The 49,564-nt window shown below is 55.6% G+C and carries 37 protein-coding genes and 2 pseudogenes; 32 read left to right on the forward strand and 7 right to left on the reverse strand.

The features are described from left to right. The 6 genes from ispH to HALA3H3_RS12715 all read left to right on the forward strand — a co-directional run. Positions 1-710, forward strand: a 710-nt coding sequence (ispH, locus tag HALA3H3_RS12690) for a 4-hydroxy-3-methylbut-2-enyl diphosphate reductase (RefSeq protein WP_053856976.1), incomplete at its 5' end; no start/stop codon positions are given. A gap of 81 nt (positions 711-791) precedes the next feature. Further along, a complete protein-coding gene (locus HALA3H3_RS12695; RefSeq protein WP_022521984.1) occupies positions 792-1,187 on the forward strand; it encodes a type IV pilin protein in 396 nt (131 codons plus the stop codon). Beyond that, positions 1,174-1,782, forward strand: a complete 609-nt coding sequence (gene pilV, locus HALA3H3_RS12700; protein WP_022521985.1) for a type IV pilus modification protein PilV — start codon at positions 1,174-1,176, stop codon at positions 1,780-1,782. Before HALA3H3_RS12695 ends, pilV begins: the two co-directional genes overlap by 14 nt. Beyond that, entirely contained in the window at positions 1,779-2,888 is a 1,110-nt protein-coding gene (locus tag HALA3H3_RS12705; RefSeq protein WP_022521986.1) for a PilW family protein, read from the forward strand. Before pilV ends, HALA3H3_RS12705 begins: the two co-directional genes overlap by 4 nt. Next, positions 2,888-3,319, forward strand: coding sequence for a hypothetical protein (locus tag HALA3H3_RS12710; RefSeq protein WP_022521987.1), 432 nt, complete (start codon positions 2,888-2,890; stop codon positions 3,317-3,319). The genes HALA3H3_RS12705 and HALA3H3_RS12710 overlap by 1 nt, the downstream gene beginning before the upstream one ends. 149 nt (positions 3,320-3,468) lie before the next feature. Further along, positions 3,469-4,491 (forward strand): tryptophan--tRNA ligase, encoded by a 1,023-nt coding sequence (locus tag HALA3H3_RS12715; protein WP_022521989.1) that lies wholly within the window; start codon positions 3,469-3,471, stop codon positions 4,489-4,491. A gap of 139 nt (positions 4,492-4,630) precedes the next feature. On the opposite strand, the gene HALA3H3_RS12720 is transcribed toward HALA3H3_RS12715, so the two are convergent. Next, positions 4,631-5,149, reverse strand: coding sequence for an Hcp family type VI secretion system effector (locus HALA3H3_RS12720; RefSeq protein ID WP_009287534.1), 519 nt, complete (start codon positions 5,147-5,149; stop codon positions 4,631-4,633). Positions 5,150-5,791: 642 nt separating this feature from the next. Here HALA3H3_RS12720 and tssB point away from each other — a divergent pair. From tssB to HALA3H3_RS12835, 23 genes and pseudogenes are all read left to right on the forward strand, one after another. Beyond that, positions 5,792-6,301: a type VI secretion system contractile sheath small subunit gene (tssB, locus tag HALA3H3_RS12725; protein ID WP_022521990.1), complete on the forward strand. Its 510-nt coding sequence runs from the start codon at positions 5,792-5,794 to the stop codon at positions 6,299-6,301. 53 nt (positions 6,302-6,354) lie between these two features. Continuing rightward, positions 6,355-7,836: a type VI secretion system contractile sheath large subunit gene (gene tssC / locus HALA3H3_RS12730; protein WP_009287536.1), complete on the forward strand. Its 1,482-nt coding sequence runs from the start codon at positions 6,355-6,357 to the stop codon at positions 7,834-7,836. A gap of 15 nt (positions 7,837-7,851) precedes the next feature. Next, positions 7,852-8,283: a type VI secretion system baseplate subunit TssE gene (gene tssE / locus HALA3H3_RS12735; protein ID WP_022521991.1), complete on the forward strand. Its 432-nt coding sequence runs from the start codon at positions 7,852-7,854 to the stop codon at positions 8,281-8,283. Positions 8,284-8,301: 18 nt separating this feature from the next. Then, the gene (tssF, locus tag HALA3H3_RS12740; protein ID WP_022521992.1) at positions 8,302-10,065 is read left to right on the forward strand and encodes a type VI secretion system baseplate subunit TssF; all 1,764 of its coding nucleotides are present in this window, start codon (positions 8,302-8,304) and stop codon (positions 10,063-10,065) included. Beyond that, positions 10,029-11,048 (forward strand): type VI secretion system baseplate subunit TssG, encoded by a 1,020-nt coding sequence (gene tssG, locus HALA3H3_RS12745; protein ID WP_022521993.1) that lies wholly within the window; start codon positions 10,029-10,031, stop codon positions 11,046-11,048. Before tssF ends, tssG begins: the two co-directional genes overlap by 37 nt. Positions 11,049-11,051: 3 nt before the next feature. Further along, on the forward strand, positions 11,052-12,518 hold the full coding sequence (gene tagH / locus HALA3H3_RS12750) for a type VI secretion system-associated FHA domain protein TagH (RefSeq protein WP_022521994.1): 1,467 nt from the start codon (positions 11,052-11,054) through the stop codon (positions 12,516-12,518). Further along, a complete protein-coding gene (gene tssJ, locus HALA3H3_RS12755) occupies positions 12,515-13,054 on the forward strand; it encodes a type VI secretion system lipoprotein TssJ (protein ID WP_022521995.1) in 540 nt (179 codons plus the stop codon). Before tagH ends, tssJ begins: the two co-directional genes overlap by 4 nt. Beyond that, positions 13,054-14,388, forward strand: coding sequence for a type VI secretion system baseplate subunit TssK (tssK, locus tag HALA3H3_RS12760; RefSeq protein ID WP_022521996.1), 1,335 nt, complete (start codon positions 13,054-13,056; stop codon positions 14,386-14,388). Before tssJ ends, tssK begins: the two co-directional genes overlap by 1 nt. Positions 14,389-14,391: 3 nt before the next feature. Next, complete coding sequence (gene icmH, locus HALA3H3_RS12765; RefSeq protein WP_022521997.1) at positions 14,392-15,237, forward strand: type IVB secretion system protein IcmH/DotU; 846 nt, start codon at positions 14,392-14,394, stop codon at positions 15,235-15,237. Positions 15,238-15,245: 8 nt separating this feature from the next. After that, on the forward strand, positions 15,246-17,867 hold the full coding sequence (gene tssH / locus HALA3H3_RS12770; RefSeq protein ID WP_022521998.1) for a type VI secretion system ATPase TssH: 2,622 nt from the start codon (positions 15,246-15,248) through the stop codon (positions 17,865-17,867). A gap of 4 nt (positions 17,868-17,871) precedes the next feature. Beyond that, positions 17,872-19,455, forward strand: coding sequence for a sigma-54 interaction domain-containing protein (locus tag HALA3H3_RS12775; RefSeq protein WP_022521999.1), 1,584 nt, complete (start codon positions 17,872-17,874; stop codon positions 19,453-19,455). Between the two features lie 62 nt (positions 19,456-19,517). Further along, positions 19,518-20,111: a type VI secretion system-associated protein VasI gene (gene vasI / locus HALA3H3_RS12780; protein ID WP_223828105.1), complete on the forward strand. Its 594-nt coding sequence runs from the start codon at positions 19,518-19,520 to the stop codon at positions 20,109-20,111. 18 nt (positions 20,112-20,129) lie between these two features. Then, positions 20,130-21,596 carry a type VI secretion system protein TssA gene (gene tssA, locus HALA3H3_RS12785; RefSeq protein ID WP_022522000.1) on the forward strand — a complete coding sequence of 489 codons (1,467 nt, stop codon included), beginning with the start codon at positions 20,130-20,132 and terminating at the stop codon, positions 21,594-21,596. A gap of 57 nt (positions 21,597-21,653) precedes the next feature. Next, entirely contained in the window at positions 21,654-25,304 is a 3,651-nt protein-coding gene (gene tssM / locus HALA3H3_RS12790; RefSeq protein WP_022522001.1) for a type VI secretion system membrane subunit TssM, read from the forward strand. Next, the gene (locus HALA3H3_RS12795; RefSeq protein WP_022522002.1) at positions 25,288-25,899 is read left to right on the forward strand and encodes a GNAT family N-acetyltransferase; all 612 of its coding nucleotides are present in this window, start codon (positions 25,288-25,290) and stop codon (positions 25,897-25,899) included. Before tssM ends, HALA3H3_RS12795 begins: the two co-directional genes overlap by 17 nt. A 151-nt stretch (positions 25,900-26,050) precedes the next feature. Next, entirely contained in the window at positions 26,051-28,246 is a 2,196-nt protein-coding gene (locus HALA3H3_RS12800) for a type VI secretion system Vgr family protein (RefSeq protein ID WP_022522003.1), read from the forward strand. A 3-nt stretch (positions 28,247-28,249) separates the two neighbouring features. Then, positions 28,250-29,446: a DUF2169 family type VI secretion system accessory protein gene (locus HALA3H3_RS12805; protein WP_022522004.1), complete on the forward strand. Its 1,197-nt coding sequence runs from the start codon at positions 28,250-28,252 to the stop codon at positions 29,444-29,446. Positions 29,447-29,475: 29 nt separating this feature from the next. Next, positions 29,476-30,954 carry an HNH/ENDO VII family nuclease gene (locus HALA3H3_RS27635; protein ID WP_022522005.1) on the forward strand — a complete coding sequence of 493 codons (1,479 nt, stop codon included), beginning with the start codon at positions 29,476-29,478 and terminating at the stop codon, positions 30,952-30,954. 18 nt (positions 30,955-30,972) lie between these two features. Then, positions 30,973-31,551, forward strand: a complete 579-nt coding sequence (locus HALA3H3_RS12815) for a suppressor of fused domain protein (RefSeq protein WP_022522006.1) — start codon at positions 30,973-30,975, stop codon at positions 31,549-31,551. Between the two features lie 59 nt (positions 31,552-31,610). Further along, positions 31,611-32,567, forward strand: a pseudogene (locus tag HALA3H3_RS27900) (type VI secretion system Vgr family protein); the annotation flags it as partial. Between the two features lie 3 nt (positions 32,568-32,570). Further along, a complete protein-coding gene (locus HALA3H3_RS12825) occupies positions 32,571-33,644 on the forward strand; it encodes a DUF2169 domain-containing protein (protein WP_022522008.1) in 1,074 nt (357 codons plus the stop codon). 469 nt (positions 33,645-34,113) lie between these two features. Further along, complete coding sequence (locus tag HALA3H3_RS12830; protein WP_022522009.1) at positions 34,114-35,325, forward strand: YeeE/YedE family protein; 1,212 nt, start codon at positions 34,114-34,116, stop codon at positions 35,323-35,325. Positions 35,326-35,516: 191 nt separating this feature from the next. Next, entirely contained in the window at positions 35,517-37,196 is a 1,680-nt protein-coding gene (locus HALA3H3_RS12835) for an NAD-dependent malic enzyme (protein ID WP_022522010.1), read from the forward strand. A 64-nt stretch (positions 37,197-37,260) separates the two neighbouring features. Here the strand turns inward: HALA3H3_RS12835 and acnA are convergent, their stop codons facing one another. Continuing rightward, on the reverse strand, positions 37,261-39,993 hold the full coding sequence (gene acnA, locus HALA3H3_RS12840; protein WP_022522011.1) for an aconitate hydratase AcnA: 2,733 nt from the start codon (positions 39,991-39,993) through the stop codon (positions 37,261-37,263). Positions 39,994-40,265: 272 nt separating this feature from the next. On the opposite strand from acnA, the gene trxB reads away from it, so the two are divergent. Next, positions 40,266-41,216 carry a thioredoxin-disulfide reductase gene (gene trxB, locus HALA3H3_RS12845; RefSeq protein WP_022522012.1) on the forward strand — a complete coding sequence of 317 codons (951 nt, stop codon included), beginning with the start codon at positions 40,266-40,268 and terminating at the stop codon, positions 41,214-41,216. Positions 41,217-41,259: 43 nt separating this feature from the next. On the opposite strand, the gene HALA3H3_RS12850 is transcribed toward trxB, so the two are convergent. Then, complete coding sequence (locus HALA3H3_RS12850) at positions 41,260-41,796, reverse strand: GspH/FimT family pseudopilin (RefSeq protein WP_022522013.1); 537 nt, start codon at positions 41,794-41,796, stop codon at positions 41,260-41,262. 134 nt (positions 41,797-41,930) lie between these two features. Here HALA3H3_RS12850 and thiO point away from each other — a divergent pair, with 134 nt between their 5' ends. Continuing rightward, complete coding sequence (thiO, locus tag HALA3H3_RS12855) at positions 41,931-43,046, forward strand: glycine oxidase ThiO (RefSeq protein ID WP_022522014.1); 1,116 nt, start codon at positions 41,931-41,933, stop codon at positions 43,044-43,046. On the opposite strand, the gene HALA3H3_RS12860 is transcribed toward thiO, so the two are convergent. Next, positions 43,043-43,315, reverse strand: a complete 273-nt coding sequence (locus HALA3H3_RS12860) for a PP0621 family protein (RefSeq protein WP_022522015.1) — start codon at positions 43,313-43,315, stop codon at positions 43,043-43,045. The genes thiO and HALA3H3_RS12860 overlap by 4 nt on opposite strands. 143 nt (positions 43,316-43,458) lie before the next feature. Here HALA3H3_RS12860 and HALA3H3_RS12865 point away from each other — a divergent pair, with 143 nt between their 5' ends. Beyond that, positions 43,459-45,093, forward strand: a complete 1,635-nt coding sequence (locus tag HALA3H3_RS12865) for an NAD+ synthase (protein WP_022522016.1) — start codon at positions 43,459-43,461, stop codon at positions 45,091-45,093. Between the two features lie 27 nt (positions 45,094-45,120). Here the strand turns inward: HALA3H3_RS12865 and HALA3H3_RS12870 are convergent, their stop codons facing one another. The 3 genes and pseudogenes from HALA3H3_RS12870 to HALA3H3_RS27390 all read right to left on the reverse strand — a co-directional run. After that, entirely contained in the window at positions 45,121-47,277 is a 2,157-nt protein-coding gene (locus HALA3H3_RS12870) for a putative bifunctional diguanylate cyclase/phosphodiesterase (RefSeq protein WP_022522017.1), read from the reverse strand. 89 nt (positions 47,278-47,366) lie between these two features. Next, on the reverse strand, positions 47,367-49,076 hold the full coding sequence (locus HALA3H3_RS12875) for a methyl-accepting chemotaxis protein (protein WP_022522018.1): 1,710 nt from the start codon (positions 49,074-49,076) through the stop codon (positions 47,367-47,369). 252 nt (positions 49,077-49,328) lie between these two features. Then, positions 49,329-49,564 (reverse strand): annotated as a pseudogene (locus tag HALA3H3_RS27390) (group II intron reverse transcriptase/maturase); the annotation flags it as partial.

Below are 49,564 nucleotides of genomic sequence, written 5' to 3' on the forward strand. Positions count from 1 at the left end.
CCGATGCTGAGCGGCGGGGCTTGAAGGTATTCGACGCCACCTGCCCGCTGGTCACCAAAGTGCACTTGGAAGTATTGCGCTACGCCAAGCGTGGTCAAGAGTGCATTCTCATTGGTCATGAAGGCCATCCGGAAGTTGAAGGCACTATGGGGCGTTATGACACCTCCCACGGTGGGCGTATCTACTTGGTAGAGGATGAAGAAGACGTCGCTAAGCTGGAGGTGAATGATCCCTCAAAGCTGGCCTTCGTGACTCAAACTACGCTGTCGATGGATGATACCGCTAAGGTGATCGACGCGCTGCGCGATAAGTTTGCCGAGATTCAGGGGCCACGCAATGACGATATTTGCTACGCCACGCAGAACCGTCAGGATGCAGTACGTGAGCTAGCGTCCCAGAGCGATCTATTGCTGGTGGTGGGCAGCCCCAATAGCTCCAACTCTAACCGCTTGCGAGAACTTTCTGAGCGCATGGGCACGCCCGCCTACTTGATCGATAACGCTGACCAGATCGACCCCAAGTGGCTTGAGAACGTAGCGCGTGTAGGCGTCACCGCAGGCGCCAGTGCCCCTGAAGTATTGGTGAAAGGTGTGATTGCCAAGTTGCAGACCATGGGGGCTGCATTACCTGAAGAGCTACAGGGCCGCGAGGAGACCATTACTTTCTCTATGCCAAAGGAATTGCGTGAAAAGGTGATCGCCAGCAGCTAACCATAGGCCTCGCAATGCAATGCGTATTAGTTTGCGACATACTAAAACGGTATGAGCCCACTAATACAGGAGCGAAGCCGCGTGTCTTATACCTCTCATCTTTCGACTGGCCATTCTTTACTGAATGGCCAGCGCGGCTTCACCCTCATTGAATTGATGATTGTGCTGGTGATCATCGGCATCGTCGCCTCCATTGCCTACCCCAGCTATACCCGCTACGTGCAAAAATCAGTGCGAACCGACGCCCACGCAGGCCTTATGCAAGCCGCTTCAGAGCTTGAGCGCTGTTACACGCGCTCTTACAGCTATAGCGATTGCACCATCAGTGAGTTATCTCCCGAAAAAAATTATGAGATTGCTGAGAGTATTAACGGTGACGGCTACCTACTGACTGCGAGCACCGTTCAAGATGATGGCTGTGAAGAGGATATAACCTTAAGTTCGAATGGCGAAAGGTTACCCAATGCCTGTTGGTGAGTTAAGGCGACAACGCTTTCAAAGTGTGGGCGACGCTGCCACTTCCAACTATCCTGGCTCTCCCTGCGAAATGACGTTAAACCCCACCCATCAAAGTGTTTCAGCTCCTTCTGTAACGCTGGTGATTAGCACATCGGACAGCCTTCGCAGGAAGGAGAGAGTCATAAACTCTCAGCGCGGCTTTAGCTTATTGGAAGCGCTAATCGCACTGGTGGTTCTCTCGATTGGCCTGATCGGCGTTGCCGCCATGCAGCTTAAAGCACTGCAAAGTGCCAATGCAGGCTATCAGCGTTCGGTGGCAAGTGTTGCGGCTGTGGATGCTCAGGAGCGGCTTTGGGCTCAGCTAGCCACGCTCGAAACAGGCCAGACCTGCGAGGATATCGACATCTCCGGCGTGCAGAGTGCATGGAAGGAGCATTGGTTTCAAAATAGTGGTGCGACACCACTACGGGGAGCCTCTTCTTCCCAAAGCCGGATTGCAAAAGGTGACAGTGGAAGTGATTGTCGCATTGACGTGACTGTGGCCTTGGGCGAGAACAATGACGATCAATTTAGCTACTTCTTTCTTCTTCCCAAGGTCGAGAGCTCACCATGAGGCAGCGTCAGCAGGGCTTTACACTGGTGGAGTTGATGGTGGCGTTGGCAATCGGCACGGTCATTATCCTTGGGGCTGGCCAACTGTTTCTAACGACCTTTCAGACCTTTCAAAATGTTGACAAGGTAAGCCGTAAGCAAGAGAACCTGATTTTTATTGCCCAGAGGCTTACCAGTGAAATTCGTCAAAGTGGGCCGGGTCGCTATACGTTACGGTGTGAACGGAATCAGGATGCCTGTAGCTGTACGGTGGCGGATCAGGAAGAGAATGGGCAGCCGATGGTAAGTTTTCTTAAAGATGTACCGAATCATGATTCGTCAAGCCAGTGTAATGAGGACGAGCACGTGTTAGGTGAACTTGTGTCGGGTGACGCACCGCTTTACCGGGTGGAACTGCCCTTAGAGAACAATGGTGAGGCGATTGTATTTCATGTCATGGAGCGACAGGGCATATATGCCAGCTTCTTTGATACTCCTACCAGTCAGAAGGGGAAGGGCGATGCAGTGATTGCGGGAGGTGCCGTGAGCGGTGCGGAAAATATCTTGGTAAGTGAATCAACGGTTAACTCAAATTTAGATCCATCGATTATCCCTTCTCCGCAATCAAGCGACTCGCATGATTACTACACAGGCTATATCAATAACATTAAAAATCTGGACGGCGTGATTGCTACCTGTACCGAAAACGAAATCATGTTTTCATCGGGCAAGGTCTTTTATTGCGATGGAAATATAAATAAGTTAAACGTGACTGAACTTAGTGGAAAGGTGGTCGTAGTAGAGCAAGACATTTCAATACAGCAGAATGATAACTCCTCAGTCACTGATGTCGCCATTGTTGCTGGTGGCGAAATTAATTTTAATGGCAATAATACCAATGCACTGTTTCGAGGACTTATCTGGGGAGCGGGTAGTGTCAATTTAAGCATGTCTGGCGTTGAGTTTGTTGGTAGTGTTATCTCCAATGGCTCTGTTGTATTCAATAATGTCAATAGTATTAATGCTGACCTGAGTGTTTGGGAGTTACTGTCAGTATATGGTTATGAGTTCTCTATGCGTCAAGCATTAGAGGGTTTGTCAGAAAATATCGATTTTGGTGACGACTGATGACTCTGCAAAATCGTCAGAAAGGCGCTGCATTGGTCATCGTCATGGCGCTACTAGCCGGGGCACTGCTACTGGGGACTGCCGGCATGCAGTCAGCAATCATAAATGAGCATTTGGCAGGTAACTACCGGATAGTGGCGCAAGCCAATATGAATGCAGAGTCGGCTTACGCAAAAGCGGTTGAGGAGAATCTCGAAACAATAAACTGGGGTAGTGAGTCTTATGACCAAAATTATATTGAAAAGATGAATTGGGAGAGTATCAAAGGGCTTGGGCAGGTCGTAGATCAGTGTGAGGGGGAGGCCTTCCTGTGTTTTTATTTTCCTTTGCTTGTTGATGGAGAAAAGTGCTTCGTCGCGTTTGGAGCTGTATATGATGATCAGGAAGAGCCGCTTGCCTTTAGTGACCCCTATTTTCTTTTCATCGATTGAGCATTTCTTTCAGAATGATAACGGCATAATGCTCTTGTAAATCCTCACCACTCTCTGCGGATATTGTAAAACCAAATTCTGCCTGTCGCATCCCCAGGTTCATACAAGTATCATACGGCAATGTACGTTCAATGATGAGCCTAAAAACCATGAGCCAGACCGCAAAAACCCGCGTCCTCACCGGTATCAACACCACCGGCACGCCCCATTTGGGCAACTATGTTGGAGCGATCAAGCCCGCCATTGAGGCAAGCCAGGATCCCAACGTGCAGTCGTTCTATTTTCTGGCTGACTATCACTCCCTCATCAAGTGCCAAGACCCTAAGCGGGTGCAGCAGTCTCGCCTGGAGATTGCCGCGACTTGGCTTGCGCTAGGGCTGGATACCGATAACGCCATTTTCTATCGCCAGTCTGATATTGGCGAAATTCCCGAGCTGATGTGGATGCTCTCCTGCGTATGTGCCAAAGGTTTGATGAATCGCGCCCATGCTTACAAAGCAGCGGTGGCTGAAAACGAAGAGGCAGAAAATCAGGATCCTGATAAAGGCATTACGATGGGCCTTTTTGGTTACCCTGTGCTGATGGCGGCGGATATTTTAATGTTTAACGCCAACAAGGTGCCGGTAGGGCGCGATCAGATTCAGCATATTGAAATGGCGCGCGATATCGCCGGGCGCTTTAACCATCTTTATAAAGGGCAGCACTTTACCCTCCCTGAGGCCGTGGTAGACGACAAAGTACAGCTGTTGAATGGCTTGGATGGGCGCAAGATGTCCAAAAGCTACGATAATACGATCCCGCTCTTTTCCGCTGAGAAAAAACTGCAGAAGCTGGTACGTAAGATTAAGACCAACTCGCTGGAGCCCGGTGAGCCGAAAGATCCAGACACCTGCACGCTGTTTCAAATCTACTCCGCTTTTGCGACACCTGAAGAGACCGCTAGTCTACGTGAGCAGTACGTGAACGGTATTGGCTGGGGTGCGGCTAAGGATCAAGTGTTTGAGTACTTGAATGCACACTTGAGCGCGCCGCGTGAACGCTATAATGCGCTGATGGAAGACCCGGCCCACATTGAGGCTGTGTTGCAAAAAGGCGCCGAACGGGCGCGGGAAGAAGCTGTTGTAACGATGGATCGTCTCCGTTCAACGGTAGGTTTGGGGCGGTTTGTTTAATCCCAGAGCCTTGGCGCAATACCAATAGCGAAACACCTGCAGCAATAGAGCAGAAACGACGAAGCCCCTTCCAAGTGGAAGGGGCTTCGCTTGTTTCAGGCCTTGTTTTTCAGGCCAGGGCTAGGCTATTAGCAACAGCTTAACCTTCGATCGGGGCGCGCCAGTCGTCGGAACCAGAGGTGCCAGCAACAGTGTGTTCCCAATCAATTTTACGGTAAGCCAGTGACACGTCCATCAACTGGGTGAATTCAGACTTGGTGATGTCTTGGGCGTGTGGCATACGCAGGTTGATGTCAACGATAGTGGCATCGGTCAGCGTGGTCGTGAAGAAGTGCTCCTGCTTACCTTCAACAGAGGTGCGGTACCACTTCAGCTCAACGTTGGGCAGCATTTCACCAGACGCTAGTGCGTTGTACATCAGCGGTACTGATTTGTTCAGGGCAACGGTAAAGATAAAGGGCTTGTGTGCACGCTGACCGGATGGCTGACCAGACTGCGGATCAGTGGGTACGGTAACGACATGCTTAAATTCTTGTACCAGCATTTGGTCTTCATGGCCCTCAACGTAGATGTTGCCTACGGAGTCAGGGGTAAAAGCGCCTGCTGTGATGTTGCCCTGAGTTTGGCCTTCGATGCTGATATAACATGGTGTTGGCATGGTCTGCTCCTTGACTGAAAAATTAAAGAAATGTCACGTGGACTCAGACAATAGAGCAACTTCAGGGCCAAGTTTTTAAATTTTTTATATATCAATATGTTATGTGTTTGTTGCGTAGGGCGCTTCTTTCTGCGGGGCAAAAAGTTGCCTGTGCTGGGCAAGATATTGCCTGGCAGGGCAAGAACTTGCTTGCTTGCTCGTTACATCTACAAGCGCTTAGTAACGCTGGGTTGCATCTACCGTTACCTTGCTTTATGACTAAAGCCTTTCTTGGAATTTTAAGCAGAAATAGGGCCATGGGAGCAATATTTTTGCCGCTAAAAATGACGGCGCTGCCCATTTAGGCACCTCTCTTGTATGAATTTTGCTCTCCGTTTTGTAAGAAATCACTGACAGTTTTTGTAAGAGATCTCTTACAAATGCGGTTTTTAAAAATTAGTTTTAATTAGTTACTTTTATTGTGCTGCTAAAATTCGCGAAAAAGGTCGTAAAATACGCCTTCTTGAAAGTCTTCTTCTCTCAGATTGTCGCAATACCTGCTTAGAGCCATTTGGTACTTTCGGTGTAAATCCGGTACTTTCCCGCAATTAATAAGCATTCTTCTTTGAATCGAAAATGTTCTAATTTTTACGGGCGAAAACCATGGCTAAGCAAGGAACGGTCGCGCCGAAAGAGCGCATCAATATCAAGTATGTACCCGCTACAGGTGATCAGCAGGCCGAGACTGAACTGCCGTTGAAATTATTGGTGGTCGGTGACTTCAAGGGAGGCGAGGAAGATACCTCCATTGAGGAGCGTGAAGCTGTTTCTGTTGATAAGAATAACTTCCAGTCTGTTATGCGCGAAGCGAACCTTGGCTTGCAGGCTGCGGTTCCCAATCGGTTGCAAGAAGAGGGTGAAGCAAGCGATTTGGCCGTCAATTTGGAATTTAAATCACTCTATGATTTTGCGCCCGACAGTATCGCTCGGCAGGTGCCGGAGCTGCGTAAGCTAGTCGAATTAAGGGAGGCGTTGGTGGCATTGAAGGGGCCGCTGGGCAACGTACCTGCTTTTCGTGATCGTTTGCAGAAGCTACTCGAAAGTGACGAAACGCGTCAGCAGCTGTTGGCGGAGCTAGAGCTGCTTGATTCTGACCCTAATCGTAACGATTAAGCATTCTTATTTTCGTGCTAGTCCAGTAACCGGATTGTATTCGAGGCATCTCTATGAGTGATACGGCGCAAAAGAAAAGCCAAACGGTGGAAGCCCAGGAAGAGGTTTCTTTACTTGACCAAGTGATGGCGCAGACGCGTATGGCGCCAGCGGATGAGGGCTACGACGTTGCCAAGCAAGGCGTTGCCGCTTTTATTTCCGAACTGTTAAGCGGCGAGAACGCTGCCCCGCAGGTTAATAAAGCCGTTGTAGATAGCATGATCGTTGAACTTGACCGGAAAATTAGTCGGCAAGTTGATGAGATTCTTCACGACAATAGCTTTCAGCAGCTGGAGTCTGCGTGGCGTGGCTTGAAGCTGTTGGTCGACCGCACCGATTTCCGCGAAAATATTAAGCTTGATGTGCTTCACGCCACCAAAGAAGAACTGCTGGATGACTTTGAGTTTGCCCCGGAAATTACCCAAAGCGGGCTCTACCAACACGTTTATGCTGGCGGGTATGGTCAGTTTGGCGGTGAGCCGGTAGCAGGGATTATCGGGCATTATGATTTCACCCCCTCGACCCCTGATATGAAACTACTGCAGCACACGGCTGCTGTAGGGGCGATGGCCCATGCGCCGTTCCTGTCAGCGGTGGCGCCTTCCTTCTTCGGCATCGATAGCTTTGAAGAGCTGCCCAATATCAAAGATTTTAAAGCCATCTTCGAAGGGCCCAAGTACGCGCGCTGGCGTAGTCTGCGCGAGTCAGAAGACGCGCGCTATTTAGGTCTGACGGCGCCTCGTTTCTTGCTGCGGATGCCCTACGACCCGGTCGAAAACCCCATCAAGACATTTAACTATCGTGAAACCGTCAGCGAAGATCACGACCATTATCTTTGGGGTAATACGGCGTACCTGCTGGCCGAGCGCTTGACCGACAGCTTTGCAAAATACCGCTGGTGCCCGAACATTATTGGCCCCCAAAGCGGCGGTGCGGTTGAAAACTTGCCTGTCCACACCTACGAAGCGCTAGGTCAGTTGCAGGCTAAAATCCCCACCGAGGTGCTGGTAACGGATCGCCGCGAGTTCGAAATGGCTGAAGAAGGCTTTATTTCGTTAACGATGCGTAAGGGCAGCGATAACGCTGCTTTCTTCTCGGCTAACTCCGTACAAAAGCCCAAGGTATTTCCGAACACGCCCGAAGGCAAAGACGCTGAGACCAACTACAAACTGGGTACTCAACTGCCGTATATGTTCATCATCAACCGCCTGGCTCACTACATTAAAGTGCTCCAGCGTGAACAGATCGGTTCATGGAAAGAGCGTCAAGACCTTGAGCGTGAGCTGAATACCTGGATCCGCCAATACGTGGCCGACCAAGAGAACCCGCCCTCCGATGTACGCAGCCGCCGCCCGCTGCGTGCCGCCTCTATTCAGGTGTCGGATGTCGAAGGCGATCCGGGTTGGTACCAGGTGTCTATGTCGGTGCGCCCGCACTTTAAGTACATGGGTGCCAACTTTGAGCTGTCGTTAGTCGGGCGTCTCGACAAGGAATAAGGGAACCTCTCCATCATGGCTATTAACCATGGCAGCCTGCTAGGTAGCCGTCTGTTTGAGCGTCTTGCGATGCCTGAACAGCCGTTAGCGCATGGGGAGGATGAGAGGCTGGCGGAAACTGTTGAGTCGATCAAACGACACTTAGTGGAGTTGCTCAACAGTCATCCGGGCAATAGCGCCTGTGAGCCTGAGTTGGGGTTGCTGGACTTCAATGATGCAACGATCGGCGTGCTGGATTTAGAGCTGAATATCCAGCGCGCCATTCGGCAATGCATCGAACGCTTTGAGCCGCGGGTTCAGCACGTTGAAGTTGAGTCATTACCCAATAATGGCGATCCCTTACAACTGCATTTTCAAGTACATGCCACCGTAGCGTTAGGGCGAGATAACGCCCACGCCACGATCGACTTATTGCTCAATAATAAGCGCTATCAGTGTCTTAACTGATAGGCTTGCGAGGCCCGAATGCTAAATCGCTATTACCGGGATGAGCTCAATTTTCTGAAGCGCCAAGGGCGAGAATTTGCGGAGGGCAACCCCGGCCTGAGTCGCTTCTTGTCAGAGCGCAGTACCGATCCTGATGTTGAACGTCTATTAGAAGGCTTTGCCTTTCTAACTGGCCGTATGCGCGAAAAAGTGGAGGATGAGTTCCCCGAACTTACCCATTCGCTGATCAGCATGCTATGGCCGAACTACTTGCGCCCGGTGCCTAGCATGACCGTGGTGCAATTTACCCCTACGTGGCATGCGCTGAGTACCCATCAGCTCCTGGAGCGGGGTACGGAATTAGCCAGTAAGCCAGTGGATGGCACTACCTGCATGTTCCGCACTTGTCATGACGTGACGCTCTATCCGCTCGAACATGCGGGGGTTGAGGCACGCCATACACGCGATGCCTCCATTGTTGAGTTGGCGCTTGATGTACATAGTGATCAGCCCCTCAGCGCGATGGGGATTGATACATTGCGTCTGCACCTGGGTGGAGACGCTTATACAGCGCGCACGCTTTACCTGTGGATGAGCCACTACCTAGCGCGCGTAGAGCTGGAAATTGATGGCAAACGGCTGCCTCTGCCCAAGCAGTTGCTGCAGCCGGTTGGTTTTGATCGCCATCATGCACTACTGCCCTACCCGAGGAATGTGTATCAAGGGTATCGGATACTGCAGGAATACTTGTGTTTTCCAGAGGCTTTCCATTTCTTTGATGTAACAGCCCTGAGCCAACACTTGCCGGCCATTCCCGCAGACAAAATTATTTTGCGCCTAGAGTTTGAGCGTACGTTACCGACCGACGCACGGGTGAGAGACGAGCATTTCGCTTTGTATTGCTCGCCGGCGATCAACCTGTTCTCTCACGATGCAGAGCCTGTTGATGTTAGCGGGGAGCGCAGTGAATACCGCATTCACCCCAATAGTCGATCTCCCGGCCACTATGAAATTTTTAGCGTCGATAAGGTGGAAGGCTGGTTAGAGAACGAGACCGGTAAAGGGCGCGGTACGCCGCGTGAGTACGTGCCTTTTGAAAGCTTTCAACACCAAGTCAAGAGAGACCGTGGCAACGATGCCTCCTACTACCGTCTTCGCGTGCGCGACAGCTTGCGCGGGGATGGGTTTGATCACGACATCTCCTTTGTGCGTGGCGATGAGCGCAGCTACATCGGCATGTCCGAAACCGTCTCGCTCGGATTGACGTGTAGTAATCGAGAGCTGCCTGAGCGTTTGACGGTAGGCGATATTTGCTACTCAACGGAAGAGAGCCCCTCGTATGCCATGTTTCAAAATATCACCCGCCCCACGCCAGTGTTGCGCCCCACGCTGGATGGCAGCTTGCTATGGACACTGATTTCTAATCTATCGCTTAACTACTTATCGCTACTGGAGCGTGATGCGCTGTGTTCTGTGCTGCGTGCTTACGATTTCCGTGCCTTGGTCGATAGGCAGGCCGAGCGAGTGGCTCAAAAACGGCTGGCAGGCATTGTTAGCATTGAAACCCAGCCCATTGATCGGCTGAAAAGAGGGCTGCCCATTCGTGGTCTGCGTTCGGTCATGACGCTAGATCAAGATGCCTTTGGCGACGAAGGGAGTCTGTATTTATTTGGCAGTGTGCTGGCGCGGTTCTTCTCCTTGTACGCCAGCATCAACTCGTTTCATGAGCTGCATGTTATTAACCGTCAAAATCACGAGCGCTACAAATGGACCTTACAGTCGGGGCAACAGCCTCTGATGTAGCGCTTGCCCCTTTGATGGCAAAGGCGCGGCGTTACGATTTTTATCAGCTAGTAGAGCTTCTGCACCGTCATCATGGCGATGACCTAGAGTGCGCTCAGCGAGGCGCGCCCACTTTTGAGCGCGTGCGCTATAGCGCTTCAGCGTCACTAGGCTTTCCCAGCAGTGATGTGCTCTCACTGGCTTTTCAGCCTGAGGGCCATTATGAGCTGGAAGTTAGCTTCTTGGGTCTGCAGGGGTCTCAGTCGCCGCTGCCCAGCTATTACCTTGAAACATTAGCGCATGAGGCCGCCCACCACGACGGTGTTGCAGGCGATTTCCTGGACTTTTTCAATAACCGCTTACTGGCGTTAGTGCACCGCAGTTGGCGTAAATATCGCCACTACATCCGCTATCAGGATGGTGCTAGCGATGGATTTTCGGCGGCCATTTTTGCTTTGGTGGGGTTGGCGGACAGTGACCTGCGCGTTGAGACGCCTATTAACTGGAGCAAGATGCTGGCTTATGCCGGTTTGCTGGCAGGCCGTTCGCGTTCACCCGAGGTCGTCTGCAGCATCGTAGGGCACTGCTTTGACCTTGATGATGTGCAGATTGAAGAGTGGGTACATCGCTGGGTTCAGATTCCGATGGATCAACGCAGCCGAAGCGGTATGGCAGCAATGACGTTAGGCAGCGATGTAGTGGCCGGTGAGCGCGTTGCTGATGTTAACGGCAAATTTGTGCTGGGTTTATTTGGTCTTACTTTGGAGCGTTTTCGCGACTTCCTACCCGATGGCAGGGAGCATGCTCCATTGCGCACCTTGGTTGAGTTTGTGCTGCGCGAGCCGTTGGCCTACGACCTAGAGCTAGAGCTGTTACCCAGCGCCGTAAAGCCGATGCGGTTAGGCGATGCTGGCACCTGCCAGCTCGGCTGGACCACCTTTGTTAATCCCGAGTCCGGCAGCGCCTCAAAACGCCGCCGAGTGCGTATTCAGATGACAGGTTAAACAATGAACGCCAACCCAATTTCCGCTGTAACGCTGGTCATTGCCAATAGTGAGCGCCTAGAAGGCCGTTCGACAAGTAGTCATGTCTTTCATGAAGTCGGCGGCACCCTAGGCTGCTCAACCGATGATGACTGGTTATTGCACGATCACGCCGGCCGAATTCGCCCGCAGCATGCCCAAGTGAGCAAAATTGACGGCAAGTTCTGCCTGATTGATAGCAGCGGGCACACCTTTATCAATCGCGCCACCCTGCCGATTGGGCGAAACCGTAAGGTCGCTTTGAGCGAGGGCGATGAAGTGCTAGTCGGCGAGTACCGTCTTAAAGTGCATTTGGGTGATCGGCAGAGTACTCAACCCGGTGCTCAACCTCTGGCCTCGTTAGTCAATGAAGAGCAGGAGGCGGTAGATGCCTATGGCCGCCCGTTGGTTCAAGAAGACCAGCCGCTACGTACGGAAGCCGCAAAAAAAGAAGATCCCATGGAGGCTCTTGGCGGGGTAGCGCGTGGAGTGGGGCATGAAGACCCAATGGCTGCTCTCGACCCCCGTTCTGCCAATGCCCAGCTTTCCGAATCCGTTGAAGACATGTCGGAGTTGCTGGGTTCCGAGCGGCGCGTTGAAGGAAGTGTGGGCCGTGACCAGCAAGAGCGGCGCGAAGGCGCTGTTCGCATGCCAGCGATCAAACGCAAGCTAGGCAGCCATTCACCGGACAGCTATTCACCAAGCGGTTATTCACCAAGCAGTCATTCGCCAAACGGCTATACAGCAGGCAACCAGACAGAGAGGAGCAGTAGCATGGATGAGCGGGCAATAGATGACCTCGAACGTTCCGTTGGCGAGCAGTTAGAGGATCGCTGGCAAAAGCCTAGTGGCCGTTCCCTTGGCCATGTGGGGGCCGACCCGCTATTAAGGGGGTTGGATATCGACATACCCTTCCGTGATAGCGAAGAGCAGCAGGCGTTTCTTGAAGAAGCGGGCCATACGTTACGGGCTGCTATTAATGGCTTACGTGCTCTGCAGCAAACCCAAAACGATAGCAAATACCCCCTCCGGGATCGTCGTTTACAGCCTATCGAAGATAACCCCCTGCGCCTTGGCCAAGCTTACGAGGCCACTGTCGAGACGATGTTTTCGGCCCAACGTAGCCCAGTTCACCTTTCGGCGCCGGAAGCGGTGGGGGAGTGCCTGCGTCATCAAGGCCACCACCAAGCGGCAGTAGAAGAAGCCATTGAGTACGCACTAACCGCTATTTTGGATGCCTTTTCACCGGAAGCGCTGCTCAAACGTTTCCATGCATACCGGGGGGCAGGCACCCGCATTGAAGATGAAAACGGCTGGGCCTGGGAAATGTACCGCCACTACTACCATGAGCTTAACTCAGGCCGCCAGCTAGGCTTCCAAAAACTGTTCTGGGAGGTTTTCGAGCAGGCGTATGACCAGTCTGTTCGTCGCCAGCAGCGGGAGGACGCATGAGCAAGGCCAAGAGCCTCGGGCTTGTAGGTGTGCTTATCGTGCTGCTGTCAATCACGGGCTGTGCTTCGACCCGTGAGGCAGCCGGTAAAGCCTGGGAAGTCATGCTAGACCCCTCGATACCGGTGGGCTATCCAGAAGATCAGCCCACGCTGGTCGATTTAAGCATGGTCGCAGAGCCCGATGTGAACCCGAATATTGATGGCGAGGGGACGCCGCTGCGCTTTCAAATTTTGCAGCTTAAAGATGACTCCATGCTAATGGCGGCCGACATGGATCAGTTAAGTGAGGATATGGAGGCGGCATTGGGCACGAACTATCTGGCCCATGACGACTTCACCTTGCTACCTGGCCAGTGGAAATTCTACGAACCCTTCGCCATTGAAGAGGACACGCGCTATATCGGTTTGATTGCGTTCTACGCTGAGCCAAACGAGGCGGAGTGGAAGAAAGTCGTCAAAGTGAAGGCCAGTTCAGAGAATTATCACTTGCTGGTTCATCTGCGCAACAGTGAAGTAGAACTAAGGAAGGAAGAGTGATGGCCAGTCGCAATCGCGTGGTATGGAGTGAAGGGCTATTTATCAAGCCGCAGCACTTTCAACAGCAGCAGCGCAGCCTTGAAGGGTTGATTGATACGCGGCTTAAAGGGGTTAGTCACTATCTATACGGATTTTTAACCCTGGAGTTGAACAACGAGTTTTTAAGCTTTGGCCGGATTGCGATTAGCCGGGCGAGTGGCGTCATGCCCGATGGCGTTGCCTTCCAATTGCCTGAGGATGATTTAGAGCCTTCTGCGCTGGAAGTTGCAGACTCGGGCATTACCAATCAAGTGGTGTACTTAGGCTTGCCATTGGCCACGGATAGCGTCGGGGAAGTGCGCTGGCCCGATGACGAACTGCCCGCACGTTATCGCCTTTCGCCGCGCAGCGTGCGTGACCTGCACTCCCGCGACGGTGATATGGCCGACCTGGACGTCGCGCGCGTTTCACCGCGCTTGTTATTAGAGCAAGAAGACCGCAGTGGTTATGCCTGCTTGGCCGTTACGCGCATTCTAGAGTGCCGCCCCGACGGCAGCTTGGTACTGGATGAGCAATTTATTCCCACCTTAATGAACGTGCAAGCAGCGCCAAGCCTGCAGCGGTTTGTGGGTGAGATGGCCGGTTTGATGCGAGAGCGGGCGCGCAATATTGCTCAGCGGCTGTCGACGCCTAATCAGGCAGGTGTTGCCGATGTGACCGATTTCATGCTGTTACAACTACTGAACCGCGCCCAGCCACGGTTTCAGCATCTGTCACGCTTGGGGCAAGTTCACCCGGAGCGGCTCTACGACACCATGTATGAAATCGCTAGTGAGTTGGTGACGTTTACCGATGAGTCGCGTTTGCCGCCTGAGTGCCCTGCTTATGACCATGAGCATCCCGAACGCGGATTCCGGCCCTTGATGCAGATGATGCGCCAAGCGCTCTCCACCGTGCTTGAACCCCGCGCGATCGCCATTCAGATACAGGCACGGAAATTTGGCTTACTGGTGGCGCCGCTCTCGGATACCAGCCTGTTTGAAACAGCCGAATTCATTTTGGCAGTGCGTGCCGACATGCCCAACGAGCGCCTGCGTAAGCAGTTTCTACAGCAAACCAAAGTGGCCAGCGTCGAGCGTATTCGCGACCTTATTAGTCTGCAATTACCGGGTGTGCCCTTGGAGCCGTTACCGGTGGCCCCTCGCGAGTTGCCTTATCACGCGGGCTATACCTACTTCCAACTCAGCCGACAAAGCGAAGCCTGGGGAATGCTGGATGGCGCAAGCGGTTTTGCCTTCCACGTGGCGGGCGAATTTCCCGGGTTGGAAATGCAGTTTTGGGCGATCAGGAGTTAAGCCATGCAAGATATTGCCACGCATCAAGATGACGCCAAAAACGACTACCCGATGGGTGAGCCGGTTCGCCATGAAGACCACATAAAAGACAGCGGCGTTGAGCAGTTGGTGCATAGCCATGCCCAACACCTCAATGCTGACGAGGACTACTGGTTTCGGCTGCGCGGGCACAACTTAAACCCGCTGGTCGATGCATCGAGCAGCCTGCTGGGCATGGCGGTGCGCGTCCGACAGGTGGACGGCGCTGATGATCTCGAGCGCTTATATCGTCAGGTGGTGGACGAAATTGCCTCTATCGAAATTGAGCTAACCGAACAGGGGTATGACCGCCCGACACTGCTCGCCTACCGCTATGTGCTTTGCTCGTTTATCGATGAAACCGTGATGGGCATGCCCTGGGGGAGGCAGAGCGTGTGGGCTGAGCACTCGCTGCTAGCGAGGTTTCATAACGAGACCTGGGGTGGCGAAAAAGTTTTCTCTATCCTCGCGCGGCTGCAGCAAGAGCCTCATCGCTATCGCGACATGCTGGCCTTTATCTATTTGTGCCTGTGCCTTGGGTTTGAGGGGCGTTACCGGGTGAAAACCCATGGTCGTGAAGAGTACGACCAGATTGTACGCGCGCTGGGCGATCAACTGGCGTCACTTGATGAGCCGCCAGATGAGATGCTGACCCAGCCACTTAGGCATGTGGTGAAAGGGCGTGGCAAAGGGATGCACGAGGGGTTACCGCTGTGGGCCATCTTTGCCCTGTTCGGCGTTACGTTGGTGGGTATTTATTTGGGGCTTTCTTGGTCTCTGGATCAGCAGGCTGAGCAAGTCAGAGCTTTACTCGATCAGATTTATCGTTAGGAGATAGCATGCTTAGGGTAGAGCTACCGGCGCTTATTAGTCGACTGAATGGAATTTCTCGTCATGGCCTCGAGCAGGCCGCCGTGCTGTGCGCAGAGCAGCAAGCACCGGAGGTGACCACCGGGCACCTGCTGCTGGCGCTGGTCGACCAGCCGCTATGTGATGTGCGCTTACTGCTGGAAACGCTTGATATTGATGTCGAGGAGCTGCGCGCACGAATGGCTGAGGAGAGCCGTCCGCCTCGTGATCTTGAGGTGTCGACACCCAGCTTTTCGCCGTTATTGGTAGAGCTGCTGCAGGACGCGTGGTTACTGGCAGCCACCGAGTATGGACATCAAGCGCTTCGCAGCGGCGTGCTTTTCACGGCGCTACTGCACAACGCCCCGCGCTATTTAGGTCCGAAGAGCACGGCGCTACTGGAAGATATCAATCGCGAAAATCTACGCCGCCACTTGGAGCGTCTTACGGCCGATTCAGCCGAAGCACCTCGGGAGGGTGCCGACGCTAAACAACGCCAGGCTGCTCATCCTGCTGGCGATGACAGCGCACTCGCCCGTTTTGCTACCTCGCTGACCGAACAGGCGCGCAATGGTGAGCTTGACCCTGTGCTGGGGCGCGACCCGGAAATCGACCAAATGCTCGATATCCTGGGGCGTCGGCGCAAAAACAACCCCATTGTGATTGGCGATGCCGGGGTGGGTAAAAGTGCTGTGGTAGAAGGTTTAGCGTCACGCATTGTGGCGGGGCAAGTACCCGCTGCGCTAGCAGATGTCGAGCTGCTGACCCTTGATCTAGGGGCGCTACAAGCCGGTGCCGCGGTGAAAGGCGAGTTTGAAAAGCGCCTTAAAGCGGTGATTGACGAAGTCAAAAACGCCCCGCGTCCCACGCTGCTATTTATAGATGAAGCACACACGCTGATCGGTGCTGGTAACCAGGAAGGTGGCGGTGACGCGGCCAACTTGCTCAAGCCTGCCCTGGCCCGGGGCGAGCTGCGTACTATCGCCGCTACTACCTGGCGTGAGTACAAAAAGTACTTTGAAAAAGACCCGGCGCTGTCGCGACGCTTCCAGCCCATTGCGCTTTCCGAGCCAAGCGTTGAGCAAGCGCTGGTCATCCTGCGCGGTTTGCGGGATGTGTATGAGCGCGCCCACGGCGTGCTGATCGGCGACAGCGGCCTGCGTGCTGCCGCTGCGCTTTCTGCCCGTTACCTGGCCGGACGGCAACTGCCTGACAAAGCCATTGATGTGCTGGACACCGCCTGTACCCGATTGGCGCAGGCTCTGGATACCCCGCCCCGCAAGCTAAGCCACTTACAGAGTGAACATATCGCCGCGCTGCGTGAGCGCGATCAGGTCGAGCGTGAACGTCTGCTGGGGCGCGAACCGGATAGTGAACGCCACCACGACTTAACCGAACGCTTAGCCAAGCTGGAAGAGGAGTTGGCAAGCCTGGAAGCCGCCTGGCAAGCGCAGCGCGAATGCGTCGATGCCATTGTGGCGCTACACCGCCAACTGCTAGAGGCAACGGATAATGATGCCGTTGATCAACTTCCCGAGGGCGTGCATCAAGAACTCGCCGACCGGGAGCAGCAGCTGGCCCAACTGCAAGAGACGTTTGCGCTGGTTAATCCCAGCGTTGAAGAGGCGCAAATTGCCCAGGTGATTGGCGACTGGACCGGCGTACCGGTCGAGCGTATGACCAGCGACGAGCTAACCCGCCTCACCGAACTGCCGACCCATCTGGATGCGCTAATCCAGGGGCAGGGCAGTGCGATTGAGCGTATCCATCGCCACTTGCTAACCGCGCGTGCGGATCTCCGTCGCCCGGGGCGGCCATTGGGCGCATTTCTGCTGGTAGGCCCCAGCGGCGTGGGTAAAACCGAAACCGTGGTGCAAATTGCCGACCAGCTGTATGGCGGTCGTCAGTTTCTTACCACGATCAATATGTCGGAATACCAAGAGAAGCACACGGTTTCACGTCTGATTGGTTCGCCGCCGGGGTATGTCGGGTTTGGCGAGGGCGGGCTACTCACCGAAGCGATCCGTCAGTGCCCTTATTCGGTGGTGCTGCTGGACGAAGTCGAAAAAGCCCATTCCGATGTGCTTAACCTCTTCTACCAGGCGTTTGATAAAGGCGAACTGGCCGACGGGGAAGGGCGCGTTATCGATTGCAAAAACGTGCTGTTCTTCCTGACCTCTAACCTGGGCTACGAAGCCATCGTTAGCTATGGCGATGACCCAGCAGCGCTGGATGCCGCGCTCTACCCGGTGCTGGCTGAGTTCTTTAAACCGGCGCTATTAGCGCGTATGGAAGTGGTGCCTTACTTGCCGCTGGACGGCGATACCCTGCGTGACATCGTCAAGGCCAAGCTGGATACCTTGGCAACACGCATCCGTGAGCGCCATCGCCATGCCGAGGTGGTGCTGGATGACAGCCTGGCCGAGGCAATTTGTAAACGTGCGACGCGGAGTGAAAACGGCGCACGCATGTTGGAGTCGGTGATCGACGGTGAACTGCTGCCGCCGCTTTCCCGTGCCCTGCTTGAGCGTATGGCACGGCGCGAGAACGTTAGCCGGGTAGTGTTGGGCACGGATGCCGACAGCGGTGTCTTTACTGCGGAGGTGGCATAGCGCCATGCAGGTAAAGGCTCTTGACCAGCGCAATGCTAGCGAAGCGCAGCCTTTAGCTGGGCTGGCGGCTATGCCCATGGCGCTTGCGTTGGTTGAAAGTACCACACCACGGGAGCTGCGCTTACGCAGTCGGCAACTGCTGGGTAATAGCCTGGGCTTGGCGTGGGTGGAGTGCCTCTATCTGGACAGCAGTGGCCGCTGGGTAGGCCGTGATAATAGTGAGGCGCGCTTCAACTGTGATGAGTTTAGTCACCCCTATGCCCATGCCATCCGCACCGGTAAGCCGGTGACACTGGGCGTGGGGGAAGCGCGTACCCGGCTTGATCATCCCGGTTTTCAAGCCCAAATAGCCTCCCTCAGTGGTGACTTGCGGCTACACGTGAGGCCGTTACGACTCCAGGACAGTTCCCGTGAGTGGCTAGGCGTGCTGGCCTTCGTCACGGAAGCGGCAACCTTGATGAAGCTTATGGAGTGTAGCGATTTTGTCGCTTTTGAGGCCCTGCTGTGCCGGTTGTGGTCGCGCCTGGCAAGCAGTCAGGGAGAGCGTCAGAAATCAGCGGTATTGCGTGACTCGTTAGCCAAGCTCAACGACAACACCCGGCGCCAGGGGTTAGCGGCCAAGCTGGCGAGTGATTTGCTGGGTAACTCTATCGCCATGCAAGAGCTTCGACAGCAGGTGATTCGTGCAGCCGAAACCAATTTAGCGGTGCTACTGCAGGGTGAAACCGGCACCGGCAAAGACCTCGTGGCGAGAGCGATTCACCGTTTCTCGGCACGCGCCAAGGCGCCGTTCATGGCGATTAACTGTGCCGCGATCCCCGAGTCGCTGCTCGAGTCGGAGCTGTTCGGCCACTCCAAAGGGGCGTTTTCAGGCGCTGACCAGGCCAGGGAAGGGCTCATCGCCCAAGCCGACGGCGGTACGCTGTTTCTGGATGAAATCGGCGATATGCCGCTAGCGCTGCAAGCCAAACTGCTCAGGGTGCTGGAGAGCGGCCGCTATCGCCCCTTAGGGTCGAATGAAGAACGCTGTGCAGACCTGCGTCTTATTGCGGCTACCCATCAGCCGCTACGCGAGCAGATCAAACAGCAGAGGTTTCGCGCTGACCTCTATTATCGCTTAGGCCAGTTCCCGCTTTCGCTGCCTTCGCTGTCGGCACGGCGTGAAGACATCGCCTTTCTGGCCGAGCACTTTGTTGCTGATTTCTGTGCACGGGAAGAACGCAGTGAGATGGGCATCACACCCGCCGCGTTGCGGCAGCTAAAAGAGCGTGATTACCCCGGCAACGTGCGTGAGCTCAAAAACTTGATCGATTATGCCTGCGCCATGACCCCCGCCGGTGTCGATATTGAAGCCTTGCTCCTGCCCAGCGATACCGCCAGTGGCGCTGATTCAGCGACATCAGAAGCCAGCGGCACGCTGAATAAGATCAATGATCTGCGCCAAGCGGTTCGCGATTATGAAGCGCAATTGATTAGCCAGCGATTGCTTTACTACGGCGGGAATCGTGCCCTTGCAGCAGAGAGCCTGGGAATACCCAAGCGAACGCTCTCCCACAAATGCCAATTGCTAGAACTGGATGCTAAATGAAAGTGACATTCGTAAGTTGCCGATGGCAGCACAGGCTATTGATTTGCCTCTGGCTACTAAGCATGAGCAGCGCACTACAAGCAGAGGATAGCGCGGCGGTATTGGAACAGGCGCATCAGTGTGGCCAAGAAAGCTCCCGTTTGGATCGCCTGGGGTGCTACGACAGTCTGTTCCTGGACGAGCAGAGCACGCCAAGTGATAGCGCTGAATTGCCGCCACTTTGGCACGCAGTTGTCAGCCAAGAGGAGAAACGCAATCCCGATGACTTTGGCCTGATAGTCAGCGCCGAGGGAAGCCAAGTATTAATGACGGTGCCCGCGCGGGGCACAACGCCTCCGCGGCCCGTATTAGTACTGGCCTGCGAGAAGTTAATTACCCGCTTCCAGGTGCACCTGCCCAATGCCTTGGATACCCCCCGCGTGTCGTTGCGGGTCGTCGCGGATGGACGTGATGTCTCTCAACAATGGCGAGTGCGCGATGACGGCCACGTGGTAAGCGGTGGGCGCGGCCTGCCCGCCATTGAAACGCTGCGGCAATTATTGAGCGCCAACGAGCTTGTGTTGAGTAGCGACGCAGCGGCTCTGGACGGGCTGCGTTTTGATGTATCAGGACTGCGTCAGCAAATTCAACCGCTTCGCAGCGCCTGTCGCTGGTAGTGGGTATAGGAGTTCGTGATGCGTATAACGGCGGATAGTCACCTTGAACCCCTGCTAGCGCCTCTGCCTGCCAATGAGCAGGGCGAGGAGATCGGCGTTGTGCTGGAGGACAGCGCCGACTACCTGCGCCTTGAGGCTGAAATGATGAAGGTCGGCTCATTGCAGCACCAAGACGTTGATTGGGATACGGCAGAAGCATTAGCCATCACTATGCTCAGCCATAAGGGCAAAGACCTAAAGGTGTTGGGACACTTGCTGCACTGCCTGCAGCATGAAGGCAATGGCGTGCGTTTCGCGCTTTCCCTAAGGCTGCTGGCCGGTTGTCTTGAAGCCTGGTGGGCGTTGGCATACCCCTTCAATGGCGCACGTGGGGCTAAGTTGCGGCCCAGGCTGTTCCAGCAATTTACCCAACGCACGCTGAAGCTTGCCGCGGGCCTAGACTTTCATAATGCCGAGGATGAGTTTCTGGCCTGCCGCCACTCGTTGGAAAAACTGCAAACGTTAGCCGCGGACAAGCAGTTGCCCGCTGACTCACTTGACGAGCTGATGCGCCTGCTGGATGAAAAACAGCCTAATCAAAACCGTGCTGCATCGGACTCTCAAGGCGGCAACGCGTCCGGTGGCGATGCACGGACGGCCGCGTCTTCTTCCTCCAGCAGTGCTGAAAAGGTTGAGCAGCCCGGTGGTGGGGCAAAAGTCCCCGAACTGCGTCTGGAGGCGGGCAATGAACGCGCCAACCGCCAGTCTCTGCTCAAAATGGCCGATTTTCTAAACGAGCAAAACCCGGGCGAGCCGCTGGCATACCGCTTGCGTCGCTATGCCATCTGGAGCGCCATCCAGGCGTTACCTGCTGCAAGGGAAGGAGGGCGTACCGAGTTAGCCCCTGTGGCTGCTGACCGTGTGGCGGATTATCGAGAGGCGCTTTCCCGGGGCGGTGACGAAGCGCTTTGGCAGCGCATAGAGAAAAGCGTTGCGGTCAGCCCCTACTGGCTAGAAGGACACCGCTTGAGTGCCGAGCTGGCCAAGCGCCTAGGGCGGCCGCGCTGCGCTGAGGCTATTCGTGATGAGTCGGTGCGGTTCGTGGAAAGGCTCCCCGGTATTGAGTCATTAACGTTTAACGATGGCTCGCCTTTTTTAGATAAGGAAACGCAGCAGTGGCTGTATAGCGGCGCGGGCAGCGGTGCAAATGACGGCGCCGGTGGCGGTGAAGCATGGCATGCGGGGTTAGAGGAAGCGCGTAGCTATATGGGGAGTGAAGGGTTAGGGCCTGCCTTGCAGGTGCTTGACCAGGGGTTAGCGTCGGCACGCTCCTTGCGCGAGAGCACGTACTGGCGCTTGGCCAGCGCTGATTTGCTGCAGGAGGCGGGGCTAGAAACGCTCGCCCAGCAGTACTACAGCACGCTGCACCAAACTGTTAATGAACTTGATTTAGAGCAGTGGGAACCAGCGCTGGTTTCGCGGCTTCAGGCATCGCTTAGGACATGACCTCAGGGTATGGCAACGATGATCGACTTTATCACTAGGGACGAGGATTAAAGGCTCATGTGGGGAACATTGAAATCAAGGCTGAGCCGCTGGGTGCCCGGCTTTTCACGTGCACAGAGCACTCACAATCGCGCCAAAGCGCAAGCTAACAGAGTCAAGGGGCTAGGGCGGCTTTCCATGGCCATGTGGGGCGTATTAATCGTGCTCCTATTAGTGGCTATCTGGTGGTTAGGACCTAGTTGGGAAGTGCGAGACAGCTACCCATTAGGCCCCTGGGTCAATCGGTTACTGGCCACCTTGGCGCTGGTAACGTTAGTGGCGGTGATTTGGGGCGTTCGGCTTTCCCGTCGACTGCGCAAAGCCGATGAACTCGCGCAGGATATGGAGTCGCAGCAGTCAGACCCCATTCAGGAAAGTATCGACCAGCAGGAAACTTCGCTGAACAGCGTACTATCCGAAATCATTGATAGCGTTGGCGGTGGGGACAGCAGCCGCTATCGTCTTCCCTGGTATTTGGTCATGGGCGTTGAAAACGCGGGCAAAACCAGCTTGGTCAATCGCTCGGGGCAAAATTTCGCGTTGTCCAATGTCATGAAAGCCTCTGGCATCAGCAGCAAGAAAAACCGCTTTGGTTTTGACTGGTGGATTGGCGATAAAGCGATACTCATCGACCCTGATGGTGAGTTATTGACCCAAGGCGCACTGGAAACGGGCGAGCCTGACGAACTGAATAGCCGCCTATGGGATCACTTCACCGAGTGGCTAGAGCGTAACCGGCCACGCCGCCCGCTGGACGGCGTTGTGCTGGTGTTGGATCTTGCCCGTCTTAGCCACGCCCAGGTAGCCGTTCGTAAAGCGTACGCGACGCTGTTACGTAGCCGCCTGCGCGAGTTGATGGAGCGCCACGGCAGCCGACTACCGGTTTACGTCACCTTCAGCAAAATGGATTTGCTGCACGGTTTTGACGATTTCTTCCGCCATTACTCCCGTGCTGCACGGCGGGCGCCGTTAGGCTTTACCTTCTCGGCTAAATCCATTGATACACCGGGACAGTGGGAAGAAGAGTTCGCCGCCGCTTACGACAATATGCTGGAACGCCTTAACCGCGCAATGCCCACCATGCTGGCAGAGTGCCGTGACCGGGAAGAACGGGAGTCGGTGTTTCGCTTTGTGCGCCAGCTAGCAGGGCTGCGCGATGTGCTGCTCGGCTTCCTCACCGAAGCGCTCTCCAGCGACCGCTTTTCCACCGCGGCGATTGTACGCGGCACTTATTTCACCTCGGTTTATCAGCAGGGGGTGCCTGAAGATCCTTTCGTTGATGCCGCGGCCCGCCGTTATGGCATGCCCGAAAGTGTTCAGCCAGCGCACCGTGCCACGCGCAGCGCCCTGTATTTCACCGAAGAGCTGTTTGAAAAAGTTATTTATCCAGAAGCTGGCCTGGCCGGTGACAACGCCAAAGTAGCCCGCCGCCGCCAGCGCACTCGCCAGGCGTGCATCGTCGGTTGCATGTTAGTGAGTGCGGTAATGATCGGTGGGTGGAGTCATTTCTACCAGAAAAACGCGACCTCGCTTTCCACCGTCGAGCATCGGGCGGAAACTTTCCTGGCCACCCATCCCGAAGAGTTTCAGAGCGACGACCCAACGGGCTACGAAATGCTGGCGCCGTTGGATCGCCTACGCGATGCGATGCAAACCTTCGAGGGCTACCGTACACACACACCTTTCCTTGCTGATATGGGGCTTTATCAAGGCCACATTATTGGTGGCCAGTTAGAGAATGCTTACCTCGCCATGTTGGAGTACCAATTCCTGCCGGCGTTGATGGTGGGCATCATGGATGACATGAACCGCGAAGAAGAGGGCAGTAACGCCAAGCTGGCGCTGCTGCGCATTTTGCGCATGATGTCTGACGCCAGTGGCCGCCAGCCCGAACGCGTACACGACTTTATGGCGCAGCGTTGGCAGTCGGATTTCCCCCAGCGTGGTGAAATCCAAGACCGCTTACTGGCTCATTTAGATTACGCCCTGCAGCACAGCGATTTGGAAAGCCGGGTTGCCGCTGGTAATCGGCGCGCTGAATATGCCATGGCGCCACTACGCGGCAGCTTAGTCGCCGCGATTGACGACCTATCACGCCTGCCGATGGATGAGCGGGTCTACGCCACCATGAAAGCTGACAGTAGCCGTCGCGGAGACCCTCTCGACCTGCGCCGTCAGGTGGGGTCGATGTTCAACACGGTGTTTATGGCGCGTAACGATGAGCCCTCGTATGTGCAACTGCCGTATCTGGTTACCCGGGGTGGCTTCGAAAATCACTTCCTGCAACAGCTTGATAGGGCAACCGAGCTAGCGCTTATCGACTTGTGGGTATTGGATCAGCGCGAAGACATCAACTTCAGCAACGCTGACCGTCAGCAACTGCAAAACGCCCTGCGTGACTATTATGTCAGTGACTATCGCGTGAGTTGGCGTGATGCCCTGCGCAACACCCAGCTTGTGCCCCTGCCGGACATTCATCAGGCAGCGGTGGTCGCCGATGCGCTGGTCAGCGCAGAGCGCCCCCTAGACCGTCTGTTAGCAGCGGTCGAGCAGAATACCCGTCTCTATCCGGAACTGCCTGAAGATGACGAGGAAGCCCGTGAAGCGCTACAGCGCTCACCGCGCTATCAGCTTGCTCACGATATCGAGCAGCAGTTTACCGCGATTAACAAGCTCTCCAATCCTCAAGAGGGGGATCCCTCCTCCCTGGAAGAGATCAAATCGGCGGTAACGGAGCTGCGCGATTACCTGCTTGATATAGAAGAAGCCAGCGACCCAGGGCGCGCCGCTTTCATCGGCGCGCGTGACCGCTTATCGCTGCGCGGTGATGACCCAATTTATCGCCTGCAGCGTATTGCTGACAGCTCGCCCGAGCCTGTCGCAAGCATGTTGAAAAGCCTGGCGGATCAAAGCTGGCAGCTCATCATGGCAAGCGCTATCAGTCACCTGGAAAATATCTGGATAGATGAGGTAGTGGCACCCTATCAAGAGCGTTTAGCCGGGCGCTATCCGCTGGTGCCCAGTGCAAGCCGGGATGCTTCGCTAAGCGACTTTGAAGCCTTCTTTGCTCCTGAAGGTATCCTCGACAACTTCTATCAGGATAACTTGCAGCCCTTTATCGAAGGTGCGCCTGAGCAACTGGTGGATACCCAGGGTAATTCGCTACTGCGTGAAAGCGTGTTTGCCGCCGTGTCACAGGCGGAACAAATTCGCCGTGCCTATTTTGGCCCTGATGGTGCGCTAGACGTCGAGTTCGCTCTTGAGCCGATCAGCTTAAGCCCCGACAAGCGGCGCAGTGTGATCAGTGCCGATGGCCAGCTCATTGATTACACTCACAGCGCCAGTAGTCGGGTCTCCATGATTTGGCCAAATACGTTGCGTGGCGGCACGGATAGCCGCATCACCATGGTGCCCAGCCAGGTAAATCACTCGCCGCGGAGTATAACCCGCGATGGCGCCTGGGCTTGGTTCCGGCTGTTGGAAGAGGCAAACATCACCAGCGTTAATGAGCGTGAGTTAGAGCTACGTTTCAACGTGGACGGGGGCGCTATGCGTTATCGCCTATTTACCGATAGCGCCCCCAACCCCTTTACCCGTTCGCCCGCCGCAGGCTTCCAGTTACCGTCGGCACTCTATGCAGAACGAGGGCCCTATGCTGACGAAACTTAAGCAGTGGCTCTCCCCCTCAGCTAGCACGACCCATGACCACCCAGGTGGTCATGTGGATAGCGACCCTGATGTTAATGGCCAAGCATCTTCCCGCGCGCTTGAAAGCGCCCGCGAGGGGGATATCGATAGTTTTATCGAAGCCGTCCAGCGTGCCGATGCAAAAGGGCATTCGCCCTGGGTGCTGCGTGACAAGGCCTACCTGGATACGCTGCGCCGTGCTCTGGAATTTACCTTGCATCGCCAGGTGTGGTTGCAGCGCGAGCAAGAGCACGTTGAGCACTGGCAGGGGCGTTTACTCGCCCTGCGCCATGGGGATGGCCCGCCCCTGGGGATGGTGTTGGCGTGCCGACCCGATGACGAAGCCGCCTGGCAACTGCGCTTCTTCTTTATCAGCCAAGAGTGGAAAGGCAGCGGCCATGGCGCACGCCTGCTGACCGCTGCGCGGCTGAGTCTAAGCGGTGTGCCGCTACAAACGCGGCTACCGCTCGCGTGCCACACGGCGATTCAAAGCCTGGAAGCGGCGGGGTTTCAGCGCATGTACGTCGATGCTTTTGAGGTGGCGAGCTACGAAGCGCCAGCGCAGTGGGATGAATAAAACAGCAGCGGAGGAACAGTAATGGGGCGAAATAGGGGAGTGGAGAGTCGCTTAATCATCACCCGGGACACTAAGCCGGTTGTATTGACCGATCAGGCAACGGTCTGCGGTGATCTTTTAACGAGCAGTGGCAGCAGAGAGGGATCTTACAATGGCTGATAATACGGGTCTTCAGTTTACCCTGACCCTTCCCGGGGCTTCTGACACGGCGGTGGTGAGCTTTACCCACCGCGAAGCGCTGTCGGAGACGTTTGCGCTCACCGTTGAGTTCGCCAGCCGCACCCACGACCTGTCGCCCAGCGACTGTTTGGATCAAAATGCCACGCTGACCATTTGGCAGGATGGCGAGCCGTTGCGCCGGGTGCATGGCATTATCGCTGAGCTGCATCGCGGCGATCGCGGGCACCGGCGCAGCTTTTACCGCGTGGAAATTCGCCCCGCCCTGTGGCGACTATCGCTACGGCATAACTCGCGTATCTTTCAAGACACCATCCCTCATGATGCAATCAAAACGTTAGCCAGCGAGCGCGGCCTCACCGATATCGAGTTTGCCACTACGCGTACTCCGCCCAACCGTGAGTTCTTGGTGCAATATCGCGAGACCGATCTGGCCTTTATCGAGCGCCTGGCCGCCGAAGAGGGCTGCTTCTATTTCCATGAGTTTGAGAACGCCGAAGGCGGAGCCCATCAGTTGGTGTTTGCCGATGCCACGGTGGTACTGCCTAACATCGGCGAGCGTACCTACCACGGCCGCGCCGGTGGCACGCCGCCCCGACGTCACTTGCGCAAGTTACGCCAGGTCAGCCGGGTACGCCCCGCCTCGGCCACACTCAAGGATTACAGCTTCAAGAACCCGCCTTACGCCCAGCTACACGAACACCAGGCGCCCAATCTAGGGGAGCACGCTCAGCGAGAGGATTACGAACACTACGACTACCCAGGGCGCTATAAAAAGGATGCCTCCGGCAAGCCCTTCACCCGCCATCGCCTAGAATCGCTGCGCGCTGACGCCACCACCGCCGAAGCCGAAAGTGACCTGCCTGAACTCGCCCCCGGCACCTGCTTTACTCTCACCGACCACGATATCGATAGCCTCAACCGTGCCTGGCAGGTGGTATCGGTGGTGCACCACGGCGAGCAACCCCAGGCGCTAGAAGAGGATGGCATGGCGCGGGGGGGTAATGGGGCCAGCTCAGCGCAAGCAGGCGAGCTGATGACCCGCTACCACAATGAAGTGGTGATCATGCCCCGGGATCAGACCTTCCGCCCGGTGCCCAACCCCAAGCCGCGGGTCGATGGCCCTCAAGTGGCCTTTGTGGTCGGGCCAGCAGGCGAAGAGATCTACTGCGACAAATATGGCCGGGTCAAAGTACAGTTTCCTTGGGATCGCTACTCCGCCTCTAACGAAACCGCCAGCTGCTGGGTGCGCGTCGCCCAGGGCTGGGCGGGCGGCGGTTACGGCAGCATGGCTATCCCCAGGATCGGGCATGAGGTCATTTTGTCGTTCTTGGAGGGAGACCCAGATCAGCCGCTCATCACGGGGCGCACCTACCACGCGGTTAACCGGCCGCCCTACCCACTGCCAGCCTACAAAACCCGCACGGTCATCCGCACCCAAAGCCACAAGGCGGACGGCTTTAACGAGCTGCGCTTTGAAGACGAAGCGGGCGAAGAGCAAATCTGGGTGCACGCCCAAAAAGACCTCGACCTGCTGACCCTTAACGACCGCACCGAGGACATCAAGCGCGATAGCACCCTGCATGTCTTTCGTGATCGCACCACCGATATCGACCGCGACGAAACCCGTACCGTCCACCGCCATGAAGTTCATACGGTGCATGGCAACGAGACCCATACCGTGGACGGTAACGAAACCTTTACCGTGCACAAGAACCGCCGCAAGACGGTGGATGGCAACGAAACCGACCGCATCGGTAAAAACTGGTCGAGCAAAGTCGGTAAGAACAAAACCGAAACCGTTGGCAAGGCGTACCTGCAGAACGTCGGCATGGGCTACAGCCTCAACGTCAGGGCGATCATGAACACCCTGGTCGGGCTCAGCAAGAGCACCCAGGTGGGGCTCAACCACTCGCTCAATGTCGGGCGCAACATCACCCTCAAGGCCGGCAAGCAGCTCACCCTGCAGGTAGGCAATAGTCGGCTAGTGCTCACAGAGGACGCCATCTACCTGGATGCCGGCGAGATCCACGTCAAGGCGGGCACCAAGGTGCATGTCGACGGCCCCGATGACGTACTGCTCAACACCGGCACGGCCCAACCCGCACCGGGAAGTGCCGAGGAAAGCGATGGCCCTGAACCAAGCGACGCTAAGTCGCCGGGGTGGTAGTACATGGCGCAAGTGATTAATCCAACGTCGTTCCCCCATGCGCTGTATCGCAAGCTCGGCCCGGGCGGCCTCGAGTACCAAGTACTGGCGGTTAGGGGCACCTTTCGTTTCACCGGCAACAACCGCCGCTTGGCGTTAGCCGAGACCCAACGGCCCATTCGCTGGCAAGAAACCTATGCCGCTGGCCCAGAGGGCGGGCAGGCACGTTACATCGTAGACGACAGCGACCTTATCATCGGCAAGCCCACGACGGATGTACACGTCCATGGGATCCTGCGCTCACCCACAGGCCAACCGCGCAGCGCTTGGCAAGTCAGAGTTCAGGTGGGCCCGGTGGACAAACGCCTGATCGTACGCGGGCCACGGGAGTTCCGTTGGCAGTTGATTGGCGGCTGGCGGGTGACGCAAGCCGAACCGGTCAGCGAAGTGCCGCTGGACTACCGCTATGCTTTCGGTGGCCACTACACGCCGGAAGCGCACGAGGTGGGCAATGACACCCTCGACGTCGCTGCTCGCACTCTCTACTACCCCGACAACCCAGTCGGGCGGGGTTGGCTGCCGAAGCGCGCAGACTATAAGCAGGCGCCAGGCGAGGTGGCGAAGTACCTCAAACCCGACCTTAACGCCGTCACGCGGCTGCCTGCGCCGCAGCTCGAAGACCCCGACTGGCCCGTGCATTCCCCCTTTGACCGCCTTCCCCCGGCGGGCTTTGGCCCTATCGCCCGGTGGTGGCAGCCACGCATCAATCGCCAGGGCACCCTCGATGAGGAGTGGCTCGCCCACCGCCACCCCCATTGGCCGGACGACTTCGACGCCCGCTTCTACAATAGCGCCCACCCCGACCTGATGGCTCCCGACTACCTGCGCGGCGATGAGCTAGTCATCCTCACCAACTGCTTGGCCGGCAGTCAACGTCTCCAGTCGGGCAATGTCAGCCTCTATAGCTATCGCACCCGTTTGCCCGGCCTTGCCATTAAAGCGCTGGCTGAACAGCAGAGTGGCAAACAGACGGTGACCCGCTTAGCGCTGGATACCGTAGGCATCGACCTGGATCTCAACGAACTGACGCTCACCTGGCGGGCGCTGTTTCCGCCCCAGGATCCGCTGCGCCGGATGGTCGTCGCCGCGACTGGGCTGCGTTCCCCGCGCACGGCATCCGCCGTGCTACCTGCCACCGGAGGAACACGCCATGTTGGATAACACCTTGACTATCTGCGGTGGGGGCTCGAATGGCTGAACCTGAAGACATCAGATTACCGACCCTGCGGGTTGTTATTGAGAGCGACGACCCCAGCGAGAACGAAGACGAGCTTCCTGATGGTAACAGCAGCACGCCAGCAGAATCCCAAGGAGAGCCGCTGAGCGGCCTCAGCCAGCACATCGCGAATTCCGATGGTGTATGGAAAGCAATTGCCAGCGCCCCCGACTTCTGCTGGGTGGGTAATAGTATTACGGCTTTCGACTCCAGCGCCACGCTGGACAACCCGGTGCGCTACTCCCCCAACGTGATCGCTGCCGGGCGTGAGGTTTATCGCGAGAGCGACCTGTTCCAAGGTGTTCAAGGCGATGCGGGCCGGCATGTGGTGTCGGGTACCTCTTTAGGTAGCGGCTGTGTGCTGATCCTCCAAGGCCAGCGTAACGTCAAGGTCAATGGCCTGCCGGTGGCTCGCCACGACAGCCCCTGCACGGTCAACTGCAACGCAGCCGGTATGGGCGGCACCCCTGGCTATCTGACCACCCAGCAACAGTCAGTCGACAGCTCCCCCGAGCAATCAGGCGAGGGCGGTCCCGGTTATAACCCTGGCGAAGAGGGTCTCCGTGTCATTAACGACAAATGGGAAGGCGTCAAGTCAGCGGCCAAAACCGCCTGGGAAATGTTACCGTTTACCGGTGACGAGGCTACCACCGGGGCCGCCCGTGATCGTGCGTGGCAAGGCGCCAAAGACACCTATGAAGCGGTGGACGTACTTACTGGGCCAGGCTTATTGGATCTACTCGACAGTGGGGTTGGCTACGTCACTGGTGACGCAGAGCGCGCTGGACGGTTCGGAGAAGAATGGAAGCGCACCGGAGAAGCCTACGGCGGGCTCTGGGACGCGGGGGTAGAAGCCTGGCAAGAAGCCGAAGAGCGTAACGGCACCTTCGGCGCCATGGAGATGAGCGCGGCGGTACTACTTGGCGAATTAGTAGGTGGGAAGGGCACCGGCGTGCTCAGAGGGGCGACTAAAATCCCCGACCTCGAGACGCCACCTCCTCCGCCTCCACCTAGCAAGGGGGTGCATGTAGAATCGCCTTCGGATAGGATTAGAAGGGATAGCGATGCAGGAGATACAAGCAATTCAAGAACGGCAAATTCTAATTTTGATGAGTCTGGAAATTTAACTCCAGAGGCACGAAAGCTTTACCAACGGCCATCAGGTTATCGCAAGGGTGTCAGGGAGCAAGTTTGGGAAAATGCGAGAGCGCCAGATGGTAATGTCTATGATCCTATAACTAAAGAGGCTCTGGATCCAAATCGCCCCTGGGATATGGGGCATAAACCTGGTTTCGAATTCCGAAAACATCAACAAAGTGCAGCAGAACGCGATTTAACGAGGCGTCAGTTCTTGAATGAACATAATACGCCGGGTCATTTCAGGCCCGAACATCCAAGTTCAAACCGTAGCCATAAAGGTGAAAATCTCACCGATGACTATTTTGGCTTTTAGATCTGAGAGAGGCTTTAAATGGCAAATATATCTGAAGAGAATAAACAAATTGCTAGAAGGCTTGCGGCAATTTTTGAAGGAAAACCTAGCGTAAATAGGTATTGGGATGAAGCAGAAAACTCTTTTGTTGACCTTGTCACGTGTGCAGATCAGCCCTGCGAGGGCGTGACATCTTACGGTACAGTTGGTTTGTCAGATCATCCTTTAATCCAAAACGGTACCGAATTTTCTGCCCGTTTGGAGTTGGTTGGTGCGTCAGCTAATTCGACTACTGTTTTCCCTAATATACTGACAACAGCGGCTTTCTACATTATCAATGAAAAATGGTTTTGTTGCCCAGGTGCGGTTTTGCAGAATGCAGTTGCTATGTATGAGTCGTCTCTGGATATGCAGCATCTAATATTTGTTTCTCCCTTTTTGTGGGATGATTTGCAAACAGTTCAATATGAAAACAAAACTGTAGCGTGGCTGTTAGCAGTTCCTATCTCGGAAAATGAGAGGCAATATGCAGAAGAGAAAGGAACCGATGCGTTGGAAGACTTATTTGAGCAGCACCAAATAGATATATACGATTTATCTAGGCTGTCACTTCTATAAATTTTCAGTGGATTTTGCTTGTTATTAGCAATAGTCAATATTATTGATCAGACCTCCTCTATGCTGTTCCCAACGAAACCACCAGTTGCTGGGTGCGCGTCGCCCAAGGCTGGGTGGGCGGCGGCTACGGCAGCATGGCGATCCCGCGGATTGGTCATGAGGTAATAATCTCATACTTGGAAGCTGACCCGGACCAGCCACTGATCACCGGGCGAACCTACCACGCGGTTAACCGGCCGCCTTATCCGCTACCGGCCTACAAAACCCGCACGGTCATCCGTACCCAGAGCCACAAGGCGGACGGCTTTAACGAGCTGCGCTTTGAGGACGAAGCGGGCGAAGAGCAAATCTGGGTGCACGCCCAAAAAGACCTCGATCTGCTGACCCTTAACGACCGCACCGAGGACATCAAACGCGACAGCACCCTGCATGTCTTTCGCGACCGCACCACCGACATCGACCGCGACGAAACCCGCACCGTTCATCGCCATGAAGTCCACACCGTGCATGGCAACGAGACCCATACCGTGGACGGTAATCAAACCTTTACCGTGCACAAGAACCGCCGCAAAACGGTGGATGGCAACGAAACCGACCGCATCGGTAAAAACTGGTCGAGCAAAGTCGGTAAGAACAAAACCGAAACCGTTGGCAAGGCGTACCTGCAGAACGTCGGCATGGGCTACAGCCTCAACGTCAGGGCGATCATGAACACCCTGGTCGGGCTCAGCAAGAGCACCCAGGTGGGGCTCAACCACTCGCTCAATGTCGGGCGCAACATCACCCTCAAGGCCGGCAAGCAGCTCACCCTGCAGGTAGGCAATAGTCGGCTAGTGCTCACAGAGGACGCCATCTACCTGGATGCCGGCGAGATCCACGTCAAGGCGGGCACCAAGGTGCATGTCGACGGCCCCGATGACGTCCTGCTCAACACCGGCACGGCCCAGCCCGCACCGGGAAGTGCCGAGGAAAGCGATGGCCCTGAACCAAGCGACGCTAAGTCGCCGGGGTGGTAGTACATGGCGCAAGTGATTAATCCAACGTCGTTCCCCCATGCGCTGTATCGCAAGCTCGGCCCCGGCGACCAAGAGTATGATGTGGTGGTGGTACGCGCCACCTACCAGTTCACCGAAGACAACTGGCCGCTGTTCGAAGCCAGCCACCAGCAGCCGATTCGCTGGCAGGCCACTCTAGAGGGCGACAACGACAACCTGTATGCCCAGGTCATCACCGACGACCGCGACGTGCTGCTCGGCAAACTCAGCACCGAAGTGCACGTGCATGGCACCCTGCGCTCGCCCACCGGGCAACCGCGCAGCACCTGGCAGGTGCGGGTACAGGTAGGCCCGTTGGACAAACGCCTGATCGTGCGTGGGCCACGGGAGTTCCGCTGGCAACTGCTCGGTGGCTGGCGGGTCACTGACCCCTCACCGGTGAGCGAAGTGCCGCTGGACTACCGCTACGCCTTCGGCGGCCACTACAGCCTGCCCGACGGGGACGCCCTCGCTAACACGCTCTACTACCCCGCCGGGCGGGGCTGGTTGCCATCACGCGCTGACTATAAGCGGGTGTCCAGCGAGGTCATCCGGTACCTCAAACCCGACCTTAACGCTGTGACACGGCTACCCGCACCCCAACTGGAAGACCCGGACTGGCTGGTCACCTCACCCTTTGACCGTCCGGCCCCGGCAAGCTTTGGGCCCATCGCCCCCTTGTGGGAGCCCCGGGTCAGTTATCAAGGCACCTTCGACAACCACTGGAAAACCCAGCGTTTGCCCTACTGGCCCGAAGACTTCGACTATCGCTTTCACCACAGCGCCCCGGCGGATCTGATCGCCCCCGACTACTTGCGTGGTGACGAACTGATGATCCTCACCGACATGAGCGAAAAGCCGCTGTTCACCCAGGCCCTGAAGAAGCTGGGCCCGCTGAGGCCGGACGAAGTCTATGGCTTTGAGCCTGCCCTAGTTGCAGGCGGTGAATGGTCCGTTAACAACCTGGCCAAACTGAACCTAGATATCCATCTGACCATCCTGCGCCAGATGGCCCCGCCGGAGATCCCGTTCTCCGGGGTGAAGGTCGATATAGATTAAACAAGGGAGATTTCTACAAATTGTTAAGCACTTTATTCTAAGAGGGAAAACTTCGAGTAGTTCTTTTTTCGTTCGATACGCCCCTGGGTGAGGGTTGCCTAAGCGGCGACTATGGCAGCATGGCGACCCACAGGATTGATCATGAGGTTATAATATCACATTTGGAGGCTGAACCGGGCCAGCCGCTGATCAGCGGGCGCACCTACCATGCGTCCAATACACCGTCTTACCCGCTTGCGCCAAAAAAACTCACACTGGCATCCGATTTACCAGTTTAAGAGGTGGAGTAGGACATAGTGCCAAGCTGCTGTGTGGCTCCAGCATCCATATATTCCATAAAGACATAAGCACCTCTCAACAAAGAATTTCCCGCACTCTACAGCTATCGTTAGGCTTATAACTATTGTCCATGTCTACCAAAAGCGCCTGTTTGTTAACAGGCGCTTTTGGTGCTGCTAAAGGTGAATGTATGTCTACAACGACGGTTGCTGCGCCGCAGAGCTATCGCGTGCCGCTGATAGCCACAGCGGCGATTGTGCTGGGTGCGTTGCTTATTGGGGTTGTCTTTGACGCCAACATTGGCCTGTTGATGATTGTCGGCGGGCTATTTGGCATGGTGCTGTATCACGCTGCCTTTGGTTTTACCTCAGCGTGGCGGGTATTTATTACTGAGCGGCGGGGGCGTGGCCTGCGTGCCCAAATGGTGATGCTGGCCATTGCCGTGGTGCTGTTTTTCCCTGCCCTGGGGGCGGGCACGCTGTTTGGTAACGAGGTGTCGGGCTTTGTGGCGCCTATTGGTATCTCCGTGCTTGTAGGGGCGTTCCTGTTCGGTGTGGGCATGCAGTTAGGCGGCGGCTGTGCCTCTGGCACGCTGTTTACCGCGGGCGGCGGTAACGCTCGTATGTTGATTACGCTGGTGTTCTTTATTGTCGGCTCGGTGATTGGCTCGGCGCATTTTGCCTGGTGGCAGAGCTTACCGGCTTTTCAACCGGTATCGCTGGTTAACGTCGCCGGGGTCAGTGGGGGGATCGCCATTAGCCTGGTGCTGTTTGCGGCTATTGCGGCGTTTACCTGGGTGATGGAGAAGCGTCGTCATGGTCAGTTAGAACAGGCGCCCATGGTCGATAAGCATGGCTATGAGCGTTGGTTGACTGGGCCTTGGCCGTTAGTGGCGGGCGCGGTGGCGTTGGCGCTGCTCAACTTTGCCACCTTGGCACTGGCAGGCCGCCCTTGGGGAATTACCTCTGCGTTTGCGCTGTGGGGTGCTAAAGGCTTTGAACTGGTGGGCGGCGATGTCAGCCAGTGGGGCTATTGGCAGTCCCCTGGCAACGCAGCGGCCCTTAAAGCCAGCGTATGGAGCGACATCACTACGGTAATGAATGTCGGTATTATGCTGGGCGCGCTGGCTGCCGCCAGCTTGGCGGGTCGCTTTGCACCTAACTTCAGAATCCCGTTGAAATCTATCTTGGCCGCGGTCATCGGCGGCATCTTGCTAGGTTATGGCGCGCGTTTGGCGTTTGGTTGCAATATTGGTGCTTACTTCAGCGGCATTGCCTCTGGCAGCCTTCACGGTTGGGTATGGCTGGTAGCGGCGTTTGCGGGCAACATGTTTGGCGTTAAGCTGCGGCCGTTCTTCTTCGCTGGCGTGGAGGGGCGCAAACCCACCGCTAAAACTTGCTAGGGCATCGTTAGATCACTAGTTAATCGCGCCATCACGCCTCGGTTTAGGCTTCCTAAACCGAGGCGTTTTTTTATCAACATGGTCGCTCTCTTCCACCTTTGTCGCAGGAGCATGTTACATTACGCTCAAACGCCGCAAACGCCCGATGTTGCTGCATTGCAGCAGTGATTGACATAAAAAAGAGAGTGCTTATGACTACCGAGAGTAGACGCCCCCTATACCTTCCTTACGCCGGTCCTTCTTTGCTCGAAATGCCGCTATTGAACAAAGGCAGCGCGTTTACTCAGCAGGAGCGCTTGGCGTTTAACCTGATTGGTTTGCTGCCGCAGAAGGTAGAAACTATTGAGGATCAGCTAGAGCGGGTCTACCGCCAGTACCAACAATGCCATAGCGACCTCGAAAAGCACATCCACCTGCGCGCCATTCAAGACGACAACGAAACACTCTATTTCCGTATGGTTTCCCAGCATCTTGAAGAGATGCTGCCGATTATTTACACCCCCACGGTAGGGCAGGCGTGTCAGGAATTTTCCAACATTTACCGTAACCACCGCGGCCTGTTTATTAGCTATCCTGACCGCGAACATATGGATGATATCCTGCGTAGCGCCACCAAAGATAACGTCAAAGTGATCGTAGTGACGGATGGTGAGCGCATTCTAGGCCTAGGCGACCAGGGCATCGGGGGCATGGGTATCCCGATTGGTAAACTGGCGTTGTATACCGCCTGTGGCGGCATTAGCCCCGCCTACACGCTGCCGATCATGATTGATGTGGGCACTAACAACAAAGCACTGCTGGATGATCCCATGTACATGGGCTGGCGCCACGAGCGAGTAGGGCAGGAAGAGTACGATGCTTTCATGGCAGAATTTATCGCTGCTGTGAAGCGCCGCTGGCCTAACGTACTGCTGCAGTTTGAAGACTTTGCCCAGGCCAATGCGGTGCCGCTGCTAGAGCGCTACCGCAACGAGCTTTGCTGCTTCAATGACGATGTGCAGGGTACTGCTTCTGTGGTAGTGGGTACGTTAATGGCGGCTTGTCAGGCCCGGGAAGAGACCATTGCCCAGCAGCGTGTGGTGTTTGTGGGTGGCGGATCGGCGGGGTGTGGAATCGCCGAGCAAGTGGTCGTAGCGATGGAAGCGGAGGGCTTGACCGAAAGCGAGGCCCGATCGCGCATTTATATTGTCGATCGCGAAGGCTTGATGACCAGCGATCAAGAGTGGCAGCGCGACTTCCAGCGCCGTTTAGCCCACGACCCTTCGCTAGTCGCCGAGTGGAATGGTCAAGGTCTGGAAGAGACGATTGCTCAGATCAAACCAACAGTGCTGATCGGTGTCTGCGGCCAGCGCGGTATCTTCACCGAGCAGGTGGTGCGCACCATGCACGCGGGTTGTGAGCACCCGGTCATCATGCCGCTGTCTAACCCTACTTCCCAGGCAGAGGCCGTGCCAGAGGATGTTATTCGCTGGACCGACGGCCAAGCCTTGGTAGCCACCGGTAGCCCCTTTGCGCCGGTGGTTTACAACGGCCGCACTTATCCGATTGCCCAGTGCAACAATGCCTATATCTTTCCAGGCATTGGGTTGGGCGTGATTGCTGCCAGTGCCAATCGAGTCACCGACGAGATGCTGATGAGCGCCTCGCGGGCGCTGGCCCGTGAAGCGCCGCTGGTTAAAGAGGGCAAGGGTGCTTTACTGCCGCCGCTATCGCGTATTCGCGATATCAGCAAGTCGATTGCTTTTGAAGTGGCTGCCCAGGCACAGCAGAATGGCGTGGCACTGAAAACCAGTGGTACGACGCTACGGGAACTGATTGAAAAGGCGTCCTGGTCGCCAGATTATCGCACCTATCGCCGTCGCGCTTTTTAATCACTCGGCTAAAAAAAGCCCCCACCGAGGTGGGGGCATGCAAGCATTGGTAGGTTTTACCCTTTTAGGCTGCGCCGATCATCTTGCGCAACACGTAGTGAAGGATACCACCGTGACGGTAGTAAGCCAGCTCGTTTACCGTATCAATTCGGCACTTGGCATCAACGCTACGTTCCCCGTCGGCATTTTTGATCACGATTTTGACCGTGCCACCTGGCGTCAGGTCGCTTAATCCGGCAATCGAAATCTCTTCATCGCCGGTTAACCCCAACGTTTTACGGCTTTCGCCTTCGGCAAACTGCAGCGGTACAACGCCCATGCCGATCAGGTTAGAGCGGTGAATACGTTCGAAGGATTCGGCAATCACCGCGCGAACGCCCAGCAAACGGGTGCCTTTGGCCGCCCAATCCCGTGAGGAGCCGGTGCCGTACTCTTTACCGGCGATCACGACGAGCGGTTTGCCTTCCTCTTTGTACTTCATGGCCGCATCGTAAATGGCCATCTGCTCGCCGCTGGGTACGTGGCGTGTTTCACCGCCGACCACACCGTCGAGCATCTCGTTTTTGATCCGCACGTTGGCGAAGGTGCCGCGCATCATGACTTCATGGTTACCCCGGCGTGAGCCGTAGGAGTTGAAGTCGACCGGCCTGACGCCGTGTTCTTGCAGATAGCGCCCGGCGGGGCTGTCAGGCTTGATGGCACCGGCAGGGGAGATATGGTCGGTGGTCACCGAATCACCCAGCATGGCAAGCACGCGGGCACTGTGCACATCTTCGATGGCATCCGGCTCGCGGCCCATGCCTTCAAAGAAGGGCGGGTGCTGAATGTAGGTGGATTCAGGCCACTGATAGACCTTGCTTTCTGACACGTCGATGGCTTTCCAGACATCGTCACCCTCAAACACCGCGCCGTACTCTTTACGGAACATGGCGGTGTTGACCTGCTCGACGGCGCTGGCAATCTCGGCCTGACTGGGCCAGATATCTTTGAGGTAGACCGGGTCGCCGTTGCTATCTTTGCCCAACGGCGCCTGGGTAAGGTCAAGCTGGACATTACCCGCCAGGGCGTAAGCCACCACCAGGGGCGGCGAGGCCAGCCAGTTGGTTTTGACCAACGGGTGTACACGGCCCTCAAAGTTACGGTTACCGGAGAGCACCGAGGCCACGGCAAGATCGCCGCTGTTGATCGCTTTTTCGATCTCATCAGGCAGCGGGCCGGAGTTACCGATACAGGTGGTGCAGCCGTAGCCGACGAGGTTGAAGCCCAGTGCATCCAAGTCATCGTTTAATTCAGCGGCTTCCAGATAATCGGTGACCACTTTGGAACCTGGTGCTAAGGAGGTTTTCACCCAGGGCTTCGTGGTTAACCCCTTTTCACGCGCTTTACGTGCCAGCAGCCCAGCGGCCATCATCACGCTGGGGTTGGAGGTGTTGGTGCACGAGGTAATCGCCGCAATCACCACCGCCCCGGGGTCAAGGCTGAAATCATGGTCATCAAGCGTAACGGCCTGGCTGGTGTCATGCTCGAAGCTGCGCCTCACCCCCACGGCGGTTTGGCCGCCTTCAGAAGAGAGTTCCCCCTTTGCGTTGGCATCCGCGTTGACGTCTTCCTGCATGAACTTGTCAAAGGCCGCCGCCATGTCTTTCAGCGCCACGCGATCCTGCGGACGTTTGGGGCCGGCCAAGCTGGCCTCTACCTTGGTCATGTCCAGTGCTAGGGCGTCGGTGAAGATCGGCTCGTCATTAGGTTCACGCCACAGCCCTTGGGCCTTGCTATAGGCTTCCACCAGGGCGACTTGCTCATCTTCACGCCCCGTCAGGCGCATATAGTTCAGGGTTTCTTCATCCACTGGGAAGAAACCACAGGTAGCACCATACTCGGGGGCCATATTGGCGATCGTGGCACGATCCGCCAGCGGCAGGTCTTTCAAACCATCGCCGTAGAACTCGACAAATTTACCCACCACGCCTTTTTTACGCAGCATCTCGGTAACGGTGAGTACCAGGTCAGTGGCGGTAATACCTTCGCGTAGCTTGCCGGTTAATTTAAAGCCAATCACTTCGGGGATCAGCATCGACACCGGCTGACCGAGCATGGCCGCTTCGGCTTCAATACCGCCCACGCCCCAGCCAAGCACGCCCAGGCCGTTGATCATGGTGGTGTGAGAGTCAGTGCCCACGAGGGTGTCGGGGTAGGCAAAGGTCTTGCCGTCTTCGTCCTTCGTCCATACCGTTCTGCCTAGGTACTCCAGGTTGACCTGGTGACAAATACCGGTACCGGGGGGAACGACGCTAAAGTTATCAAACGCCTGCTGGCCCCAGCGCAGAAACTCATAGCGCTCGCGGTTGCGCTGCATTTCGATATCGACGTTCTCTTGAAATGCAGCCGGGTTGCCGAACTTATCGACCATTACCGAGTGGTCGATAACGAGATCGACGGGGGAAAGCGGGTTGATCTTCGCCGGGTCTTCGCCCAGCTTTTCTACTGCGGCGCGCATGGAGGCTAAATCCACCACACCGGGCACGCCGGTAAAGTCCTGCATGAGTACCCGCGCCGGGCGGTAGCCGATTTCGCGGCTGGATTTGCCCTCGGCCTGCCAGTCGACCAGGGCCTGCATATCTTCCTGATCTACGCTTTCGTCGTCGGCGAAGCGCAGCTGGTTTTCGAGTAGAATCTTGAGCGTCTTGGGTAGCCGGTCAATGCTGCCCAGGGTCTCGGCCGCGTGGGGCAGGCTGTAGTAGTGATAGGTTTTACTACCAACCTCTAGGGTGTTTAGCGTATCGGGTATCTTGCTCATATCTCTCTCCTCTGGTTGCTGAGCGCAGCGCTCAGCATGACGGTCACGATCTTTCTTTAGTATAGATTTCCCCCCAGTATGGCGTTGATTTAGTAATAACACATGGGTCTTTGCACAGAGGCTTTCAAGGTTTCTTCGCCTAATAGCGTAGATGAAACCTTGCAATAGCTTGTACTTGGCACCATTTCAGGCAGACTCTGTGGCTAATTTTTTCAAAGCTATTAACACAGCTAGCGACAAAGCTATCAGTCAGATATTTACAAGGTGGTGTCATGGAAACTCGTCATGAGCGTTTGATTATTCTTGGATCCGGTCCCGCAGGCTATACGGCTGCCGTCTATGCTGCTCGGGCCAACCTGAAGCCGCTGCTAATTACCGGTATTCAGGCGGGTGGCCAACTGACCACCACAACCGATGTGGATAACTGGCCCGGCGACGCTCAAGGCGTACAGGGGCCGGAGTTGATGGAGCGCATGAAGCAGCACGCCGAACGTTTCAATACAGAGGTGCTGTTTGATCACATCAATGAGGTTAGCTTAAGCGAAAAACCGTTTACCTTAAAAGGCGATAGCGGTATTTATACTTGCGATGCGTTGATCGTGGCCACCGGCGCCAGTGCCCGTTACCTGGGTCTGCCCACTGAGCAGCAGTTTATGGGTCAAGGGGTGTCGGCCTGCGCTACCTGCGACGGTTTTTTCTACCGCAATCAGGAAGTCATTGTGGTGGGCGGCGGCAATACCGCCGTGGAAGAGGCGCTCTATCTCTCTAACATTGCTTCCAAAGTGACCCTGGTACACCGCCGTGACACGTTGCGGGCGGAAAAAATCCTCCAAGATAAGCTGTTCGAGAAAGCTGAGGCGGGCAAAATCGTTCTTGAGTGGTTCCAGGAAGTCGAAGAAGTGCTCGGCGATAACTCCGGTGTTACAGGCGTTCGGGTGAAATCCACTAAAGATGGTTCAAGCAAAGAGATCCATGCGCCTGGGCTGTTTATTGCCATTGGCCATAGCCCCAACACGGGGATCTTTGAAGGCCAGCTGGACATGAACGGCGGCTATATCAAAGTGCATTCAGGCCTTGAAGGGAATGCAACCGCGACTAGCGTACCGGGCGTATTTGCCTGCGGCGACGTGATGGATCACATTTATCGTCAAGCAATCACTTCAGCTGGCAGCGGCTGCATGGCAGCGCTGGATGCCGAGCGCTATTTAGACGGTATTGCTTAAAACCATTGTCACAACGCCGTGAATGAGTTGAAGCGCCTAATGATTAACAGTCGATAGGCGCTTCATCAATCCTTAGCCGCCCTAATTGGCTAAGTACCAGCTTTTTACCCTTAGAGCCCACGGCGCCGCTGGTTGAGCAAATAGCAAAACTGCCGTTATAACCGCTGGTATAGCCCAGCGGGCTGTAACGGATACGCGACCAGCCCCGGTTGTAGGTCACTTGTGTGCCTTGTTGCGCGGGCACAATGCGCAAAATGTCTTCTTCAGTGATGCTATCGGTTTTATTACCCCACACAATCATAAGCTCTCCACCCCAGTCATTAGCGCAAGCCTCACGGTTCTGCGAGGCTGGGCAAAGCGTCAGCTGGCGGCGTTGGCTAATCGCTGTATTACGCGCGAACGAAAACGCACTCTGGAATCGATTGACCTCGCTAGTCTGTGCGGTACGCTCCCCCAATGCTTGAAAATTGGGTAGCCCCCAGGCGGCGATGATTCCAACCAACAGCAGGGTGATCAATAGCTCGAGCAGTGTAAACCCGCTTTCAGGTGTGGTGTGCGTCTTGACGTAAAAACTGCTCATCGCCTCTCCTCACTTGACCTTGTTATCGCCCGCGCTATGCTCACTCTCCTTTACCAGTAGCGAACATATCGTCGTTAATAGGTCATCCTAGGCGGCGCTACGCTTTTTTTATGTAAGCCAAAACGGACAATTTTGTGAGCGATTTCTTAATTATTGGCGGCGGCGTGATCGGTATGATGACAGCGCTGCAGTTAGCCGATGCCGGTCACCAGGTCACACTGGTTGATCGTGGTGAGTGCGGTAAAGAGGCATCCTGGGCGGGCGGTGGTATCGTTTCGCCGCTCTATCCCTGGCGATACGATACTGCGGTATCGCAACTTTCCCGCTGGTCTGAGGGGGTTTACCCCTCTTTGGCTCTGCGCTTATTGGAAGAAACCGGTATTGACCCCGAATATCGCCAAAAAGGGCTGCTCTACCTAAATGTGGACGATGACGATAAAGCGCTGCAATGGGCGCGCCAGCTGGGTAAACCACTAGAGCGGGTAGGGGCAGACTTTGTTCACGCAAAAGAGCCTGGTGTGGCAATGGCTAACGACAGCGCACTGTGGATGCCGACACTAGGTAGCGTGCGCAATCCACGGTTAGCCAAGGCTTTGAAGGCGCGGTTAGCGGCGATGCCCCAGGTAACGCTGAAAGAGCAGTGCGAGGTCAGTGGTTTTATTCAACAGGGTGGCAAAGTAGAGGGCATCGTTGAAGGCGTGGTGACGTCTCAGGGGCTGATAACGGCTGAACGCATTATTGTTTGCGGCGGCGCTTGGGCTGCGCAGCTCTTGTCGCAGTTGAATGTGCAGTTGCCGGTAAGACCCGTTAAAGGTCAGATGATCGCTTACCAAGCACCCAAAGGGTTGGTGCAGCGCGTGGTGTTAAAAGATGGACGCTATATTATTCCGCGTGCAGATGGCTTGCTATTGGTCGGTTCTACGCTGGAAGAGGTGGGTTTTGACAAGCGCACCGATGAGGCGGCATTGGCGTCGCTAAAACAGAGTGCTGAAGCTATTCTGCCCGCTTTGGCAACGTGCCCGGTAGCGCACCAGTGGGCCGGCCTGCGGCCTGGATCCCCAACGGGCATTCCCTTTATCGGCGCGCTGCCTGAATGGAGTAACGTCTTCGTCAATGCCGGGCACTATCGCAACGGTTTGGTGCTGGCGCCTGCCTCGACCCATTTACTGGTGGATCAACTGCTGGGGCGCGAGCCACTAATTGACCCCGCGCCTTACCAACTTACGCCAGAGCGGCTAATACAGGCTTAAGGTGTGCCGTCTTTATCCTGCTGCTCCTGCAGGTAGCGGTCGCGATGGGCGCTGGAGCAGAACCATTGCTCCTGGTCACGCAGTGCTTCGTCTTCAGGAACGTGGACCTCACACCAGCGGCAGCGCACCATTTTGCCACCCTCGTGGCGGTTGACTTTTTTATGCTGCGCTTCATGCTCAAGCTTACGTTGCCGGTATATGCCGTATAGCTTTAAACCGGCATAGAATATAACGGCGAAGATAATCAGCCGAATGATCAAGAGGTTCATCCTTTTGTGTCTCCCAAAGTGGGAATCTAGGCACAAGGCGTTAGGATAGACCCGCAGCCTTTGCCAGTTGGCGGCCCTTGCGGGACAATACGACTATGTCGGTGTAACCCTATTTTAAAGATTCTCAAGAGATTTTGACGCCCATGCAAGACTTAACGCTGGTAATGGCCCAACTCGATCCTCTGGTCGGGGATATTCCCGGCAATGCCGCACGCGCGATTGAAGCAGTGCGCGAAGCGCGGATTGAGCATGGGGCGGATATTGTTGTCTTTCCAGAGCTTTTTTTGTCAGGCTACCCACCGGAAGATCTGCTGCTGCGCCCCTCAATGGAAACCCGCCTGCGTGAAGCTCGTGCGCTAATGGCATCGAAGGTCGCCAGTGATGTGTTGGTGATCATTGGCTATCCCGGCGTGCGGGAAGGCCGCTGTTACAACTTGGCGGGCCTGCTTTACAACGGCCAGTGGGAAGCTGAGTACGCCAAGCAGGCGCTGCCTAACTACCAAGTGTTCGATGAGCAACGCTATTTCACGCCCGGCACTGAAACGCTGGTGTATGAGCATAAAGGCGCCAAACTGGGCATCGTGATCTGCGAAGACCTATGGGATGGCGCGCCGGTTAAGGCCGCTGCACAAGCGGGTGCTGAGGTACTGGTTTCCTTGCACGCCTCTCCCTATCACCAGGACAAGCCCGCGGAACGGCTGCGCCTGTTGGAGAAACACGCCCAGGATACGCAGCTTCCAATTGTGTATGTGAACACCATCGGTGGCCAAGATGAACTGGTCTTTGATGGCGGCTCTTGCTGCGTTGACGCCAGCGGTGAGCTGCAGGTGCTGGCACCGTATTGGCAGGCGGGCCTGATGCCAGTTCAGTTTTTGCAAACCAGCGCGACGGTCTGGGAACCCCAAGCCGGAGAGGTTGACCCCGAGGTAGAACCGGAAGAGAGCCTTTACTGTGCGTTAGTTACCGGGCTGCGCGATTACGTCAACAAGAGTGGTTTTGAGGGCGTTGTGTTGGGGCTTTCCGGCGGTATCGACTCAGCGCTTTCGCTGGCGATTGCGGTTGACGCACTGGGCCCTCAACGGGTGCAGGCGGTGATGATGCCGTACCACTACACCGCGGATATCTCCAAGCAGGATGCTGCAGAACAGGCCAAAATGCTCGGCGTCCACTATGAGATCATGCCGATCGAGCCCATGGTAGAAGCCTTTATGGGCACGCTGGCAGAGAGCTTCGCGGGAACTGAGCGAGATACCACCGAAGAGAACCTACAGTCCCGCTGTCGCGGCGTACTGCTGATGGCGATCTCCAATAAAAAAGGCTTGATGGTACTGACGACTGGTAACAAGAGCGAAATGGCGGTGGGCTACGCCACGCTGTATGGCGATATGGTGGGCGGTTTTAATGCCATCAAAGACGTGTATAAAACCTGGGTGTATCGCTTGGCTCGCTGGCGCAATACGCAATCACCTGCGATCCCCGAGCGGGTCATTGAGCGCCCACCCAGTGCGGAGCTGGCGCCGGATCAGCAGGATAGCGACTCTTTACCCGATTACGACGTGCTCGACGCTATCCTATTAAGCTATATCGAAGGCGACATGAGCGCTGAAGCGATCATCGCTGGTGGCTTTGACGCTGAAGACGTCTATAAAGTGGTGAAGCTGGTTGACCGCTGCGAGTATAAGCGCCGCCAGGCGCCCATTGGTGTCCGGGTGACGCCGCGGGGCTTTGGTCGCGACCGCCGCTATCCGATCGTCAATGGTTGGCAGCCCGGTGAGTAAGCCTTTATGACGGGGACTACCTCCGTATTAGGCGAGCATTGGTGGTGCAGCCAAACTGCGCTGTATCATCTCTGCAGCGGATACCGGCTTGCAAAAATAATATCCTTGGAAGGCATGACACTGGTGTTCGTTTAGGTGGCGCCAGTGTTCTTGGTTTTCGACACCTTCGGCGATAACCTGCAACCCGAGCGAACGCCCCATGGCAATAATGGTTTGTACGATGGCCTTATCGTCCGTGTCTTTATGCAGGTTGCGCACAAACGATTGATCGATTTTGATTTGATCTAAAGGGAGCCGTTTGAGGTACTGCAGCGACGAGTAGCCAGTGCCGAAATCGTCCAAGGAAAAGCTAACTCCCAGCGCTTTCAGCTGGTGCATGCGGGCAATGATGTCATCTATTTCGCCAATCATAGTACTTTCTGTCAGCTCCAGCTTTAGCCGGTGGGCCGGAGCACCGCTTTTGGTTAGCACGCCGCAAACGGTGTCCACGAAGTCGGGCTGTTGAAACTGTTTGGCGCTGACGTTGACTGCTAATGTTAGATGCTGCGTGTTTTCGTCATTTGCCCAGATGACTAACTGTTCACAGGCTGTTTCGAGTACCCAGTTGCCAATCGGCATGATTAGACCCGTTTCCTCAGCTAGGGGGATAAAAGTACCCGGCGAGACAAACCCATGACGCGGGTGTTGCCAGCGGATCAATGCTTCTGCGCCAATCGCCCGCCCAAGGCTGTCTACCTGCATTTGATAGACGAGTATAAATTCATCTCGCTCAATAGCCAGCCGCATATCATGCTCTAACTCAATGCGGGCTTCTAAATCGGCTTGTACCTTTGGGTCGTAAAAACGAATGTTATTGGGGCCTGATTTTTGGGCTAAGTGAACGGCAGCGTTGGTATATTGAAACAAGTTGTCGACCGTGTGCTCTGGCCCGTTAAACAATGCAATACCCATGCTCAAACTAAGAAAATGTTCTTGCCCTTCTAGCTGGAAAGGCTGATTGAGTTTGTGCTGTATCTGTTCGGCCAATGCCTCGGCTTTTTCGGCCGCTTTTAGGTGTTCTCCAGCCAGGCCGTCTAATATGACCATGAACTCATCGCCGCCAAGGCGGCCAATGGTGGCGCCTTCGACTTGTAGGTCGGTAAGGCGCTGGGCAATAAGCTTGAGGAGGTTATCGCCCACGCGATGGCCGCTGCTATCGTTGATGCGCTTGAAGTTATCCATCCCCAGATACACTAGCGCGCCAAATGTGCTGGCCTGTTGGTTGGTATCCAACGAATGCTGTAGATGCTCTTTCATCAAGCGCCAGTTAGGTAGTTTAGTTAGCGTGTCGTAATAGGCGAGCCGGTGAATCTTTTGCTCGGCTTCACGGCGCTGCTGCTCGGCATCCTTGAGCGCGATCAAAGCGCTGGCAATCCGCTTCAAGGGGCCGCTATGCTGCTGTCTCATCTGCTCAATAGCGTGGAAGTCCGGCAACGGCTGTCGGCGCTTAGAAAGCGATAAAATAGCGTCTCCCACTACCATCAACCGTTTATTGATGCGCCAGGAAGCAAAAAATGCTGCGCTGATAAGCACACCCATCATGGCAATGCCCAGCCAGATGGTGGTGCTATGAGAGCGTGTAAGTGCATCAAATGAAAGGTCATGACGCTCCTTGGCACGCAGGGTTAAGGCTTCGAATATTTGCTGGGAGAATAGCGTAAAGGTGTTGAAGTGGTTTTGCGCTTCTTTGAGGAAGAGGGCGGGGTCGCCCAGTTCTCGTGCTGCTGACTCATTGGCCATACTGACAAAACGCTGATATTGCCGGAACGCACTTTGAAGGGCGGCGGTACTGTCCTGGCTTAAGTCGATAAGCAGGGGGGAGGTCGCCAGGGTGTCCACGCTTTGGCCGATCTGGTTAAGCTCTTGCGCAATCTGACTGTAGGCCGTATAGCGTTGCGAAGTACTTAGCTTTGTTACTTCAGTGTCGATCAATAAAGCAGTGATACGTTGGTGTAAGTCGCTAAGCTGGCGATCAAAGGTCGCCATTTGAACCAAAGTGTCTAAATCATTGGTCTGTAAAAGGTTGCTTTGCTGCGACTGTTCTTCCAGCACCTTCATGGCGATTGTCAGCATCAGCAGGGCAGGTAGTACCACCATTAAAATAGGTAACAAAAAAACCATTAAAAGGCTTTGGGTGGATTTCATTACAACCTCGGGCAAGGCAATAAAGAACGGCTCCTAACCCTTAGGAGCCATTTCTCTCTACACTATAAACGGCCAAAATCGTTATTAGTTTAGAAGTTTTCCCACTTAGGTTCGCTTGGCTGAGGTTTCGCAGCCGCGAGTGTAGGTTTGTTAGTGCCTGGAATGCGTGCAGGTGCAGGTGCCAATGCAGTGTGCTGCGGCTGTGCATTTTGAAGGGTCTTCGGCAGCTTGAAGACTTCCATGGCATGCAGTAGAGAGTGGGCATTCTGACGTAGGTTATTGGCGGAGGTGGCGCTCTCTTGTACGAGTGCGGCGTTCTGCTGAGTGACTTGATCCATCTCGGTCACCGCCCGGCCCACTTCTTGTACACCGGTACTCTGCTCAGCACTGGCGTAACTAATCTCCTTCATGATACTGGTTACCCGCTCGATAGCCGCGACAATCTCTTCAGTCGATTTACTGGCTTCTTCAGCGCGCTCATTGCCGTGGTTTACCCGCTCAAGGTTGCTGGAAATCAGAGCGTTAATTTCGCGTGCCGCATCGGCACTGCGCTGGGCGAGCCTGCGTACCTCTTCCGCGACTACTGCGAACCCCCGGCCATGCTCGCCTGCACGGGCGGCTTCGACCGAGGCGTTAAGCGCCAGAATGTTGGTTTGGAAAGCAATTGCATCGATAGTGGAGATGATACCGGCAATTTCCTGTGAGCTTTTGTTGAGGTCATTCATGGTAGCAACGACCTGACTAACCGCTTCACCACCTTGCTTGGCTGTACTGGACGCGCTGGTAGCCTGTTGGCTGGCCTGCTCGGAATTATCAGCATTCAGTTTTACCGTGCTGTTGAGTTGCTCCATTGCCGAGGCCGTTTCCGCTAGTGCACTTGCCTGCTGCTCGGTGCGTGAAGAGAGGTCGTTATTGCCTTCAGCAATTTGCTCGCTGTTGCTGGCCACCGCCTCCGCTGAGGCGCGCACCTGGGTCACAATGGTTTGTAGCTGATGCGCCATCGCGACCTGTGACGCCATGATGCTGCGGGTGTCGCCCTTCTTAAGCTGCCCATGACTGGTTAGCTCGCCGCGGCCAATCGCTTCCGCAAACGCTTTGACTTCGTGGGGCTCTGCGCCCAGTTCACGCAGTAGCTGGCGGGATAAAAACACTGCAATCAAGCCGCCAACCAGTAAAGCGAACAGTGTTAGCCCCAGCATCTGCATCTGGAAGCCGGAGGCGGTATCGCGGGCTGTTACCGTGGTGGTGTCGTTCAGTGCTTGCTGAAGCTCGATAAACTGATTAATGCGATTAAGCCACTCGGCGTAAGCAGGCCCCGCTTCTTCGAGTAACAGTGTCTGTGCATCGGCAAATTGATCCTTTTGGCGAAACTCCATGACTTGCTGGGTGAGTGACAGGGTTGTGGCGGCTTGGGCGTCAATGCTGTCTAGAATGTTTCGCTCTTCTTGACCGCTGGGGTACTCGCTAGACACTTGATGTTCGCCTTCGGATGCCGTCACGTAGTCACTGCTTAGGCGCTCCATTTCACTGCGTAAAGCATCTAACCGAGTATCGTCTTGGGTGAGTACCACATCGCGCAGAGCAATGGCTCTATCATGCACGCTGCCGCGCATATCTACTGCAAACCCAAGCTTGGTACCGTTAACATCATTAATGGTCGTTAAGTCGCGATCAATTTGATTGACTTGGTAAATACCTACGGCTGTTAGCAAAACCAACAGCCCGAGTAAGGCAGAAAAACCGAGCGTTAAACGCGTGCTTATTTTGGTGTTGCTGGAACCGGCGTTAAGAAGTGGCATTGATTGCTCCCTTAGGCGCCGTTAAGACGCTTTATCATGTAAGACGAGCTAATTATGCCCTGTTGTACAATATTTGTATAGAAAATAGTGTTATCTGTATAATATTGCCATCCTGTTTTTATTTTCCCCTTTAAAGTTATTCGCTTACTGTTCTTTTTGAATATCGGCATAGGGGCGGTCAGCATGGCTGACCGGTCCCCTGCCACACCACCCGGCATGCGGGTCCGCACCGGGCGGTTCGAGAAGTTGAGGTTATGAGAGACGGGGCACGCCCAGCCGATCAAAGTAGGCCACCGTTAATACATGATGGACTCCCGACAGACTGTTGTGCCACCAGCGACGACTCAACGCCGCCACCGATTGTGCTACCCTCGGCGTAGCGCCAAGACGCATCAGCTCACGATAAATCGTCTTACCCCGACGCCATTGCTTAAGGTGCAAAGCTCTTAACCGTCGTCGTATCCACCCGTCCAGCGACCGCCAGATAC

This window comes from Halomonas sp. A3H3, assembly GCF_000982975.1.
GTDB lineage: Bacteria > Pseudomonadota > Gammaproteobacteria > Pseudomonadales > Halomonadaceae > Vreelandella > Vreelandella titanicae.

Coding starts and splice junctions, on each gene's coding strand:
- pilV (WP_022521985.1), top strand. CDS start 1,174: ATGCCTGTTGGTGAGTTAAGGCGACAACGCTTTCAAAGTGTGGGCGAC.
- HALA3H3_RS12705 (WP_022521986.1), top strand. CDS start 1,779: ATGAGGCAGCGTCAGCAGGGCTTTACACTGGTGGAGTTGATGGTGGCG.
- HALA3H3_RS12710 (WP_022521987.1), top strand. CDS start 2,888: ATGACTCTGCAAAATCGTCAGAAAGGCGCTGCATTGGTCATCGTCATG.
- HALA3H3_RS12715 (WP_022521989.1), top strand. CDS start 3,469: ATGAGCCAGACCGCAAAAACCCGCGTCCTCACCGGTATCAACACCACC.
- HALA3H3_RS12720 (WP_009287534.1), bottom strand. CDS start 5,149: ATGCCAACACCATGTTATATCAGCATCGAAGGCCAAACTCAGGGCAAC.
- tssB (WP_022521990.1), top strand. CDS start 5,792: ATGGCTAAGCAAGGAACGGTCGCGCCGAAAGAGCGCATCAATATCAAG.
- tssC (WP_009287536.1), top strand. CDS start 6,355: ATGAGTGATACGGCGCAAAAGAAAAGCCAAACGGTGGAAGCCCAGGAA.
- tssE (WP_022521991.1), top strand. CDS start 7,852: ATGGCTATTAACCATGGCAGCCTGCTAGGTAGCCGTCTGTTTGAGCGT.
- tssF (WP_022521992.1), top strand. CDS start 8,302: ATGCTAAATCGCTATTACCGGGATGAGCTCAATTTTCTGAAGCGCCAA.
- tssG (WP_022521993.1), top strand. CDS start 10,029: ATGGACCTTACAGTCGGGGCAACAGCCTCTGATGTAGCGCTTGCCCCT.
- tagH (WP_022521994.1), top strand. CDS start 11,052: ATGAACGCCAACCCAATTTCCGCTGTAACGCTGGTCATTGCCAATAGT.
- tssJ (WP_022521995.1), top strand. CDS start 12,515: ATGAGCAAGGCCAAGAGCCTCGGGCTTGTAGGTGTGCTTATCGTGCTG.
- tssK (WP_022521996.1), top strand. CDS start 13,054: ATGGCCAGTCGCAATCGCGTGGTATGGAGTGAAGGGCTATTTATCAAG.
- icmH (WP_022521997.1), top strand. CDS start 14,392: ATGCAAGATATTGCCACGCATCAAGATGACGCCAAAAACGACTACCCG.
- tssH (WP_022521998.1), top strand. CDS start 15,246: ATGCTTAGGGTAGAGCTACCGGCGCTTATTAGTCGACTGAATGGAATT.
- HALA3H3_RS12775 (WP_022521999.1), top strand. CDS start 17,872: ATGCAGGTAAAGGCTCTTGACCAGCGCAATGCTAGCGAAGCGCAGCCT.
- vasI (WP_223828105.1), top strand. CDS start 19,518: ATGAGCAGCGCACTACAAGCAGAGGATAGCGCGGCGGTATTGGAACAG.
- tssA (WP_022522000.1), top strand. CDS start 20,130: ATGCGTATAACGGCGGATAGTCACCTTGAACCCCTGCTAGCGCCTCTG.
- tssM (WP_022522001.1), top strand. CDS start 21,654: ATGTGGGGAACATTGAAATCAAGGCTGAGCCGCTGGGTGCCCGGCTTT.
- HALA3H3_RS12795 (WP_022522002.1), top strand. CDS start 25,288: ATGCTGACGAAACTTAAGCAGTGGCTCTCCCCCTCAGCTAGCACGACC.
- HALA3H3_RS12800 (WP_022522003.1), top strand. CDS start 26,051: ATGGCTGATAATACGGGTCTTCAGTTTACCCTGACCCTTCCCGGGGCT.
- HALA3H3_RS12805 (WP_022522004.1), top strand. CDS start 28,250: ATGGCGCAAGTGATTAATCCAACGTCGTTCCCCCATGCGCTGTATCGC.
- HALA3H3_RS27635 (WP_022522005.1), top strand. CDS start 29,476: ATGGCTGAACCTGAAGACATCAGATTACCGACCCTGCGGGTTGTTATT.
- HALA3H3_RS12815 (WP_022522006.1), top strand. CDS start 30,973: ATGGCAAATATATCTGAAGAGAATAAACAAATTGCTAGAAGGCTTGCG.
- HALA3H3_RS12825 (WP_022522008.1), top strand. CDS start 32,571: ATGGCGCAAGTGATTAATCCAACGTCGTTCCCCCATGCGCTGTATCGC.
- HALA3H3_RS12830 (WP_022522009.1), top strand. CDS start 34,114: ATGTCTACAACGACGGTTGCTGCGCCGCAGAGCTATCGCGTGCCGCTG.
- HALA3H3_RS12835 (WP_022522010.1), top strand. CDS start 35,517: ATGACTACCGAGAGTAGACGCCCCCTATACCTTCCTTACGCCGGTCCT.
- acnA (WP_022522011.1), bottom strand. CDS start 39,993: ATGAGCAAGATACCCGATACGCTAAACACCCTAGAGGTTGGTAGTAAA.
- trxB (WP_022522012.1), top strand. CDS start 40,266: ATGGAAACTCGTCATGAGCGTTTGATTATTCTTGGATCCGGTCCCGCA.
- HALA3H3_RS12850 (WP_022522013.1), bottom strand. CDS start 41,796: ATGAGCAGTTTTTACGTCAAGACGCACACCACACCTGAAAGCGGGTTT.
- HALA3H3_RS12860 (WP_022522015.1), bottom strand. CDS start 43,315: ATGAACCTCTTGATCATTCGGCTGATTATCTTCGCCGTTATATTCTAT.
- HALA3H3_RS12865 (WP_022522016.1), top strand. CDS start 43,459: ATGCAAGACTTAACGCTGGTAATGGCCCAACTCGATCCTCTGGTCGGG.
- HALA3H3_RS12870 (WP_022522017.1), bottom strand. CDS start 47,277: ATGAAATCCACCCAAAGCCTTTTAATGGTTTTTTTGTTACCTATTTTA.
- HALA3H3_RS12875 (WP_022522018.1), bottom strand. CDS start 49,076: ATGCCACTTCTTAACGCCGGTTCCAGCAACACCAAAATAAGCACGCGT.